This is a genomic window from Corallococcus sp. AS-1-12, from assembly GCF_020036995.1.
In the GTDB taxonomy this organism is placed as follows: domain Bacteria; phylum Myxococcota; class Myxococcia; order Myxococcales; family Myxococcaceae; genus Corallococcus.
Window position 1 is genome coordinate 57,672 of record NZ_JAIQDD010000029.1, and the last position, 54,269, is coordinate 111,940.

The 54,269-nt window shown below is 71.6% G+C and carries 42 protein-coding genes, 1 pseudogene and 3 riboswitches (1 of these 46 only partly in view); of the genes and pseudogenes, 18 read left to right on the forward strand and 25 right to left on the reverse strand.

What is annotated here, in order from left to right; translation table 11 throughout:
- The 8 genes from ptsP to K8556_RS32160 form a co-directional block, all read right to left on the reverse strand.
- Positions 1-1,437: the 5' portion of a phosphoenolpyruvate--protein phosphotransferase gene (gene ptsP / locus K8556_RS32125; protein ID WP_223743926.1), read on the reverse strand. The gene continues 375 nt to the left of window position 1, outside the view; only the first 1,437 of its 1,812 coding nucleotides appear in the window; the start codon lies at positions 1,435-1,437; the stop codon falls past the left edge of the window.
- 43 nt (positions 1,438-1,480) lie between these two features.
- Positions 1,481-1,759, reverse strand: a complete 279-nt coding sequence (locus tag K8556_RS32130; protein ID WP_120561227.1) for an HPr family phosphocarrier protein — start codon at positions 1,757-1,759, stop codon at positions 1,481-1,483.
- A gap of 33 nt (positions 1,760-1,792) precedes the next feature.
- Entirely contained in the window at positions 1,793-2,545 is a 753-nt protein-coding gene (locus K8556_RS32135) for a PTS system mannose/fructose/sorbose family transporter subunit IID (protein ID WP_370639999.1), read from the reverse strand.
- A 65-nt stretch (positions 2,546-2,610) separates the two neighbouring features.
- A complete protein-coding gene (locus K8556_RS32140; RefSeq protein ID WP_223743928.1) occupies positions 2,611-3,330 on the reverse strand; it encodes a PTS sugar transporter subunit IIC in 720 nt (239 codons plus the stop codon).
- Between the two features lie 4 nt (positions 3,331-3,334).
- The gene (locus K8556_RS32145) at positions 3,335-3,820 is read right to left on the reverse strand and encodes a PTS sugar transporter subunit IIB (RefSeq protein ID WP_223743929.1); all 486 of its coding nucleotides are present in this window, start codon (positions 3,818-3,820) and stop codon (positions 3,335-3,337) included.
- 33 nt (positions 3,821-3,853) lie between these two features.
- The gene (locus K8556_RS32150) at positions 3,854-4,276 is read right to left on the reverse strand and encodes a PTS sugar transporter subunit IIA (protein WP_014399911.1); all 423 of its coding nucleotides are present in this window, start codon (positions 4,274-4,276) and stop codon (positions 3,854-3,856) included.
- A gap of 418 nt (positions 4,277-4,694) precedes the next feature.
- Complete coding sequence (locus K8556_RS32155) at positions 4,695-5,615, reverse strand: NAD+ kinase (RefSeq protein WP_223743930.1); 921 nt, start codon at positions 5,613-5,615, stop codon at positions 4,695-4,697.
- A gap of 22 nt (positions 5,616-5,637) precedes the next feature.
- Positions 5,638-6,669, reverse strand: coding sequence for an SPFH domain-containing protein (locus tag K8556_RS32160; RefSeq protein WP_370639998.1), 1,032 nt, complete (start codon positions 6,667-6,669; stop codon positions 5,638-5,640).
- Positions 6,670-6,824: 155 nt separating this feature from the next.
- Here K8556_RS32160 and K8556_RS32165 point away from each other — a divergent pair, with 155 nt between their 5' ends.
- The 3 genes from K8556_RS32165 to K8556_RS32175 are packed head-to-tail and all read left to right on the forward strand — an operon-like array spanning position 6,825 to position 9,446.
- The gene (locus tag K8556_RS32165) at positions 6,825-8,204 is read left to right on the forward strand and encodes a general secretion pathway protein GspE (RefSeq protein WP_223743932.1); all 1,380 of its coding nucleotides are present in this window, start codon (positions 6,825-6,827) and stop codon (positions 8,202-8,204) included.
- 10 nt (positions 8,205-8,214) lie between these two features.
- On the forward strand, positions 8,215-9,048 hold the full coding sequence (locus tag K8556_RS32170) for a class I SAM-dependent methyltransferase (protein WP_223743933.1): 834 nt from the start codon (positions 8,215-8,217) through the stop codon (positions 9,046-9,048).
- The gene (locus tag K8556_RS32175) at positions 9,045-9,446 is read left to right on the forward strand and encodes a hypothetical protein (RefSeq protein WP_223743934.1); all 402 of its coding nucleotides are present in this window, start codon (positions 9,045-9,047) and stop codon (positions 9,444-9,446) included. The genes K8556_RS32170 and K8556_RS32175 overlap by 4 nt, the downstream gene beginning before the upstream one ends.
- Positions 9,447-9,459: 13 nt before the next feature.
- Here the strand turns inward: K8556_RS32175 and K8556_RS32180 are convergent, their stop codons facing one another.
- On the reverse strand, positions 9,460-10,608 hold the full coding sequence (locus tag K8556_RS32180; protein ID WP_223743935.1) for an ATPase, T2SS/T4P/T4SS family: 1,149 nt from the start codon (positions 10,606-10,608) through the stop codon (positions 9,460-9,462).
- A gap of 170 nt (positions 10,609-10,778) precedes the next feature.
- On the opposite strand from K8556_RS32180, the gene K8556_RS32185 reads away from it, so the two are divergent.
- Entirely contained in the window at positions 10,779-11,621 is an 843-nt protein-coding gene (locus K8556_RS32185) for an imm11 family protein (protein ID WP_223743936.1), read from the forward strand.
- A 21-nt stretch (positions 11,622-11,642) separates the two neighbouring features.
- Here the strand turns inward: K8556_RS32185 and rapZ are convergent, their stop codons facing one another.
- Positions 11,643-12,506 carry an RNase adapter RapZ gene (gene rapZ / locus K8556_RS32190; protein WP_223743937.1) on the reverse strand — a complete coding sequence of 288 codons (864 nt, stop codon included), beginning with the start codon at positions 12,504-12,506 and terminating at the stop codon, positions 11,643-11,645.
- Entirely contained in the window at positions 12,503-13,468 is a 966-nt protein-coding gene (gene hprK, locus K8556_RS32195) for an HPr(Ser) kinase/phosphatase (RefSeq protein WP_223743938.1), read from the reverse strand. The genes rapZ and hprK overlap by 4 nt, the downstream gene beginning before the upstream one ends.
- A gap of 9 nt (positions 13,469-13,477) precedes the next feature.
- Between hprK and K8556_RS32200 the strand changes: the two genes are divergently transcribed.
- From K8556_RS32200 to K8556_RS32210, 3 genes are all read left to right on the forward strand, one after another.
- Positions 13,478-15,022, forward strand: coding sequence for a hypothetical protein (locus K8556_RS32200; RefSeq protein WP_223743939.1), 1,545 nt, complete (start codon positions 13,478-13,480; stop codon positions 15,020-15,022).
- A gap of 62 nt (positions 15,023-15,084) precedes the next feature.
- Positions 15,085-15,435, forward strand: a complete 351-nt coding sequence (locus K8556_RS32205; protein WP_223743940.1) for a histidine triad nucleotide-binding protein — start codon at positions 15,085-15,087, stop codon at positions 15,433-15,435.
- A gap of 132 nt (positions 15,436-15,567) precedes the next feature.
- Positions 15,568-16,341 (forward strand): YoaK family protein, encoded by a 774-nt coding sequence (locus K8556_RS32210; RefSeq protein ID WP_223743941.1) that lies wholly within the window; start codon positions 15,568-15,570, stop codon positions 16,339-16,341.
- On the opposite strand, the gene K8556_RS32215 is transcribed toward K8556_RS32210, so the two are convergent.
- The gene (locus K8556_RS32215) at positions 16,338-18,587 is read right to left on the reverse strand and encodes a spermidine synthase (RefSeq protein ID WP_223743942.1); all 2,250 of its coding nucleotides are present in this window, start codon (positions 18,585-18,587) and stop codon (positions 16,338-16,340) included. The genes K8556_RS32210 and K8556_RS32215 overlap by 4 nt on opposite strands.
- A gap of 215 nt (positions 18,588-18,802) precedes the next feature.
- On the opposite strand from K8556_RS32215, the gene K8556_RS32220 reads away from it, so the two are divergent.
- Complete coding sequence (locus K8556_RS32220) at positions 18,803-19,276, forward strand: hypothetical protein (protein ID WP_223743943.1); 474 nt, start codon at positions 18,803-18,805, stop codon at positions 19,274-19,276.
- A 34-nt stretch (positions 19,277-19,310) separates the two neighbouring features.
- On the opposite strand, the gene K8556_RS32225 is transcribed toward K8556_RS32220, so the two are convergent.
- The 9 genes from K8556_RS32225 to K8556_RS32265 form a co-directional block, all read right to left on the reverse strand.
- Entirely contained in the window at positions 19,311-23,201 is a 3,891-nt protein-coding gene (locus tag K8556_RS32225) for a protein kinase (protein ID WP_223743944.1), read from the reverse strand.
- 85 nt (positions 23,202-23,286) lie between these two features.
- On the reverse strand, positions 23,287-24,981 hold the full coding sequence (locus K8556_RS32230) for an FHA domain-containing protein (protein WP_223743962.1): 1,695 nt from the start codon (positions 24,979-24,981) through the stop codon (positions 23,287-23,289).
- 260 nt (positions 24,982-25,241) lie between these two features.
- Positions 25,242-26,009, reverse strand: coding sequence for a cell surface protein (locus K8556_RS32235; RefSeq protein WP_223743945.1), 768 nt, complete (start codon positions 26,007-26,009; stop codon positions 25,242-25,244).
- Positions 26,009-27,310 (reverse strand): hypothetical protein, encoded by a 1,302-nt coding sequence (locus K8556_RS32240; protein ID WP_223743946.1) that lies wholly within the window; start codon positions 27,308-27,310, stop codon positions 26,009-26,011. Before K8556_RS32240 ends, K8556_RS32235 begins: the two co-directional genes overlap by 1 nt.
- Before the next feature lie 170 nt (positions 27,311-27,480).
- Positions 27,481-27,641, reverse strand: a riboswitch (cobalamin riboswitch).
- 19 nt (positions 27,642-27,660) lie between these two features.
- On the reverse strand, positions 27,661-27,978 hold the full coding sequence (locus tag K8556_RS32245; protein WP_223743947.1) for a DUF4177 domain-containing protein: 318 nt from the start codon (positions 27,976-27,978) through the stop codon (positions 27,661-27,663).
- 143 nt (positions 27,979-28,121) lie between these two features.
- Complete coding sequence (locus K8556_RS32250; protein ID WP_223743948.1) at positions 28,122-28,799, reverse strand: cell surface protein; 678 nt, start codon at positions 28,797-28,799, stop codon at positions 28,122-28,124.
- Between the two features lie 8 nt (positions 28,800-28,807).
- A complete protein-coding gene (locus K8556_RS32255; protein ID WP_223743949.1) occupies positions 28,808-30,313 on the reverse strand; it encodes a hypothetical protein in 1,506 nt (501 codons plus the stop codon).
- Between the two features lie 155 nt (positions 30,314-30,468).
- Positions 30,469-30,692: riboswitch (cobalamin riboswitch) on the reverse strand.
- Positions 30,693-30,735: 43 nt separating this feature from the next.
- The gene (locus K8556_RS32260; protein ID WP_223743950.1) at positions 30,736-32,343 is read right to left on the reverse strand and encodes an MXAN_6577-like cysteine-rich protein; all 1,608 of its coding nucleotides are present in this window, start codon (positions 32,341-32,343) and stop codon (positions 30,736-30,738) included.
- On the reverse strand, positions 32,324-34,318 hold the full coding sequence (locus K8556_RS32265; protein WP_223743951.1) for a TonB-dependent siderophore receptor: 1,995 nt from the start codon (positions 34,316-34,318) through the stop codon (positions 32,324-32,326). Before K8556_RS32265 ends, K8556_RS32260 begins: the two co-directional genes overlap by 20 nt.
- Before the next feature lie 48 nt (positions 34,319-34,366).
- Positions 34,367-34,602: riboswitch (cobalamin riboswitch) on the reverse strand.
- 91 nt (positions 34,603-34,693) lie between these two features.
- Here K8556_RS32265 and K8556_RS32270 point away from each other — a divergent pair.
- Entirely contained in the window at positions 34,694-35,764 is a 1,071-nt protein-coding gene (locus K8556_RS32270; RefSeq protein ID WP_223743952.1) for a hypothetical protein, read from the forward strand.
- Here the strand turns inward: K8556_RS32270 and K8556_RS32275 are convergent.
- On the reverse strand, positions 35,727-36,944 hold the full coding sequence (locus K8556_RS32275) for a YhcG family protein (protein ID WP_255652662.1): 1,218 nt from the start codon (positions 36,942-36,944) through the stop codon (positions 35,727-35,729). The genes K8556_RS32270 and K8556_RS32275 overlap by 38 nt on opposite strands.
- Before the next feature lie 331 nt (positions 36,945-37,275).
- Between K8556_RS32275 and K8556_RS32280 the strand changes: the two genes are divergently transcribed.
- From K8556_RS32280 to K8556_RS32310, 7 genes are all read left to right on the forward strand, one after another.
- Positions 37,276-37,521 (forward strand): hypothetical protein, encoded by a 246-nt coding sequence (locus K8556_RS32280; RefSeq protein WP_223743964.1) that lies wholly within the window; start codon positions 37,276-37,278, stop codon positions 37,519-37,521.
- The gene (locus tag K8556_RS32285; RefSeq protein WP_223743953.1) at positions 37,518-37,871 is read left to right on the forward strand and encodes a helix-hairpin-helix domain-containing protein; all 354 of its coding nucleotides are present in this window, start codon (positions 37,518-37,520) and stop codon (positions 37,869-37,871) included. Before K8556_RS32280 ends, K8556_RS32285 begins: the two co-directional genes overlap by 4 nt.
- A gap of 234 nt (positions 37,872-38,105) precedes the next feature.
- Positions 38,106-38,663, forward strand: coding sequence for a MarR family winged helix-turn-helix transcriptional regulator (locus tag K8556_RS32290; RefSeq protein WP_223743954.1), 558 nt, complete (start codon positions 38,106-38,108; stop codon positions 38,661-38,663).
- A gap of 234 nt (positions 38,664-38,897) precedes the next feature.
- Entirely contained in the window at positions 38,898-42,041 is a 3,144-nt protein-coding gene (locus K8556_RS32295; protein ID WP_223743955.1) for a DUF4175 family protein, read from the forward strand.
- 8 nt (positions 42,042-42,049) lie between these two features.
- The gene (locus K8556_RS32300) at positions 42,050-43,804 is read left to right on the forward strand and encodes a tetratricopeptide repeat protein (protein ID WP_223743965.1); all 1,755 of its coding nucleotides are present in this window, start codon (positions 42,050-42,052) and stop codon (positions 43,802-43,804) included.
- 278 nt (positions 43,805-44,082) lie between these two features.
- Entirely contained in the window at positions 44,083-44,781 is a 699-nt protein-coding gene (locus K8556_RS32305) for a DUF4142 domain-containing protein (RefSeq protein ID WP_223743956.1), read from the forward strand.
- A 79-nt stretch (positions 44,782-44,860) separates the two neighbouring features.
- Positions 44,861-45,139 (forward strand): hypothetical protein, encoded by a 279-nt coding sequence (locus K8556_RS32310; RefSeq protein WP_223743957.1) that lies wholly within the window; start codon positions 44,861-44,863, stop codon positions 45,137-45,139.
- Positions 45,140-45,176: 37 nt separating this feature from the next.
- Here the strand turns inward: K8556_RS32310 and K8556_RS32315 are convergent, their stop codons facing one another.
- Entirely contained in the window at positions 45,177-47,207 is a 2,031-nt protein-coding gene (locus K8556_RS32315) for a S9 family peptidase (RefSeq protein WP_223743958.1), read from the reverse strand.
- 182 nt (positions 47,208-47,389) lie between these two features.
- Here K8556_RS32315 and K8556_RS32320 point away from each other — a divergent pair.
- Positions 47,390-47,953: pseudogene (locus K8556_RS32320) on the forward strand (DsbA family protein); the annotation flags it as partial.
- A 3-nt stretch (positions 47,954-47,956) separates the two neighbouring features.
- Here K8556_RS32320 and fliB read toward each other — a convergent pair.
- Positions 47,957-49,210 carry a flagellin lysine-N-methylase gene (gene fliB, locus K8556_RS32325; protein ID WP_223743959.1) on the reverse strand — a complete coding sequence of 418 codons (1,254 nt, stop codon included), beginning with the start codon at positions 49,208-49,210 and terminating at the stop codon, positions 47,957-47,959.
- Between the two features lie 9 nt (positions 49,211-49,219).
- On the reverse strand, positions 49,220-52,999 hold the full coding sequence (locus K8556_RS32330; protein ID WP_223743960.1) for a TIGR02266 family protein: 3,780 nt from the start codon (positions 52,997-52,999) through the stop codon (positions 49,220-49,222).
- Between the two features lie 179 nt (positions 53,000-53,178).
- Here K8556_RS32330 and K8556_RS32335 point away from each other — a divergent pair, with 179 nt between their 5' ends.
- Positions 53,179-54,210: a hypothetical protein gene (locus K8556_RS32335; protein ID WP_223743961.1), complete on the forward strand. Its 1,032-nt coding sequence runs from the start codon at positions 53,179-53,181 to the stop codon at positions 54,208-54,210.
- The last annotated feature ends 59 nt before the right edge of the window (positions 54,211-54,269 follow it).

Below are 54,269 nucleotides of genomic sequence, written 5' to 3' on the forward strand. Positions count from 1 at the left end.
CTCGCGGTTCTGACGGTCGATGGCCAGCGAGTACTGGATGAGGTCGTTGGTGCCGACCGAGAAGAAGTCCGCCTCCTGCGCCAGCCGGTCCGCGATGGTCGCCGCGCTCGGCGTCTCCACCATGATGCCCACCGGGAAGCGCTTGCCCACCGGCACTCCCGCCCGCCCCAGCGCCGTGCGGCACGCCTCCAGCTCCGTGCGCGCCTCCCGCAGCTCGCTGACGCCGCAGATGAGCGGGAACATCAGCCGCAGGTTGCCGTGCACGCTCGCGCGCAGCAGGGCGCGCAACTGGACGCGGAACAGCTCCCGGTTGGACAGGCAGTAGCGGATGGCCCGCAGGCCCATGGCCGGGTTGGGCTCCTTCTCGTGCTTCGTCTTGCCCGGCACCTTGTCGCCGCCCAGGTCCAGCGTGCGGATGGTGACGGGGCGCCCGCCCATGGCCTCCAGCACCTGCTTGTAGGCGCGGTAGTGCTCCTCCTCCGTGGGCGCCGTCTTGCGGTCCAGGAACATGAACTCCGTGCGGTACAGGCCGATGCCCTCCGCGCCGTGCGCCAGCAGCGAGGGGATCTCCTCCAGGAACTCCATGTTGCCGTTGAGCCGGATGCGGAAGCCGTCCGTGCTCACCGAGGGCTGGTCCTTCGTGGCCAGCGCCAACTGCTCGCTCTCCAGGTAGCGGCGCTGCTCCTCGCGGAACAGCGCGAGCTGGTCCTCCGTGGGGTTCACCAGCACCACGCCGCGCGTGCCGTCCATGGCGACCAGGTCGCCCGGGGAGATCTGCTCGCTCGCGCGCCCCGCGCCCACCACCGCGGGCGTCTCCCGCGCGCGGGCGACGATGGCGGTGTGGCTCGTTTGTCCGCCCAGGTCGGTGACGAAGCCCGCCACGCGTCCGCTGCGAGCCATCATCGCGGCGTCCGCGGGCGGCAGGTCATGCGCGACGACAATGGCCTCCGCGGGCACCTCCACGTCTTCGTCCACCACCTGGCCCATCAGGTTGCGGATGATGCGGTCGGCCACGTAGTCCACGTCCGAGCGGCGCTCGCGGAAGTACTCGTCCGGGATGTTGTCGAAGAGGTGCTTGATCTTCCGGGCCGTGCGGCGAACGGCCCACTCCGCGTTGATGCGGTCCTCCACGATGAGGCGGTTGACCTCGTCCACGAGCATGGGGTCGTGGAGCATCAGCCGGTGCGCTTCCAGGATGAGGGCGTGGTCGCTGCCCTCCGTGCGCGTAATCTGGTCCTTCAACTCCGCGAGCTGGCGGTCGGACAGGTCGATGGCGGTCTTCATCCGCATCCGCTCGGGCTCCACCTCCGCGTCCGCCAGGCGCAGCTTGGGCGTGCGGATGCGCTTCCTGTCCAGGATGAAGGCATGGCCCACCGCCACGCCCGGGGAGGCGCCGATGCCCGTCAACCTGAGTGTAGGGGTGGCCTGGCTGCTCACGGTTCTCCTGACCTCACGGGGAGTCTAACGCCCCTTTGGACGCTCACTGCGCTTCGCCAAACCGGTCCTCGATGAGCTTTTTCAATTCGGACAAGCAGGCCTCGGCGTCCTCGCCCTTGCAGGTGAGGGTCACCTGGGTGCCCTGGGCCGCCGCGAGCATCAGCACGCCCATGATGGACTTGGCGTTGGCGCGCTGCCCGGAGGCCTTGATGAAGACCTCGCTCTTGAAGCGATTGGCCACCTTGACCATCTGCGCCGCGGCCCGGGCGTGCAGCCCCAGCGCGTTGATGATCTCGAAGGTTCCCTCGGCTTCACTGGCCATCGTGCGACTCCCGCTTCACTCGACTGTTCGTACTCACAGAAAGGCTCCCGCCGCGCAGGCCAATCCCGCCGCGACGTAGAGGACCACGTAGGTGGGGACGCGCCGGTTGACGAGCACGTACGCCAACACGCCCACCGCCAGGCACCCCACCGCCAGGAACGGCGCCCACGTCCCGCCCGCCGTCGCCCCGAAGCTCACCGCCAGCCACGCGGCCAGGCCGCCCGCGCTCGCCGCCGCCACGCCCCGGAGCCGCGCGCCCTTGGCGGGCAGGTTCACCCGCGCCACGGCCTCCACCAACCGGTCTCCCAGACTCAGGCCCAGCCAGTACAGCCGGATGCGCAAGAGCAGGTGCACCAGGTTGTACAGCACCAGGAAGAGCGCCACCGCCCAGACGCCCAACAGCGGCACCATGGCCGCGCACAGCCCGCCCACCGCGGGCTTGAGGGACAGCCAGAAGAACCCGTCCCCCAGCGCCGCGAGCGGCCCCATCAGCGCCGCCTTGAAGCCCACCACCCGGTCCGGCGTCTCCTCCCCCCGGGCAATCTTCTGTTCGTGGTTCACCACGCCGCCCACGATGGCCGCCGCCACGTAGGGGTGCGTGTTGAAGAAGACCAGGTGCCTGCGCACCGCCGCCTCGCGCTGCGGGCCCGGCGGGTACAGCTTCGCCAGCGCCGGGTACACCGCGTACGCGAGCCCCAGGTTCTGCATGCCCTTGGGGTTCCACGACGCCTGGAGGAAGAGCGAGCGCAGGAACACGCGCAGGAGCGTGCCCCGCGACAGCCGCACGGGCGGCGTGAAGGCCGGCGCGGCGGCGGGAACCGGAGGCGCGGGCGTGGGCGTGGGCGTCGAGCTCAAGGCCGCTGCTCCTGCAACTGCACCAGCACCACCGCCGCGGTGACGGCCGCCGCGGCCAGGCCCGCGTACAGGGGCGCGCGCTTCGCGTGGCTGGACTGCGCGGCGATGGCCGCCGCCACGGACGCCATGGCCGGGTACGCCCACGCCAGGCCGCGCACCATCCCGTGCGGCAGCGCCACCATCAGCGGCTCCAGGAAGTAGCCGGCCATGGCGCACGCGCCGGTGATGGCGCCGTAGGCCGCGAAGTGCGGCCACATGCCCCACAGGTTCTGCCGCATGGCGCGGTGGAGGTTGCCGGCCTCCGCGGACGCCAGCGCCACGCGCGCGAGCCGGGCGGAGTAGCCCTCCAGCAGCCGGTCCAGCCTGCGCCCCACCCGCCCCAGCCCGATGAAGAGCAGCACGGCGAGCGACCAGATGGCCGGCGTGGAGCCCGCGCCGGTGGCGGCGGTGAGGGTGGCCGCGGCGGCGGCGGTGCCGGTGGCCGCGAGCGTGTCGTTCTCCGGCAGGGAGGCGCCCAGGTTGGCGGTGCCCAGGTAGAACAGCTCCAGCAGCATGCCGACGGACAGGCCCCCGCCCACGTCGCCCAACAGGGCGCCCATGAACGTGGCGGCCACCAGGGGCCGGGACAGCATGGCCTGGAGGAACGCCTTGCGCTCCACGGCCACCAGGCCCCCCCAGAGACACGCGAGCGCCACCTGGGTCCAGCCGACGTTCACCGGCTCACCCGGCCTTCGACCAGCGCTCGGTCAGGTCCGGCAGGTCCACGGACTTCTCCGCGGGCACGGCGCGCGCCTCCACGCGCACGCCCTGCGCGGACAACTGCTGGAGGGCCTGCAGCTCCCCTTCCGCCAGGAAGACGGACGGCGACACCTGCCGCCTCCCGGTGCCGAAGTGCACGTTGCCCAGGTTGAGCTGGTCCATCACCAGCCCGTGCTGGAAGGCGAAGGGCACGGAGGCGACGTCCCTCAGGAGCACCAGCGTGCGCACGCCGTCCCTGGACAGGGCGGCGAAGTCCACCTGGGCCAGGGGGAGGATCTGCACCTCGATGGCGCTCTGCACGGCGAGCGCCATGGCGGCACGGATGAGGGGACTGGAGGCCGCCTCATCGTCCGCCACCACCACTCGGGACACCTTGAGGTGGGGGAGCCAGGCTTCGACCACCTGACCGTGGATGAGGCGGTTGTCGACGCGGACCAGGGTGATCACGACAGTCTCGAATCGCCGACCCGTACGGGTCCGTCAAGTTCGCGGCTGCTGCTGGGCCTCGCGAAGCAGGGCGGATGCACAGGTGATGTTGCGCTGGCCGTACGACGCCAGCTGGTTGGCCATGTCCGACAGGGCCATCTGCTCCGAACGGAGCGAGTTGGCCTTCAGCAGCATGGGCAGATTGACGCCGGCCAGGACTTCCAGATTCATCCGCTGACACATCATCAGCGATTCCTTACAGGGGGTCCCTCCGAAGAGGTCGGCCATGATGATGACGCCGTCCCCTTCATCCACGGCCTTCACCGCCTGCTTCATCTTGGCGCGGAGGTCCTCGACGGGAGCCCCCGGCTCGATGTTGCAGGTGGCCACGGCGGGCAGCTTGCCCACGATCTGTTCAGCGGTAGAGACAAGCTCATCCGCGAGACGCCCGTGCGATGCGATGACGAGGCCGACCATTGATCACCCCTGAGCCACTTCCCGGGAGATTTGCGTCCTACGCCCATCAACGACCGGACGCAACTCCGGCGAAGTTTTCCGCCTGCACCTGGGAACCGCTGCCCCAACCACTTCGCTTCGAAGGTAAGGCGACTGCGCCCACCATGCCTGGAATTTCAGGTCCGGGGAAGGGACACGGTGTCGTCTGCCGGACGGGGAGCCGGGCGCGGTCTCCCCACGCTAGAGGAGATGCGCGGTGTGGCCCCGCGGTGCGTGCCCCGCGGGACGAGGCCGGTGTCCCCGCTCGGTGGGTAGGGAGCCGGCCGTGCCATCGCGCGGGAGCGGCGGTATCACCTGGGAATCCCAGGAGGGCCCGCGAGGTCCACCGGTACTCGGGGCGCGCCGGGTTCTGGGGACCCGTTACATCGGGTGCGGTGTCTCAGTGGACGACCAGGCGAGCCCTCTGCTCGGCGGGCCGGATGCGCGCGGTGGCGCCGGCGCCGAAGGTGAGGAAGTCCTCCTCCATGCCGTCGCTGAAGATGACGCCGCCCTGGGGCATGCGGGACTCGAGCACCAGCTCCTGCTCGGCGGTGACGAATCCGCCGACGAGGTCCGCGCCGGAGTGACGGCTGACGAAGGGCTCGCGCACGACGAAGGCGAGCCGCGCGTCCTCCCAGCCGAGCGTCCAGGGCTTCCCCGGCGTGCCGCCCGTGCAGCGGGTGAGGCCCCGCGCGAGCGCGAACACGGAGGACAGCCACCCGCTGGAGCCCGCGCCCGTGGACACGAGCACGCCGCTGGAGGACTGCGACTCCTCCTTCCCGCCGTGGCGGAGCTGGTAGCGGGCGGACACGTGCGTGCGCGCGCCGATGAACAGGTCATTGAAGGCGAGCAGCCGCTGGCCGTCCTGGAGCCGCGCCTCCGCGAGCTGCACCTCGCGCAGCCTCGCGCGGCCCTCCAGGGTGCGCTGCACGGCGGCCCGGGCGTCGCGCGGGAGGAAGGGCAGCAGCACCCCGTCGAAACGGTCCGGATCCGGGTTCACGCCCACGAGCGGCTGGCTGCCCACGTACTTGGCCACGTTTGCGACGAGCCCGTCCTGCCCCACCGCCACCACCACCTCCTTGCCGGTGAAGAGGAAGGTGGGCACGAGCGAGCGGTCCACCTGCTGCACCGGCAGCCCCACATCCAGCCGCGAGCGCAGGCCGTCCACCGCGCGGCGGTAGACGTCGTCCTCCGCCTCGAAGCCGTGGAAGTCCTGGCCGTTGTGCTCCACGTAGAACTTCGCCTGCTTCTTCGTGTTGAAGCGGACCACCAGGTCCGCCAGCCGCGTCTTGCGCGTGACGAGGACGACCTTCTCGAACATGGCGTGACTCCTTCCAGGGCCTTCAGCGGTCGAAGTGCTGCACGTCCGCGCGGCCGGGCTTGTTCGGCTTGGAACCCGAGCGGGGTCCCGGGTTCGGGCCCACGTCCGAGGGCAGGAGCGAGCGCAGCAGGTCCGGCGACACGTTGAGCTCGCCGATGCGCTCCGCGTTCTCGCCCATCTCGCGGAAGGCCAGGGCGATGTGGAGCGCGGGGTCGCCGCCGTTGGCGGACGTGGCCAGCAGCGTCTTCCAATCCACGTTCTTCACCGGCTCCAGCGTCTTCTCCAGGGTGTACGCGCGCGCGTCCGCGGACTGGCGCTCGTTCTGGGCCCAGCGCTCCATGAGGGCGGCGCGCTGCTCCTCCACCGCGATGTCCGCGGCCATCTTCGCCTCGCGAATCTGGCGCTGGCGCTCCTCCACCACCAGCTCCGTGGCCAGCTCGCTCTCCTTGATGCGGCGCTCCTGCTCCACGGCCGCGTTGCGGCGGGCGTAGATGGCCTCGTCCGCTTCACGCTGGAGGGCCTCGCGCGCGGCGGCCTCCAGGGCTCGCGCCATCTCCGGCGTGGGCTGGATGGAGAGCACGGAGAAGGCCATCACGTGCACGCCCAGCGACTTCACGGACTCCGCCTCCGCCAGCGCCGCGAGCACCCGGGCCTCCAGCAGGTCGGACTGCACCAGCACCTCGCGCAGGCTCAGGGACTGCACCACCGCGCGGGCGCGCACCTGCGCGGCCTGCACCAGCCGGTCCGCCAGCTTCTCCGGGTCCTCCGAGCGGTGACGGCCTCCCGGGGTGAGCGAGTAGTCCAGCAGCCCCGCCAGCCGGCGCGGGTCCTCGACCCGGTACGTCAGTTGCCCCTGAATCGTCACCGGCTGGAAGTCGCGGGTGACCTCGTTGAAGGCGAACGGGACGTCCGCGCTGGACAGGGGCACCGCCACCAGCGTCGTCGCCGGCTTCCAATAGAGGAACGACAGGCCCGCGCCCTCCCGGACCACCTCGCCGTCCCGGTACTGCATCACGTACGTGGTCGGCGTTGACTTCATGTATCCGATGAACATCCGCGAATCCCCCTCACCTGCCGTGGTGGTTTGTGTAACTTCGACACCATCTTAGTGTCCTCCATACACGTTCGCAACAAGGTGTGCGGGAAAGCGGTGTAGGTGGCGTGGATGCCGGTGGACGGGGTGGGCTTGGGCGTCCTTGAATCGGGGGCATGACGCGCAAGCTCGGGGAGCAGTTGATCCTGGATGGAGTGCTGACGCCGGAGGTGTTGTCCCGGGCGCTCGCGCGGCAGAAGGAGACGGGGCTGAAGCTGGGCGAGTGCCTGGTGCGGCTGGGCGTGGACGAGACGCCGGTGTTGCGGCTGCTGGCGCAGGAGCTGAAGACGCGCTTCGTGTCCACGGAGAAGCTGGCGCAGGCGAAGGTGGAACCGGGCCTGCTGGAGCGGGTGCCGGTGCGGCTGGCGGAGGGCTTCGACTTCATGCCGCTGCGGCTGGCGCAGGACGCGCTGTACGTGGCCATCTCCGAGCCGCAGCGGCAGCGGGCGTTGGAGGAGGTAGCCAAGACGGTGGGCGTGGCGCAGGTGCTGCCGTTCGTGGCGGTGCGCAGGTCCATCCGCGCGGCCATCCGCAAGCACTACTACGCGGACGCGCACGCCTTCGAGCACCCGCCGGAGGACCTGGCGTGTCCGCACTGTGGCGCGTCGTGCAAGCCGGGGGACTTCCAGTGCGCGCGCTGTGAATTGCTGCTCGTGAGGAGCGTGGAGGACCTGCCGCCGCGGGACAACGTGTCGCTGGTGCGCGCGCTGCTCACGAAGCCGGAGCAGACGGGAGCGCGCGGCGTGCCGCGTCCGCCGCAGCAGGAGGCGACGCGGGTGGTGACGTTCCAGGCGCAGGCGAAGGCGAAGGGGCCGCCGGTGCGGCCGGTCATCGTGGCGGGGCTGGACCTGGTGAACCGGCCGCTGAGCCCGTTCGAGGCGTACGTGCTGTCGTTCGTGGACGGGCGCACGGCGCTGTCGGACATGGCGATGATCACCCAGGTGACGGAGCTGGAGCTGCGCGCGGTGTTCGAGTCGCTGTCGGAGCGCGGCGTGACGAAGCTGGTGGGCACGCTGGCGTCGGCGGAGGTGGCGTTCTCCGGAGATGGGACGCCGGTGTTCGGGCGGGGTGAGCCGAAGACCGCGCCGCCGGCTCCGGCCGCGAAGGTGGCGGCTGCCCCTGCGGCTCCAGCGGCCCGTGCCCAGGCTCCGCGGCAGGCGCCGATGCCTTCTCCCGTGGCTCCAGCGGCCAGGAAGGAGGACGCGCAGGAGGAGGTGCTCCAGCGCGTGGTGCGGCTGGAGCAGGCGGGGAAGATGGCGGAGGCGCTGGACCTGCTGGAGCGGAGCATCGGGCTCCTGCAAAAGCCCGCGCCGCTCTACAACCGCATGGGGATGATCCTCCTGAACCACCAGCGTGACTACGAACGCGCCAGTGCGTTCTTCCAGAAGGCCTCCGACCTGGAGCCGGAGAACAGCGTCTACACGATGAACCTGTACTCCGTGCTGGCGCTCACCGCTGAAGCCACGAACGCGGGACAGAAGAAGCCCCGGCGCTGAAGAGGTGCCCATGCCCTCCCCTTCCGAGTCGTACCTGCTGGACTTCCATGCACGCCTCGCCGGAGTGACCTCGCGGTGGTTCGCTTCCGCTCCGGTCGAGGTCGAGGGTGGGACGGCGCCTTCGAGCTATGCGCTGCTGGAGGCGGTCGTGCCTCACGATGCGCGCCCCCTGACGGTGCTCGACCTGGCTTGTGGGGATGGATACCTCCTGGAGCTGCTTGCCCGGAGGAAGCAGCCAGGGCTGTCTCTGCTGGGGCTCGACATGAGCGAGCACGAGCTTGCTGCGGCACGGGCGCGGTTGAACGGGACAGCGACGTTGTTCCAGGGACGGGCGCAGTCGCTTCCGTTCGGGGATGCCAGTGTCGACGTCGTGCTGAGCCACCTGGCGCTCATGCTGATGGACGACGTGGAGACCGTGCTCGCGGAGCTTCGGCGTGTGCTGAAGCCGGGCGGACGGGTGTCCATCGTCGTCGGGGGAGACCTGGTGCCGGGCAATGCGCTGGAGGTGTTCGCCGGGCTCATGAAGAACGCCGCGGCCGTTCCTCCCACGCGGCTGGGCGATGCGAAGGTCCGTTCCAGCGATGGGCTGCGAGCACTCTTCGCCGAGGGCTTCGTGGACGTCACGGTGCGGTCCCTCTCCGTGCAGGGGGATGGGCCCCCTCAGGAGGTCTGGGAGTCGCTGCTCACGACGTATGACGCGGACCGCTTGTCTCCGGCGGCACAGGCGTCACTCAAGGCCTCGTTCCTCCAAGCCGTGGAACCGCTGCGACGCTCGGATGGCAGCGTTCCGTTGCGGTGGGGCATGCGGCAACTGATGGCGACACGGGAGGTCCTCGCGACATGACGCTTCCCAAGAAGGGCACTCGCCGGGTTCTCTTCGGTGAAACCCATTACGATTGGCGCATCCGGAAAACGCCCACGTATGCCCAAGGCGTCAACGACTCCCCCATGCTCCTGGCGGTCCAGGCCAGTGAGGAAGTCCCGCGGAGCGTGCTCGTCGTCGACCTTGGCATCAGCCGGCCGGACAACTGGATGGCCCCGCATCAGACCGGCGTTACTCCGGGCATCGTTCGCGACGTCATCCGGCGGGCACTCGCGGCGGGGTGGAGTCCCCTGGGTGCGGGGCCTCCATTCCACTTCCGGTACGCCGTAGAGAAGGAGACCATCGGGACCCTCTTCCCGGTGATGCGCAAGCTGAACAAGCCCGTCAGCCGCGACTCCAGGCGTCCGGCATCACGCTGAATCGAAATCCTCATCACCCCTGCGGCGACCACGGGACGACGTGCAGCGTGTCGCCATCCTCCGTGGGCTTCGTCTCGTGGAGCGTCATCACGAGGGCACCCGTCGCCGCGTCACGCGTGTGATGCACGATGAGCGCATACGTGGGGACTCCGGGCATCGCTTCACCCAACCAGGCGTAGCCCTCCTCGGGGGTCTTCGCCTCCAGGACGCAGACCGTGGCGTGTCCCGTTTGCGACGCAGTGCAGAGCATCCGCATGTCCTCCAGCGTGCGCACCTCGTCCGCGAAGAGGAGGTCCGGGTCCTGCCGCAGGAATGAACGCAGCGCCTGCACCAGCTTCAGCTCCCCGCCCACCTTCACGACGCCGGTCGCACCTCCCGGTCCGCCCTTCGGCTCCTCCACCGCCGCCAGCGTGTGCACGTTGTCAGGCAGCGCATCCATCACGGCTCGCAAGGTCGTGCTGCGGCCCGTGTTGGAGGCTCCCGTGAGCAGCACCATCCGGCCGTTGAACAGCGTCCTGTCCAGGCGGCTGAAGAGCCCCTGGAGGAACGCCGCCGCTTCGGCGGAGAGCGGGAGGCTGGAGATGCTCGGGTACGCCTGACGCGCCTCCCGGTCCCGGGCCAGCGCCGTGGTCCAGGTGCCCAGCGCGTCTTCGCGGAACGACACGCGGAACTCGAGGTCCGGATCCGCCGCGCCCGCCGGGAAGGTCGCGCGGCCCCGGTCCGGCATCACCGGATCCGCGCCCCGCTTCGCGTGCTCCGCCAGCGCCTTCCCCAGCGGCCGATACAGCTCGTACGCCAGGGGCTGACGCACCGGCACCCGCTCCGCCCCCAGCAGCCCCACGCGGTCCGGCGAGTCCTTCTCGATGAAGTACAGCGTGATGCCCGCGTTGAGGACCCGGCCGCCCGTCTCCGCCCGGGCTTCTTCGCCGCTGTCGTCCTCGTCCTCGGCGCGGTCCGTGTCGTCCGCCGCCCAGACGGAGAACATCGCCGCGCCCGTCCGCCCCGCGACGTCGAAGAGGGCCGCCGCCAGGGCTTCCGGCGTCCTCGGCGATACGGCCGTCCCAGAGGGCGCCCGCCCCGACTCCTCCAGCTTCTGGAGCAGGCTGGCGAACACGGCTTCCGGCGTGGCGGGCGCTTCGGACTTCGGGCTCGGAGTCGTCATGGGCGCGGACCATGGCATGGCGTCTCAAGCCCCGGCCACGGGGGAAACGGAACCCCGGGCAACCCTCTCCTCCTTGGAAACCGGTACGGCTGCCGGCCTGCCTTGAGGACGGGCGAGAAAGCCCCACGGTAGGGGCTCCCCTCCAGCGGGCGCTTGGGTAACATCGCTTGATGTTCAGGCGTCTCACCAACGCGCTGCGACGGCTGTGGCTCCGCCCCTCCGAAAGCAGCCCCCCGGACCGGCAGAGCCTGCCCGGCGGTACCGAACCCACCGTCGCCTCGCCCCGGCGCTCCCGCGCGTCGGTCGCGGAGGAGGCCTCGCCTCCGGTCCGCACCAGCCGCCCGCGCCGCCCGGCCGTCCGCATCGTCGCGCACGGGGCCGCCCCGCACGTCAGCAACCGCAAGACGTCCCGCCGCGCGGGCGTCACCCCCCCGCGCTTCTACGACCTGCACGACGACTTCCGCGCCCCCGGCCGCTGGGAGCCCGGCGACCCGCTGGACCTGGAGGACAAGGTGGTGGGCGACGTGTGGATGTTCACCGCCGGGCGCCCCGTGGACCCGCCCGGCCCCCTCCACATCCCCAACGAGCAGCGGGCCGCGCCGCTGGACTTCAGCCTCGCCGGCGCCGGCCTCACCCCCGTGGTGCACCCGCGCGTCGCCGCCGTGTTCGCGCGCCTGGCGCCCGAGGACGTGCAGCTCATCCCCGTGCACATCGAGGGACAGCCGGAGCCGTACTTCCTCGTCGTCGCCACGCGCCTCATCCGCTGCGTGGACGAAGCCGCCTGCCTGGAGATCCACCGCTATGGCCCCGGCGACGGCATCCCCGCGCGCGTGGGCCAGTACCGCTCCGTGCGCGGCCTGCGCATCGACCCCGACCCGGTGGGCCGCGCCCGCGTGTTCCGCCCCTGGGGCTGGCCCGTCACCCTCGTCGTCTCCGAGGTCGTGAAGGAGGCCCTGGAGAAGGAGGGCGTCACCGGCGCGCGCTTCACGCCCGTGACGGACACCCGGCACTGAAGGCTCCGGAGCCGGGCCGGACTACTCCTTCTCGATGTCCCGGTCCCACAACTGCACGCGGCCGTAGTCCGCGGACAGCCGGCGCACCATCTCCGCCGCCAGCGCCACCGAGCGGTGCTTGCCGCCCGTGCACCCCAGCGCCACCGTGAGGTACGCCTTGCCCTCCTTCTGGTAGCGCGGGAACAGGAACCGGCAGAGGTCCACGACCTTCTCCAGGAACGCCTGCGTCTCCTCGCGCTCCAGCACGTACCCGGACACCTTCGGGTTCTTGCCCGTGAGCCCCTTGAGCTCCGGCACGAAGTACGGGTTCGGCAGGAAGCGCACGTCGAAGACCAGGTCCGCCTGCGGCGGCACGCCGTACCGGTAGCCGAAGGACATGATGGACAGGCTGGGCCCCGTCGTGGGCTCCGGGCTGAAGCGCCCCTGCACCATGCGCTTCAGGTCGTGCACGTTGAGCGCCGACGAGTCGATGACCTGGTCCGCCAGCTCCCGCAGGTCCTTGAGCGCCTCACGCTCCCGGTGGATGCCCTCCGCCACCGTGCCCTCCGGGGCCAGCGGGTGACGGCGGCGCGTCTCGCTGAAGCGGCGCATGAGGCTGTCGTCGCTGGCGTCCAGGAAGAGCACGTCCACCTGGTGGCCCGCGCGGCGCACGTCCGCGAGCACGCGGGGCGCGTCCTTGAGGAAGACGCCCTCACGCGCGTCCATCACCAGCGCCATGCGCTCGATGTTGCCGCCCCCCGCCAGCTCCGTGAGCTTGGGCAGGAGGAGCACCGGCAGGTTGTCGATGCAGAAGAAGCCGGCGTCCTCCAGCGCGCGAATGGCGGTGGACTTACCGGAACCTGACATGCCGGTGATGACGATGATCTGCTTCGCGGGGGCGGTCACTCGACCTCTTCTCCCAAGGTGCGGCGCATCGCCCCCTGGGCGATGGCTCGATTGAGTCGCTCGGCGAACTCTCGCGCCGAATGGTGGCCCTGAAGCTTCAACAGTTGGTTGCGCGCGGCCACCTCCACGATGGTGGCCATGTTGCGTCCAGGACGCACCGGGACGACCGACAGGGGGATGTCCACGCCGACAATCTGCAGGTGCTTGTCCTCCACGCCCAGGCGGTCGTACTCCTGGTGCGGATCCCATTCCTGCAGCTCGATCACAAGCTCAATCTTCTTCTGCTCCCGGACGGCGGACACTCCGAAGAGGTCCTTGATGTTGATGATGCCCAGTCCGCGAATCTCCATGTGGTGCTTGATGACCGGGTTGCCCGCGCCATAGACGGCCCCCTTGCGCCGGGTGACGTCCACGATGTCGTCCGCCACCAGCCGGTGGCCGCGCATCACCAGGTCCAGCGCGATTTCACTCTTGCCGATGCCGCTCTTGCCCAGCAGCAGGATGCCCACGCCGAAGACGTCCATCAGCACGCCGTGCAGGCTGCTGGACTCCGTGAGCGCGTCCTCCAGGAAGCTCTGCACCCGCTGGATGAACTCGCTGGAGAGCAGCGGCGTCTTCATCAGCGCAAGGCCCGCCGCCTCGCAGGCGTCCACCAGCGCGCGCGGCACGTCCAGCGCCTTGGTGACCACCACGCACGCCAGGTCCTCTTCGCTGAAGAGCTTGGCCAGCGAGGCGTGCTGCGCGTCCTCCGGCAGGGTGGCCAGGTAGGAGATTTCGGTGTTGCCGAAGACCTGGACGCGGTGCGGGTGGAGGTGCTCCGTGAAGCCCGCCAGCGCCAGGCCGGGCTTCTGGATGCGCGAGGAGTCCACCGTGCGCGCCAGCCCCTGGGTGCCCGCCATCAGGGTCAGCCGCAGGTCGTGGCCCTGGTCCTCGAGGAGCTGGGAGATGCGAATGGATTTCATCGTCAGGACGTGGATATCACCCACCGGCCTCCGGAGGTGAACCGCACCGTGTCCGCCGTCCCCCCCGCCTCCCCTACAACCGCCCCCGGGGGCGGTTCCGGAGCTCCAGGCGAAGCCCCCTTCGAGCGCCGGCTGGGCCTCCTCCTGCTGGGGGGCGTGCTCGTGCTGGGCGCGGCCCTGCGCCTGTACCGGGCGCTCCACGACGACGGCATCTACTGGCCGGACGAGGTCTACCAGAGCCTGGAGCCGGCCCACCGCCTGGTCTACGGCTATGGGCTCGTCGCCTGGGAGTTCGTCCAGGGGGCCCGGAACTGGGCCCTGCCCGGGCTGGTGGCGGCGGTGCTGGGGCTGGGGCGGATGGTGGGGCTGACGGACCCGGCGGGCTACCTGTCCCTGGTGAAGGGCTTCTTCGCGCTGGTGGGCGCGGCGACGGCGTGGGCCACGTGGCGGCTCGCCCGCGCGTGCGGGGCCTCCACGCTGGCGGCCTCCGGCGGGGCGGCCCTGTTCGCCCTGGCGTCCGTGCCGCTGTACTTCGCGCCCCGGGCCATGAGCGAGAACGCCTCCGTGCTGCCGGTGGCCCTGGGCCTGGCCCTGGCGCTGCCGCGGGCCGCGTCCCGGCGCGCGCTCGTCACCGGCGCGTCCCTGCTGGGGCTGGCCGTGCTCCTGCGGCTGCAGAACGGCGTCTTCTGCGCGGGCCTGGTGGCGGTGCTCCTCTGCCGGCGCCAGTGGCGGCAGGCGGGCGTGGCGCTGGCGGTGCTGTCCGGGTGGGCGCTGGCCTTCGGGCTGCTGGACAGGCTCACCTGGGGGCGGTGGTTCCACTCGGCCATCGTCTACCTGGACTTCAACGTGGTGCAGGGCAAGGCGGCCCAGTGGGGCACGGAGCCCTTCGAGTACTACCCGCGCGTCCTGCGCACGGCCATGCCGGTGCTGACCGTCTTCACGGCCGCGCTGGCCGTGCTGGCCGTGCCCCGGGCGTGGGGGCTGTCCCTCCTGGCCGCGGCCTTCTTCCTCCTGCACGCGAACCAGCCGCACAAGGAGCTGCGCTTCCTGGTGCCGGTGCTGCCGCTGTTCGCGGCGCTCGCGGGCGTGGGGCTGGACTCCGCCCTGCGGCTGCTGCGCGGCGCCCCGGCGAGGGCCACCGCCACGGTCGCGGTGGTGGCGGGGGCGCTCCTGTCCGGCGCGGGCGCGGGCGCGCTCACCTTCGGGGACGTGGGCCAGTACGAACGCGTGCGCCCCAGGGACAGCGCCTGGGACGACCAGGGCCCCGTCAACCGGCTGCTGGAGGCGGCGGGCCGGCGCGACGACGTGTGCGGCCTCAAGGTGGAGGCGGTGCACCTGGCGTGGACGGGGGGCTACAGCTACTTCCACCGGAAGGTGCCGCTGTATCCCCACACCGGCCCCGGACGGGACTCCGGCCGCTTCAGCCACGTCATCACCCGGGCGGGCTTCGAGGGCGCGGGCACGCTGCTGGTCCAGGACGGCCCGCTGGCGCTGGTGAAGCTGCCCGTGGCGGACTGCACGCCGGACCCCGGCTACTCGTGGCGACTGCCCTGAGCGGGACAGTTGGGACACGGAAGACCCTTCCTGCGCCACCTGCGGGTTGGTAAGCCACGGCCATGCCCGAATCCGACTGCCTCTTCTGCAAGATTCGCGATGGCCTCATCCCGGCGAAGGTCGTCTACCAGGACGAGAACTGCCTGGCCTTCGAGGACATCAACCCCCAGGCCCCCACCCACGTGCTGTTCATCCCGCGCAAGCACATCCCCACGGTGAACGACATCACGGTGGAGGACCGGGAGCTGGTGGGCAGCATCTACATGGGCGCGGCGAAGGTGGCGCGCGAGCGGGGCTTCGCGGACACGGGCTACCGCGTGGTGATGAACACCCAGCGCGACGCGGGCCAGACGGTGTTCCACATCCACCTGCACCTGCTCGCGGGCCGCACCCTGCACTGGCCGCCGGGCTAGCCGGCTTCCGGGCTGGCTTCCGGGCTGGCCACGGGCCGTCCGCCCCGGCGGAGTGACACGCGCTCCGGGGCGCCGGGTGCTAGCGTTCCCGGGCGCGCGGCCCGCCCTTCTTCCAGGGTGGGCCCGCCCGTCATGTTCAGTTCCCAGTCGTCACCCCAGTCCCGCCGTGCCTACTCCCGCCTCGCCGTCCTGCTGGCCTCCGTGGCCGGCGTGGTCAACGCCATGGGGTTCGTGGCGCTCGGCTCGCATGCGTCCCACATGTCCGGGAACATGGCCATGCTGGGCGAGTTCATGGCCCAGGGCCGCTGGGACACGGCGCTGCTGCCCGCGCAGTTGATGGCGCTGTTCGTCGCGGGGGCCTTCTGCGCGACGGGGCTCCTGGATGCCTCGCGCCACCGCACGCGGGGCCGGCACGTGGCCGCGCTGCTGCTGGAGGTGCTGGTGCTGGGCGGCGTGGGCGTGGGCATGGCGTCCATGCCGGGCACGCGCGCGCCGGTGCTGCTCTGGGGCATCGCGTTCGCCATGGGGCTGCAGAACGCGCTCGTCACGCGGGTGTCCGGCGCGGTGGTGCGCACCACGCACGTGACGGGGCTGCTCACGGACATCGGCATCCAGTTGGTGCAGATGCTGGCCTGGGTGCGCGACGGCATCCGCGGCGAAGGCGCGATGGGGCTGTGGAGCCGCGTGAGGGACCTGCCCTCCGCCGTGCAGTTCGAGCGCACGCGGCTGCACCTGGGCCTGGCGCTGGCGTTCCTCGGGGGCTCCACGCTGGGCCCGTACCTGTTCCTGCGCCACGGGGCCGTGACGCTGGCGCTGCCGTGCGCGGTGCTGGGCGTGCTGGCCGCGCTGGACGTGCGGCTGACCGTGAAGCCCTCGCCGCCGCCCCCCGACGGGCCGGGCCGCTAGGGCGACGCGGGCTGGACCACGGGCGGCACGGACGGGCTCCGCGGGGCCACGGGCGCGTCCGCGACGTTCGGGTCGGCGACGGCGCGCCCCTGGTTCATGGGACGCAGTGCCTGGAGCACGCTGCTGCGCTCGTCCGTCCAGACGTACTCCGGCTCGCCGCGCAGCACCAGCCGGCGCACGCGCGCCCGGCCCTGGTGGAAGGTGGAGCCCCAGAAGAACTCCGGGTCCCGGCTCAGCAGCATCCACGAGCTGGCCACCGCGTCGCCGTCGCTGTCGCGCGCGACGAGCGCCGCGGCCAGGCCGGAGGCCCGCGCGTGCGCCAGGCTGATGGGCACCAGGTCCAGGTGCTGGTTGCTGATGTGCAGCGCCAGCACGCCGTGCGGCGCCAGGTGCTGGAGGTAGAGCGCCACCGCCTCCTTCGTGAGCAGGTGCACCGGGATGGCGTCCGAGCTGAAGACGTCCAGCGCCAGCACGTCGAACTGGCGCGAGCCGTGCTCCAGCTCCTTCTCCAGGGAGATGCGCGCGTCGCCCTCCACGACCTCCACGTGCGCGGGCGTGTCCGTCAGCGTGCTGAAGAAGCCACCCTGGCCCCGGGCGAGGTCGATGATGTCGGGGTTGATTTCATAGAAGCGCACGTCGTCCCCGGCGGCCATCAGCGTGGCGCTGTTGCCCACGCCCAGCCCCAGCATGCCCACGCGCAGGCCGGTGGGCAGCCCCAGCGCCTGCCGCCACCGGCGCTGCTCCGCGAGCGCGAGCCCCAGGCCGGCGTCCTTCGTGTAGTACGCCGTGGGGAGGTTGCGGCGCTCCGGGCGGATGTACTGCCAGCCGTGGGTGATGGCGCCGTGGCGCAGGACGTACTGGTGCTGCTGGGGGTCGTTGGGCGACAGCTCCAGCACGCGCACCACGCCAAAGAAGTTGCGCGCGGCGAAGCGCACCCGCCCCAGGTCGGAGAGGACGAGCACCGGCAGGTGCACCGCCACCCCCACCAGCAGCGCCCCGCGAAAGAGGCGCTGCCCGCGCGCCACCGCGGTCTCCTCCTTCGGCTTGCGCATCAGCCCCGCGAAGGCCACCGCGCAGCACGCGGCCAGCGCCAGCGGGTGCTCCCAGTAGGTGGTGAAGAGGGCGGGCGCGACCAGGTTGACGAACACGCCGCCCAGCACGCCGCCCACGGACACCCAGAGGTAGAAGGCGCTCAGGTAGCGCGGGGCAGGACGGCGCCGGTACAGCTCGCCGTGGCACACCATGGCGCCCGTGAAGAGGGCGGACGCGTGGAAGAGCACCTGCCACCCCAGGCCCAGCGCGGGGCCCTCCTTGTGCGCGTACGTCACCAGCACCACGGAGGCGATGAGCCCCACCGAGTACGGCGTGCGCGCGTAGAAGGACTCGCGCGAGAAGGCCAGGATGAAGGTGATCAGGTACACCGCCAGCGGCATCACCCACAGGAAGGGGCCCGCCGCCACGTCCTGGGAGAGCTTGTTCGTCGTGGCCAGCAGCAGCACCGACGCGCACGTGCTCAGCGCCAGCCACGTCAGCGTGCGCCCCACGCCCGGGCGCAGGGACGCCGATGCCGTGGAGTCCTCTTCGGAGACCGCCTCCGCGCTCGCGCTCGTGGAGGACTCGGGGGCGTACGTCGCGGGGGCTCGGCGCAGCAGGTCCCGGGCGCAGGCGAGGATGCAGAGGACGAAGAGGACGAAGCCCGCGGCCCAGCCCCACGCCTGCGCGCTCCGGCCCACCCAGGGCTCCACGAGGAACGGGTAGCCCAGGAGCGCCAGCAGCGAGCCCGCGTTGGAGAGCGCGTAGAGCACGTAGGGCGAGCGCTCCGGCCTCGCGCGCGCGAACCACGACTGGACGAGCGGGCCGGTGGTGCTGAGCACGAAGAAGGGCAGGCCCAGCGTCGCGGCCAGCATCCGCATCAACCGGAGCACGGGCAGGTGGTCGTCCGCGGGGCGCCAGCCGTCCCCCGGCGCCAGCGGCGAGCCCGTCCACGAGGCCCGCGCCGCGAGCGCCGCCAGCGCCACCACCAGCAGGCCCAGGTGCAGGGCGACCTGCGCGCGCGGGCGCAGCCGGGAGGCCACCGCGTGCGCGTACGCGTAGCCCGCGAGCAGCACGGCCTGGAAGAACAGCATGCACGCGGTCCACACCGCGGGCGTGCCGCCGTACCACGGCAGCGCGTAGCGGCCCGCCAGCGGCTGGACGCCGAAGAGCAGGAAGGCGCTGGTGAAGATGGCGAGCGCGTAGCGCACCATGCGGCCTCGGGGGCGGGGGGAAGACGCACGGCGTAGGGGTCCCGCGCTCCGGGTGTTTCCCGCCAGGGCGACAGTCTTGTCAACACGGGCACGTCCCGGAGCCCGGCGAGCGACCGGGCGAGCATCCGTCGGCGTGGGTGGGTGGCCCCGGGGGACAGCGTTCCTAACTTCCCGGACGGACAGGCGCGGGGTTGGTCGCGCCCGAGGGGGAACACATGACGGGCTTCAAGCGCGCGGTGGGGTTGGGACTGCTGGTGGGTGGCGCCCTGGGAGGCTGGGGCTGCGGCAAGGAGTCGCCCCCGGAGGAGACGCGAGCGTTCCAGGACCCCGTCCAGCTCCAGCACCGTTCCCGCGCCGAACCGGCTGGAGAAAGGGCGGGCAGCCCGCTGCGCGACACCTCCAGTGAGGAGGGCGGCGGCAAGCCCTACAACAGCAACAGCCGGAGCTCGCTGGGCGGCGGCACCGCGGCCCCCAACCGGATGGAGGGGAACACCGGCCTGGGGCAGCAGACGGGCGGCAGCCGGGAGCTGGGCACGGGGCTCGCGGAGAGCTACCGGGGCACGGCCTCGGAGGGCACGGGCGGCTCCGGGCTCGACGCGGGCACCGGTGGCTCCGGGCTCGATGCGGGCACGGGCGGCTCCGGGCCCGGCGCGGACAGGGAGATGATGGACGCGGGCACCCGGCGTTGAGGCACGCCCCTGGCGAAGGCGTCCTCGCGGGCGCCTAGTAGTCCTGGCGGCGCTTTACGACCTTCAGTTGTTCGTGCAGGTCCTTCACCTGCTTGAGGGTCGGCGTCTCACTGCCGCCCACGATGAAGTCGTCCGCCAGCTTGTCGAACAGGGTGCACTGCATCGACATGGCTTCGCAGCCGTGGTTGTTCTTGAGCGTCCGGAAGAGCGCCTTCGTCTGCGTCCATTCCTTCTCCAGCTCCGGGGGGAGGCTGCTCTCCTTGACGGGAGCGCGGACCGGGGCGGGGGGGCGCTTTCCGGGGCGGGGCGGCGCCGCCTTCTTCGCGGCGGGAGCGGCCGTGCCTCCCGCTGGCGCGGTCGGGGAGAGCAGGCCGTCCGGATCCAGCTCCGCGGTGTCCGGCCCGGTGGGGGCCTGCGCGGACTCGGCGGACGGCGACGTGGACTCGGCCGAAGCGGGGGTGGGCGCCGTGGCCACGTCCTGGGCGGGAGGCGTGTCCTGGGGCGGACGCCCGCGCGCGGGCCGCGTGGGAGGCTGCTGCACCGGGGTGGGCGGAGGCGGCGTCAACGTGCGCGACTGCTCCAGGCCCACGGCCACGCGCAGTTCGGGGACGAAGTAGAGCCCCGCGCCCACGATGGACAGCGCGACGACCATCAGCAGGGTGAACATCAGCGCGGAGCGCAGCCCACCGCCCTTGCGGACCGGCGCGGGCTCACGCCGTGAGGCGCGCGGCGGCTCCGAAGGCTCCGGCCGCACCGGCATGGCCTTGCGCCGGGTCGCGTCGTCGCGCGTGGCGCGCGCGGTGGACGACTCGTCCGGATCCGCGGCGGGCGCGGGGGTGCGGGTGACGGCGCGCATGCTCGACGCGGTGCTGGAGCGCGGGGGCGGCGTACCTGGCGACGAACCGCGCACGGCGCGCCGGGAGCCCGTGCGGCCCCGGGACGGAGCGGTGGGGCCGGTGTCCGCCTCGCGCTTGCTGGTGGATGAGGAGGTCTCGCGCAGCAGCGCCTCGTCCAGCACGACGCGGGCCTGGGGCTCCTCGCGGCGCGAGCCACGGGGCATGGGGATGCGCGGGTGCGTGTCCGCGTCGCCCTCGCGCGCGACCAGGGCGTCGTCCGGCTCCGCGGAGATGTACGGCACGCTGGAGTCCGCCTCCAGGGCGCGGACATCCACCGAGACCAGGTCCTCCGAAGGCCGCGTGTCCTGCATCGTGGGCCGGGGAGCCGGGCCGGCGTCGAGCGGCTCGGAGTCGAGCGAGTCCGCTTCGGCGTCGAAGGAGAGTGAAGGGCCGGAGGACTGGATGGAGGGCACCTGGATGGTGGGCGCCGCGTGCGACGGCAGCGGCACCTGCGCCGGCACCGGCCGGCTCCCATTCGACGGCGTCGTCACGCCAGGGCGAGAGGACGGCAGCGACGGCATCGCGGCCGTGGGGCGCTGGCCTTCCGGGATGCGCGCCTCCACGGCACGCGCGGGCTCGGAGGCACGGGGCGCATCGAAGCCGCGAGACGCATCGGCCCCCCGGGGCGAATCGAAGCCGCGCGACGACTCCGACGCATCGAAGCCACGCGACGACTCGGACGCCCGTGGCGCATCGAAGCTGCGGGACGGCTCGGAAGCACGAGACGCATCAAGGCCGCGAGACGACTCGGCCCCCCGGGGCGCATCGAGACTGCGGGACGGATCGGACGCGCGGGGCGCATCGAAGCCACGGGACGACTCGGTCCCCCGGGGCGCATCGAAGCCACGCGACGACTCGGACGCCCGTGGCGCATCGAAACCATGCGACGACTCCGACGCGCGGGGCGCATCGAAGCCGCGCGACGACTCGGACGCCCGTGGCGAATCGAAACCATGCGACGACTCGGACGCGCGCACCGGCTCGTAGCTCGGCAGGGGCTCCGACTCGCGAGCCGCATCGAACGGGGACGACGGCGCGGGGCGGCTGCCGTTCGACGGCGTCGTCACTCCCGGGCGCGCCGACGCCAGGGACGGCATCGCGGCGGTGGGGCGCTGACCTTCCGGGATGCGCGCCTCCGCGGCGCGCAGCTCGGCTCCCGCGGAGCGGCCCCCCTCGGGGAGGGGCTCCGGCCACGGATAGTCGCTCTCGGGGAGCTCCTCGTCGTCGAACGGGTCGTCCGGCGGTGGCGGCGGCTCCATGAACGGCAGCGACTCACCCGCCGATTCGAACCGCCCCGGTCCGGAGTCGAAGGAAGGCATCGGCGGAGGCGCCACCGGCCGCGACGCATCCGCCGGCACGAAGGGCACGGGCCCATCCGCGGGCCGCACGGCCATCGGCGGAGGCGGCACACCCCGCGGGCCCACCGAGTCGGAGAAGGGCAGCGAAGCGCCCCGCCCTCCCGCGTCCGCGTACGGCCGCGACACCGGCACGTCCGGCACCGGCGGCGCGTCACGCGACGGCAACCCCGGATCCGCGTACGGCAACGACGTGGCGCGCGGCGCGGTGGGCTCCGCCTGCGGTTCGGAGGCCGCCAGCGCGTCCGCCCGGGGCGCGGTGGGCTCGCCCGTCAGCGGGGCCTGCGCCTCCAACGCGCGCTCCGCCGCGGTGCGGATGGCAGGCAGCCCCTCCAGGATGGTGGGCCGCTCCATCGCGTCCTGGCGGACCTCCACCGTGGGCGACGGCTCCGACGACGCGGGGCTGGGCCGCATCTTCGCGCGGGCCGCCTCCTCCAGCGCCTCCACCGGGAACGCGGGGCGCGTGGACTCGTCCACCACCACGCCGGGGCGCGTCTCACCGTCGTCGCGCGCGCCGCCGCCGTCCTCGCGGCTCCGGGGCGTGGGGTGGAAGGACAGGGGCTCCACCGGACCATCCAGGCGGATGGTCTTGGGCGGCAGCGCGGGCGCCTGCATCGTCGGGCGCGGCGCGGGGCTCAGCGACTCGTACGTGCCGCTGCCGCGCACGTCGCGCGACACCTCGCGCAGGGACGACAGCAGGCGGCGCTCGGACTGGTAGTCCGCGGAGAACAGGTCGCGCATGAACTTGCTGACGCTCTCCGGTCCCGCGCTGGTGTCGATCTCCATCAGGCACGCCTGAAGACGCACCCGGAAGTCCTCCGCCGTCTGGAAGCGCTGGCCCGGCTCCACCGCCAGCGCCTTCGCCACCAACTGCGACACCGTCGGCGGCGTCAGCGGCTCCACCTCGCTGAGCGGCGCCACCTTCGGGTTCGCCACCGCGGACATCAACTCGCCCGGGGGCAGCGCGTCGAAGGGGTTCTTGCCGGAGATGAGCTCGTAGAGACACAGGCCCACCGCGTACAGGTCGCTGCGGCGGTCCACCGGCTGGTGCCGGGCCTGCTCGGGCGACATGTAGAGGAACTTGCCCAGGATGATGCTGGGGTTCGTCTTCGCCGCAGACAGCCGGCTCTTCGCCAGCCCGAAGTCGATGACCTTCACCTCCCCCTCGTAGGAGATGAGGATGTTCTGCGGCGAGATGTCCCGGTGGACGAGCTTCAGCTCCTTCTCTTCCTCGTCCCGCTTGCGGTGCGCGTACGCCAGCGCGTCCAGCACCCGGCCCATCACATACAGCACGAAGGTCAGCGGCAGCGGCGTCTGCCGGTCCCGCACGCGCGCGGCCACCTTGCGCAGGTCCTTGCCGTCCACGTACTCGAGGGCCATGTAGGCCTCGCCCTCGTGCACGCCCATGTCCAGCACCTGCGCGATGGAGCCGTGCCCCAGCCGCACCAGCGTGCGCGCCTCCCCCACGAAGCGGTCGACGAAGTCCTGGTCCTCCGCGAACTGCGGGAGGATCTTCTTGATGACGCACAGCTTCTCGAAGCCCTGCGCGCCCTCCAGGCGGGCGAGGTAGATCTCCCCCATGCCGCCGGTGGCCAGGTGCGACAGGAGCGTGTACCGGCCGAAGGGTTGCGGCCGGAAGGGCCGCAATCGGGCGGGCTGGTTCGAAGAGTTCATGCGGTGCGGGGGTCCACCACGGAAACCGCATTGAACCCCGGGCAGGGGGCCCGCTTCAACCCGTCAACCGGCCGGGCCGGCCGCCTCACCGGATACCGGGGTTGGTCAGCATGCCCATGTCCTCTTCAATCACCTCGAAAACCGCCACCTTGTCGCGAGGCGGCCGCACCACCCGCTCGCCCAGGGGCATCACGTCGAAGCGGGCCCCGGTGGCCGCCAGCAGCTTGCCCGTCATCAGCACCTGGCCGGGCGCCGCGGTGGAGGCCAGCCAGCCCGCCACGCCCATGCCCTCCCCCACGGCGCTGTACTCCGTGCGGGACTCGGTGCCGATCATCCCCACCAGCGCCTTGGTGGAGTGCAGCGCGATGCGCAGGTCGCACCGCTCGTCCTGGGGACGGCGGGCCATGCCCCGCTCCCAGTCCGCGCGCAGGGCCAGCGCCGCGCGCACCGCGCGGACCGCGTCGTCACCCTTGGCGTAGGGCACGCCGAAGAGCGCGCGCATGGACTCGCCCAGGAAGCCTTCGACGGTGGCCTCGAAGCTGAAGACGATGCCGCTCATGCGCGCGTGGAAGTCGTTGAGAAGCTGCGTGGCCCGCGCCGCGCCCAGCCGGCCAATGACGGCGCCGAAGTCCGCCAGCTCCGCGTGCAGCACGGTGAGGTTCTTCTCCTCCAGGCCCGGCAGCTTGCCGCCCGTGCGCTGGGCCTCGGCGGCGCGGCGCTCGGCCACCTCCGGCGAGTGGTAGCGCTCCAGGTTGCGCCGCATCCGGTCCGTGCTGGAGCCGTCGCGCACGGCGAAGCGCTGCACGCCGCTGGCCACCAGGTGCGCCACCGCGGTGCACGCATCCAGCATCAGCTCCAGGCTGGTGTCGCCCCCGCCGGACACGTTGACGTAGAGCACGCCCGCGAACGGGGGCTCCGTCCCGATGGGGATGCACAGCACGCGGTCCACGCCGTACATGATGACGCTCTCGCGTCCGGCGAAGCGGCGGTCGTCCTTCACGTCGCCCACCGCGATCGCGCGGCCCTGGCGGAGGGCCTCGTCCACGATGGCGTCCGACACGGGCACTTCGCCCTTCGCGAGCCGCCCCCGGTGGCGCACCGCCGCGGGCACCAGCGGCCCGGTGGCGTGCTTGAGCAGCACCACCGCCGTGGTGGCGTCGGTGCGCTCCAGGAGCCGGTCCATCGCGGACTCCAGGAACGCGGTCAGCGTGCGCGCGGTGGCCAGCGCCTCCGCGGCGTGCACCAGCAGCACCAGCGTCTCATAGGACACGCGCGGGCTGGCGATCGCGGAGCCCGCGGGCACGGGCGAGGGACCGGAGAACGCGTCGTCGAACGGCAGCGGCCCCACGTTGTCCAGCAGGCGCAGCACGTCCGCGTCCTTGACGTTCTTGGCCATGAGCACGGACGGGCCCACGTCCGTGCCGTGCCCGAAGCGCACGACGCCGCCCGCGCCCAGGTCCATCATCTCCGTGGCGGCGTTCTCCACCGTGTGCGGCTGGCGCACCGCCAGGGTGTTCTCCCCCAGCGCCACGGTGTCGCCCGCGTTCAGGTGCTTGCTGCCCTGGAGCGGCGAACCGTTCACCCGGCTGCCGTTGCGGCTGCCCAGGTCCTCGATGCGCAGCACGTCACCTTCGACGTAGAGCCGCGCGTGCCGGCGCGACACCAGGTCGCCGCCCAGCACGATGTCGTTCTCGTCCGCCCGGCCGAGGCTGGTGACGCCCTCCGGCAGGTCGTACGACGTGTCGAAGTAGCCGGGCCCGTTGATGATGATCTGCCACATCGGGCGCAAGACATTACACGACCTCCCAATCTTCCGAGAGTCCGAGACGCTTTCCCGTGGAGGACGGGCGTCCAGCCGAGTCCCCGGCAGCCCTCTCGCGTCGCGTCATACCCGGGGGTCCCGCCGGATGCCGGGGTCGGAGTTCACCTGGGGCGGTGGATGGACGGGGCGTCACCCACGCGCAGCGTGCGGAACGCGGGGGCCCCGGAGCACGTCCCACCCGCCTCCCCGGCTTCAGGAGGCAGGTGGGGCGCGCGTGTTCACGGCACGCCGCCGTCAGGGAGCTGGCCGTTCACCACCGCCAGCGCGTCCAGGTCGAAGCCGCCGGACGTGCCGCCGTAGCTGTTGAGCCCCGTGTCGGTGATCCGCACGAAGCGCGCGCGGTGGAGTCCCACGTCCGCCAGGTCGAAGCCGTCTCCGCCCGCCACGGCCGGGTCGGTGGCGGACACGCCGTTGTCCGGAGCCGAGTGCACCGGGTGCGTGCCGGCGCAGCCCGGGAAGCCGCCGTCCTTGTCGGTGGCGGCGCACGGGAAGTCGAACCAGGTGACGCCGTCGTCGCTGACGGACACCTGGGCCGGCTCCGCGAAGATGTCGCCGCCCACCTTCTGGAAGGCGTTCTCGAAGACGAGCAGGTCCACGCCCGGGCCATCCACCGCGAACAGGTCGGTGAACTCCAGGGTGATGGAGCCGCCCCGCCCCAGCGACAGCACGTCGAGCGAGCCGGTGTACTGGCCCGCGCCCACGGGAGGCCCGAGCACGACGTCCGGGAGGCGGTCCTGCCCGAAGCCCGCCGAGTCGCCGAGCGTGTACGCCGTCACCCGGTCCGCGAACGGATCCACCGGCCGCGAGCCCGCGTCGGCGCCGGCATCCGTCCCCGCGTCGAAGTCCGTCCCGGCATCGGAGACGCCGGCATCCGCGAGGGTGCCGGCATCCACGATTTCGCCCGAAGGCGGCGGGGCGTCCTCGGAGTCGCCCGAGCACGCGCCCAGGGCCAGCAGCGCGCCGAGCGCGAGCAAGGGACGCTTCATCACGGGCCCTGCCGGATGCGCACGAGGCGGCGGCCGTTGACGTCCTTCACGCCCACGAGCAGGTCCGCGCCCAGGGACGACAGCAGGTCCACGGACGTGCACGCGTCCGCGGCGTTGAGCACCGCCACGCGCGTGCCCACGCTGATGGGCTGACCGCCGCCCAGGCCGGGCGTGAGCGAGAAGCGCGACACGTCGGTGACGCCGAAGCCCGTGGCGCCGTAGGCGCCGCGCGCCAGGGCCACGCCGTTGCCGAAGCTGGCGGCGGCGTTGAAGTCGGAGCCCACGTCCACCTTCGGCTCGTTCGTGAGCACCACCGGCGTGCGCGACGCCAGCGCCTCGCCCAGCTTGGTGCTGGACACGGCGTAGGCCACGTTCACGTACGTGTCCGGCTCCGAGTAGCCGAACACCGCGATGCCGTTGTCCGCGACGGCGGTGAAGCCGCTGCCGCCCACCTGCGCCGGGAAGTCCGCCACCTTCACGGCGACGTAGGGCTTGGCGGAGGTCACCAGCGCGTAGACGCCCAGGCCGTCCGTCACCGTGTCCAGGCCGCCGCCATTGACGAAGAACGCGTCCGTCGTGCCCGCGGCGGTGTAGTTGCCCGGCGCGTTGAGGTAGAGCGCCGCGTCGCGCCCGGACGGATCCACCACCGCGACGGAGCCCGGGAAGCCCGCGCCGGACTTCGTGTAGCCCGCGAGCAGGCGCGTGCCGTCATAGGCCAGGAAGTAGGACGGGTAGGTGTCGGCCGCGCTGGCGCGGTCCGCGGGCGCGAGCACCGTGTCGAGCGCGGCGGTGCCCAGCGTCACGTCCGGCCAGGTCCCCAGCGCGAAGAAGTCGCGGCCCGTGGCCGTCGTGCGCAAGCCGAAGAGGGAGTGCGTGGGGCCGGGCGTGGACACCACCGCGACCACCTCCGGGGACAGCTCCGCGGACTCCGCGACGCTGAAGCCCGACTGGAGCTGGAGCGTGCCCAGCACCTGCTCGCGAGGCAGCGGGGCGCAAGCGACCGTCCCGCCATCCGTGCCCGCGTCCGTGCCGGTGCCACCGTCGGGCTCCGTGCCCGCGTCGGAGCCCGTCCCCGCGTCGGTGCCCGCGTCGACCTCTTCGATGTCGACGGTGACCTGGGTGCACGTCTCCGCGACACAGGCCCAGGCCTTGCCCTCCGCGGGCGTGCCCTTGTCGCGGCAGTCGAAGGTGTCCACGCACTCACTGCCGCAGCCCGTGCCGCCCAGCACCACCGCCAGCAGGGCGCCCATCCACGCCGCGCGCTGGCCCTTCGTGCCCATCCGCTTCATGTCGGTCCGCATCGCGTCCTCGCTCCTGGCCTTCCCGCCCGGAGGCGGAAAAAGGCGTTGCCCTGGCGGGAGGCTGCGCGGACGCAAGGCACCGGACCGCCAGGCGCGTGCCGCGCCCTGGAGGCCTGCCTTCGCCGTCAGCTCCCCGCGGAGGTTCCGGTCTGTCGCCGGGCCCTCCGTGGGGAGGACGCCGGGTCGTCGCCAGGTCTTCGGACTCGCTGAAACGGTGTTCGTGCGAACGCTGTTCCTGCTTACCGCTGCGGGGCAGTCCCGGACTCACACCGGGTTCCCTGGAAGCCCTCACGCCCCATGGCGTGAAGGCATCGATGACGGGGCGGGACTATGGCGACCCCGGGGCAAAGTCAATGCGGCGTGGGTTCGGCGCGTCGGTCGCGCATCAACACGTAGCGCCGCGTGCTGCCGTCCACGACGACGGTGGACACCACGCGCCAGCCCTCGCCCCCCAGCCGCTGGAGCTCCACGAGGTCCTCGTCCGGGCTCTCGCGCTTGACGAAGGTGTACTCGTACGCCGGTGGCGGCGGAGGCGCGGGCGGCGGCACTTCCTTCCGCGGCGCCGCGCGGGACGTCTGCGCCCAGACCGCCGAGGGGAGAAGGAACGGAGCGGCCGCGCCGAGCAGGACGCCCAGCAGCACGAGGAGTGAGGCGGAACGACGGTTCATGGATGCGCACCCGGGGGAGGGACAGCGGGCATCTAATGCCGCCACCCCCACCCCGGAAGCCTCCAGCGGTCCGGACTCGCCGTATGGACGCGCGAGGCCACCGGGACCGTCCGCTGGAGAACGGCCCCGGTGCTCGTGCGCGACTACGGAAGCTGCACGCCGTTCACCACGGCGACGGCATCCAGGTCGAAGCCGCCGCTGGTGCCCGCGTAGCCGTTGGCGCCCGAGTCGCGGATGCGCACGAAGCGCGCGCGGGTGAGGCCCACGGCCGCCAGGTCGAAGCCGTCCCCTCCCGCCACGGCCGGGTCCGTGGCCGGGATGCCATTGTCGGGATGCGAGTACACGGGCGTGACGCCCGCGCAGCCCGGGAAGTTGTTCGCCACGTCGGAGGACGCGCACGGGAACTCGTGCCACGTGACGCCGTCGTCGCTGACGGCCACCACGCCCGTCTCCGCGAACGGCTTGCCGGAGGGCTTGATGAACGCGTTCTCGAAGACGAGCAGGTCCACGCCCGGCCCGTCCGTGACGGCGATGTCCGTGAACTCCAGCACGATGACGCCGTTGCTCCCGAGCGACAGCACGTCCAGCGAGCCCGACGACGCGCCATCCCCTTTCGGCGCGCCCAGCACGATGCCCGGCAGCAGGCCCTGACCGAACCCGGCGCCCGCGCCCGGAGCGAAGGACACGACGCGGTCCGCGAACGGGTCACCCACCAGCGGCTGGTCCTGGAGGGAGTCCCGCAAGTCCTCGCCGCCGCACGCCACGGAGAGGAGCGCGGTGAAGCCCAGCGCGAACGACCTGGGAAGAAGGGTCTTGTTCATGGGCGCGCTCACCGGAGCTGAGGGGCCTGCTGGATGCGGACCAGGCGCGCACCGTTCTTGTCATCGACGCCGACGAGCAGGTCCGGACCGATGGCGGTCAGGCCAGTCACGCGCGTGCACTGGTCCGCGTAGACGAGCACCGGCTGGCGGGCGCCGACGGTCACGGTCGCGCCGGCGTCCGTCACGGTGAAGGCGAAGCGCGAGACGTCCGTGCCGGCGAAGTTGTAGTCGGGCGGGACGTAGTCGCCGCGGAGCACGGACACGCCCTCGCCGTGGCCCGAGGCGGCGACGAAGTTGGAGCCCACGTCGAGCGCGGGCGCATCCGCCACGGCGAACGGCGTGCCGGACCTGAGCGCCTCGGTGATGGCCGCCGGGGCCACCGCGCGGCCCTCGTTGAGGAAGGTGTCGTCGGAGAAGTAGCCGATCATCGCGACGCCGTGGGTGGACACGGCGGTGAAGCCGCTGCCGCCCGTCTCCGGCGGGAGCGTGCCCACCTTCAGCGCGGTGAACGGCGAGCTGTCCGTCTTCAACGCGTAGACGCCCAGACCGGCCGACACCGTGTCGAGCCCACCGCCGTTGATGAGGAACGCGCCCGGGACGACGCCCGCGGAGAAGTTGCTCGGCGCGGAGACGTAGATGGAGCTGGCGGGCACGGCGACGTCATACACGCCCACGGAGCCCGGGAAGCCTCCGCCGGACTTCGTGTAGCCGGTGAGGACGTGCTGGCCATCCGTCTCCACGAAGGGGCTGAGGAAGAGCGAGGTGGAGGGGCTCCGGTCGGAGGGAGCGGCCACGTCGAACAGCGGCGCCGCGCCCAGCGACACCTGCGGCCACGTGCCCAGCGAGTACAGCGCATGAGGGCCGGAGGAGCCGTCCGACACCACCGTGTAGAGCGAATACGTGGGACCGGGCGTCACGCCCACCGGGCCCGCGGCGGAAGGAAGCGACGCGGCCTCACCGGCCACGAAGCCCGCCTGGAGCTGGAGCGTGCCCAGCTTCGGGTCGTAGGTCGCGGCCGCGCACGGATCCGAGCCTGCATCGGTGCCCGTGCCCGCGTCGGTGTCCGTTCCAGCATCCGTCGTCGTACCAGCGTCGGCGCCTGTGCCAGCATCGGTGCTCGTACCTGCGTCGCTGCCCGTGCCCGCATCCGCGCTCGTGCCAGCATCGTCGGTCGCTCCAGCATCCGCCGTCGTACCGGCGTCGCTGCCCGTTCCGGCATCGTCGGTCGTTCCAGCATCCGCCGTCGTACCGGCGTCGCTGCCCGTGCCCGCGTCGGTGCTCGCACCGGCATCGGCCTCCGTGCCGGCATCCGGCACGGTGACGGACGTCAGCTCGCACTTGCTCTCAACGCAGGCGAAGCGCTGTCCCGCGGGAGCGGCGCCCTGGTCGCGGCAGTCGAAATCATCGACGCACGCATCGCCGCAGCCCGCGCTGGTCAGCGCCATCGCGAGGGTCGTCAGCGCCCACGCGAAGCCCTGGAGTCCCCGCCCCGTCAACATCCGCTCTGTCTTCATCCGCGACTGCTCCCTTGCATCGCCCCCACGGGCGAGGTGAATCCAAGGGGCATGGACGGAGAGCGGACCGCGCACGGGGGACACGTCAGGACACGACACGCCGCGCGAGCGGAAGACCTCCGTCACCTCCCCTCGGAGGCTCCGGTCTGGCCATGCCCGGAGGCATGGGTCGTGGCAGGTCTTCGGACTCACAGGCGCGGGAGGCCCTCATCGGGTCACCCACCTACTGGCCGTCGCTTCCCAGCCCACTCACGGGCCAGTGCTTGCGAGGACGGCGTTCGTTCCTGCTCACCGCTGCGGGGCAGTCCCGGATTCACACCGGGTTCCCTTTAAACGCCGCACCCTGCGGATGCGGCGTACCAACGACGGGCGCTGGAGTATGGCGGACAGCAAGGCTTGTCAATACAAGCAGGGCCAATGCCTCACGGCACCGCGACGATGTCGATGGCATTGGAGATGCCGCGCCGGGGATCCACCGGACACGCATCCAGCGCCGGGCCCGCCGCCTGCGGCGTGGAGTTGCCGCGCCGCTCGACGAGCTGGCCGTCACGCACCTCCACCACGAACACGCGGCCCGCGTTCACGTCCGTGACGTACACGGCATTGCCCACCACCGCGAGCCGCCCTCCCACCGCGAGGTCGCAGCCGCTCTCCGGCCCTCCGGTGCAGCCCGGCGACAGCGCATACGACGCCACGGGCCGGTCATCCTTCACCAGCACCAGCCCCGTGGCCCGCACGGCCTTGGCGCGGTAGCCGCCCGCGGTGTCGAATACCGCCTCGCCCAGGCAGCTCACCACCAACTGGTCGCCCACCGCCTGCACGTCGCCCGCGTTGAGGCAGTCCTTCGCGCCCAGGTCGATGGCGTGCACCCCACCGTCCGCCGGGTCGATGCGCGCGAGCATCCCGGGCCCGTTGGGCAGGTAGTCATTCGCGGGGTTCAGGTTGGTGAGCGCCACGTACACGCCCGCGTCCACGGACACCGCCGCGTAGGGAAGCGCCATCGTCGTCCCGCCGTCGAAGGACTTCAGGTCCAGACCGGTGAGCGGAACGGTGTCCACGAGCCGGGGCTTCTCCGGGTCCCTCACGCTGACGCGAGCCACGGCGTTGCCCTGCTTGAAGTCGGAGCCGGCCGTGCCGAACAGCGGGATGTAGAACGTGTCGCCGCGCTTCGCGATGACCTGCGGGCTGGTGTTCGCGCCCAGGTTCACCTGCCCCACCGTGCGCAGTCCCAGCCCCCCGCCCTGCGCGGCCCCCTCCCGCTTGAGCACCTGGAGCGTGTTGTTCGCCGAGTCGAGGACATACACATACGGAGGGTCCACGAGGATGTCATTGGGCGAAGCCGCCACCGCGCCCAGCGAGTCCTCCTCCGCCACCGTCCCCAGCGCCCCCGCGGGAGCCTGTGACAGCACCGAGCGCGCCGCGTCCGCCGCCAGCACCACGCCATCCCACGCCGCCAGCGCCTGCACGCCCGAGCCGAACTGCCGCCGGGGCCCCATCCGGTCCGTGCCCGCCTGGATGCCCACGAGCTGTCCGTTGGTGAAGCAGGCCGCCACCACGTCATACATGCACCAGCCCGAGTGGCACGACTGCACGTCCGGGCACACCGCGCCGCAAGCGCCGCAGTTCAGCGGGTCGCTCGCGAGCACCACGCAACTGTCCCCGCACCGCTCCGCGCCGTCGGAGCATCCCTCGCGGCAGGTGCCGGCCTGGCAGACCTGGCCGGACGGACACGCGGCGCCGCAAGCGCCACAGTTCAGCGGGTCGCTCGCGAGCGCGACGCACGCCTCACCACACGTCTGCGTGCCCGGCTGGCATCCGCACACGCCCGCCTGACACGTCTCCCCCGCGCCGCACGCGGTGCCACACGCGCCGCAGTGCGACGGGTCGCCCTGGAGGTCCACGCATTCGGCGCCGCAGACGCTCAGGCCGGAGGTGCACAGGACCTTCTCCTCCGGGCAGCCGGTGAGGAGCGCCGCCGCCACGGCCGACAGCAGCAGCGCGAGCCGCGCATCAAGGAGGGGACGCGACATGGGAGTCCTCGGAGGGGGCAGGGTCGAGCGCCACGGAGAGCGTCACGTACGCGGCGCGGCCGGGCAGCGGCATGCCGGTGTAGTCGGCGGTCCGCGCATCGAGCAGGTTCTTCACGTCGAACGACACGGTGAGGTCCGGGCGGCGCAGGAAGGTGCTGGAGGCCCCCACGCTCACCCAGGTGCGTGAAGGCAGGGACAGGCGCGCCTCGCCCACGCGGTTGATCAACTGCGCGGACTGGACGAGGACCTCCGTGCGGCCGTTGAGCCAGTCCGGCCCCACGCGCAGCCGGCCCACCCACTTGTGGCGAGGGCGGTACGGCAGCTCCTTGCCGAAGTAGCGGGGGTCGCCGTAGCGGTTCTGCGTGCGGGTCCACGCGTAGCTGCTGGTCGCGGTGAGCCACGCGCGAGGCCGGGCCTCCAGCTCCACCTCCGCGCCCCACACGCGCGCGGCGGCGAAGTTGTAGGGCTTCGCGAGATTCGGCGGGTACAGCTCGTAGGCGATGAGGTTCTCGTAGACCGCCGCGAAGCCGCCCGCGCTGGCGCTCCAGTGCGCGTCGTGCCACAGGGCCGCGGCGTCCACGGACAGGGCGCGCTCGGGCTTGAGCTCCGGGTTGGGCAGCAGCAGGCCCTGCCGGATGTAGAGCTCCAGGAACGACGGCGCGCGGTGGGACTGGCCCGCGTTGGCGCGCACGCCGAAGCCATGGCCCAGGTCCACGCTCGCGCCCAGCTTGGGCGACAGCAGCGAGTAGTGCCCCACGCGCTCCACGCGCACCGAAGGCACCAGCTTCAGGCGCTCGGAGAACAGGGACAGCGAGTCCATGGCCATGACGCTCGCGCGCCACCACGACGCGGCCTGGCCGCCCACGGCCTGCGTGACGGACTCCGATGAGCTGGCCAGCGTGACGGCGAGCGCGTTGCGGCCCAGCACCGCGCGCCCCTCCACCTCCACGCCGCCCACGGTGTAGTGCTGCGCGCCAGAGTCCACGCCCGTGGTGCCGCCGGTGACGTCCAGCCAGTCGCGACGGAAGAAGCCGCGAGCACTGCCCTCGCCCGTGTCACCGAAGGGCCTTGCCCAGCGAGCGCCCAGCGACAGGCGCGTCTGGTCCTGGCGGCGGGACTCGGCGGGGTTCTGCACGGTGCCCGCGAGCGCGCGGTCCTCCAGCGACAGCTCCGCCAGCACGTCCACGCGCCCGCCGCCGTCCAGCCCCTGGCGGTACTTCAGGAGCGCACCGCCACCGCGCGCGTCATTGCGCGTGCGCACCTCCTGCGTGAGCGGGTTGTCGTCCAGCGCGGGCAGCTCGTCCACGCGGTAGCTGAAGTCGCCCTGGGAGCGCCCGCCATGCAGCAGCACCAGCGCCTGACCTTCGAGCAGCGCGCCCGACGCGGCGACGTGGGCCATCACGGTGTCGAAGCTGCCGTAGGTGACCTCGCCGCTGGAGAGGAGCCGTGACGAGGGCGCGCGGGTGACGAGGTTGACCGCGCCGCCCAGGCCGCCCGCGCCGTAGCGGGCACCGGCCGCGCCGCGGAGGATCTCCATCCGCTCCAGCAGCGCGACGGGGATGAGCGACAGGTCCGCGACGCCGCCCGCGCCGTTGAGCGGGATGCCGTCCAGGAACACGAGCACGCCATTGGACGACGCGCCGCGAACCACCAGGCTCTTGCTCTGTCCGTACCCGCCGGAGTCCTGCACGACGAGGCTCGCGGATCCGCCGAGCAGCTCCGCGGTGTCGCGCGCTTCGCCCGCGCGCTCGCGGACGTCGATGACGGTGATGGCGCCGGTGGGGTCGCGGCGCCGGGCGGAGTCGGCGGGGGCTTCGGGGACCTCCCTGCCGATGACCTCCACGGTGGGGAGGACGAACTCAGGGAGGGGGGTCTCGCCATCCTCGGGCGCAGGCGTCTCCTGCCCGGCGAGGGCCTGTGCCTGGAAGCCGAGCGCCAGACCGACGACGGTCCGGGCGAGAAGCGAGCGCCACATGCTCCGCCTTCCGCTCCCTCCGTCGAAGAGAGAAGGCCTCACGGCAGCACCGCTGCCGCACCCCTGGGCAGGTCTCCTGGCTGACAGGCTCCAGACCTGGGCGCACGCTGCGCCCTTCTGGAAGGAACCCTCCACCTTCCCTTCGCGGGAGCGAAAGTGGTGACAGCCGAGGCTTCCGGCCCTGGACCTCAGGGCAACCCGTTCACAGTGGCGGGACCGCGCCGGACTCGCACCGGCTTCCCTCTTGAAGGCCCGGCATGGGCACCCAAGGGCCCGGCCGTTCTAGGAGGTCACCCCAGGCGCGTCAAGGCACGGCCCGTGGGCGCTGCCCGTGAGTGATGTCCCACTCCCACGGGCGCGGGTGTCCAAGGGGACATGAACGCAAACGCCTGGAGCTGGAGCACGGTGGGGATGTTCCTCGTGGGAGTGGGCATGCTCGCGCCCACGCCAGCGCGCACCTGCATCGCGCCCGACTGCGAGCAGGGAGTGCGCTTCCCTCTCCCCGGGGACGGCGGCGTGGTGCCCGCGAACGTCCCCGGGCTGGTGGCGATACCGCCGCTGCGGGAGAGCGTGGATCCATCCACCGTCCGGCTGCTGCTGCCGGATGGAACGCCGGTGCCCGCGACCGTCACGGCGGGCGCGCACGAGACCCAGGTCCTGGTCCCGGACGCACCGCTGGAGCCGGGCACCCCGTACCGCATCGAGGCCAAGGGGACCTGTGAACGCCAGGGGCCCCAGACCCGGTCCGTGACCTTCACCGCCGGTCCAGCCCTGCCCCTGCCCACGAATATCGGCACCCTGACGGCCGACACGCCGGGCTGGGGATATTTCCACGTGTACGGGGACTCGACGTGTGGCGCCTGGGAGGAGATGGGGACCTCCACCACGCTGCGCTTCACGCCGTCGCCGGAGCTGGTGCCATTCCTGCCGTGGGTGCATTGGACGCTGGAGGTGGACGGCGAGCCGTGGTCGTCCGCGAAGCACGGCGTGCTGAACTCCACGGGTGAGGACACCGTCGAGTCGTATCGCGCTGAAAACATCCGGCAATTGCTCTTCCTCTACACGTTCTGCGGCTACCCGAGCTGCCGTATGCCGCCAGAAGGCGGCCTCAAGCAGGGCCGTCACCGGGCCACGCTCAAGGCGACGCTGGAGCACGCGAACCTCACACTCCCCCCGGTGAGCGTGGACTTCGAGCTGAGCTGCTCGGCGAGGGGCGCGCTCGCGGAAGGCCACCCACGGGCCCAATGCGCGGACGGAGGACCCTGGGCTGGCGATGACGCAGGGACCGTGGACGAGGATCCGTCTCCCGTGCCAGGCGACTCCAAGAAGGGCTGCACCCAGGCGGGAGGAGGTTTGACGGTGCTGGGCCTGCTCGCCACGCTCCGGCTCTGGAACGGCCGGAGCTGCGCTAGGGGCTTCGACGCGGTCGGACGCCGCGCACGATGACTTCCCGTCCTCTGGGCTTCCGCTTCGACCCACGAATCGTCGCGACCCGCCTGCTCGAAGCAACGCCCACGTCGCCTCCTGTCCTGATTTCGAGCCTCGCACGTGCGGACTCGATCGCACGGTGGAGACGTTCCTGGAGGACCTCACGCGGAGGCAGCTCCGTCAGGTACTCAGCGACATGGATTCCTCGTGCGTCGAGATCGAGGTACTCGACCGTCTCGCGCTTCTTGCCCGCGCACAGGATGATGCCGAGCGGAGCCTGCTCGGCAGGCTGGCGCTCATGTCGATCGAGCCACCGCAAGTAGAGCTCCATCTGACCGGAGTCCGAGGGCTTGAAGTCGCCGATCTTGAGCTCGATGGCGACGAGCCTCTGCATGCGCCGATGGAAGAAGAGCAGGTCGAGGTAGTAGTCATCGCCGTCGAGCGTGAGGCGCTTCTGTCGCTCGACGAAGGCGAAGCCCACGCCAAGCTCCAGGAGAAAGCGCTCGATCTCACGGAGGATGGCTGACTCGAGATCCCTCTCGCTATAGGTGTCGGAGAGTTCGAGGAAATCGAGCATGTACGGGTCTTGGAACACGAGCGCGGGCGTGAGTTCCCCCTTCTCACGTAAAGACGCGAGTTCATCACGAATGAGCTCCTCCGGCTTCTTGGAGAGAGCCGTGCGCTCGAAGAGCATGCTGTCGATCTTCTGGCGAAGCTCGCGCGTACTCCACCGTTCGACGCGGCACATCTCGGCGTAGAACTCGCGCTTCAGCGGGTCGTTGAGTGGAATCAACAGGGTGAAGTGGGTCCACCCCAATTGTCGCAGCAGTGCTGCGACAATCTGCGGGTCGGGAAAAACGGTGGCGAACTGGACCATCCGGCGCAAGTTCTTCTCGCCGAAGCCACGTCCGTAGCGGGTCTCCAATTGTCTCCCCACCGCGGAGACAATCTGGCCGCCGTATTCCGCGCGCTGCCCACCTGTCACTTCGGTGAGAACGCGACGCCCCATTTGCCAGTACAGCTTCGTCAACATGGCGTTCGCGGTGACCGCGACTTGCTGACGAGCATCCTCGATCATCGAGCTGAGGTCTTGAACGAGCATCGAAACCTCCTGGTCGCTGGGCGCGCCCCCAAATAGCTCTCGCGAGAGTACAGGCGTGCCCGCGGTGCTGCCTCCCTTCTTGCGCGACATCATCATGGCGGTTCCTGGAAAGGTGTCGCAGCGGGGGGTGGAAGGTTCATGGTTCCAACGCCATGCAGCAGTGGTGCCGCTGCGCCTGATGCGAGTCCAGAAGCCGGGGTGTCCTCAGCAGGTCCCGACTCTTACCCCTCAAGACGCCCACTGGAGCATCCGCGCCCATCCCCGCGCGTGGACGCCGCGCGCGCCGCCGCACGGTGCGCTGACTCCGCTTCAGAGGCGCACGCCGCTGGCACGCGGGCTGCTCAAGCCCGGACGCGACCTCAGGCGGTCGAGCCAGCGAGGTGCCCGGGCCGTGGTGGCGCGGGATTCTGAAGGGGGAAGCGTGTCGATGCTGATGGCGGGGAAGCGGTTGGCGGTGTTCTCCATCCGCGAGGGCAAGGGCGGGAGCATCTGGGTGCGCGCGGGCAGCGCGTTCGTCAACAAGGACGGTTCGCTCAACGTCCTGCTGGACGTGCTGCCCCTGGACGGGAAGCTGCACGTGCGCGAGGCCGCGGAGAAGCGCGACTCGGCGGCCGGCAGTCGCTTCGGCGGCGGCGAGCCCTCGCTGGAGGCGGGCGTCGGGGGCCACTCGTGAGGTGGGCCTGGGCCTGGGTGTTGGGCTGCGTGCTGATGGGGCCGGGGCGTGCGGAGGCCGCCAGCCCGCGCATGCAATACGTGGGGGTGGTCAACCTGAACGAGGCCACGGCGGCGGAGCTGGACCTGCTGCCGGGCGTGGGTGAGAAGGCGGCGCAGCGCATCCTCGAGCACCGCAAGAAGCGGCCCTTCGGTCGCGTCGAGGAGCTGGTCCGGGTCAAGGGCTTCGGCAAGAAGAAGTTCCTCAAGCTGAGGGCCCACCTGGCCCTCACCGGCCCCACGACGCTCAAGAAGGAGCAGGTCCCCGCCGGGTCGCCGCCGGGAAGGGAGGCCAGCGTCACGAACCCATGACAAATACAACCATCGGTTGAGTCAGGCTCAGGAGGGCCGCCATCCCCAGGTCCCGGCATGCCCCGGGATGGCGGCCTTCCGTTGCCTCCCCAGGCCTCCAGCCGGGCGGCCCCGTCCACCTGGGAGCACCCCTTCCGGATTTTGCTGGAACGCCCAGGCCGACGCGCTAGGACACGCCCACCTTTGGAACACAACGGAAAGACAGGGAGGCCGGAGGTGAGGGAGGATGCGCCCATGAAGGACACACAAGCCCCGGAGTCGATACCAGGCCCGGAGGGCAGCAGGTCCCGGGGTTCGCAGCAGCATCAGCAGCAGTTGGGTGAGGTGCTGGAGTTCATGCGCCTGCTGTGGGCCGTGGACCATGGCCTCCAGTCCACGTCCAAGCGGATGGAGTCCACGCTGGGGCTCACCGGCCCGCAGCGGCTGGTCATCCGGCTGGTCGGCCGCTTCCCGGGCATCACCGCTGGCACGCTCGCCAACATCCTCCACGTGCACCCCAGCACGCTCACCGGCGTGCTCAAGCGCCTGGAGAAGCGCGGCCTGCTGGAGCGCAAGTCGGATCCGCTCGATGGCCGCAAGGCCCTCTTCGCGCTCACCGACGCCGGCCGCGCGCTGGACATCCCGTCCGAGGGCACCGTCGAGTCCGCCGTGCAGCGCGTGCTCGCCCGCCTGCCCCGCGACCGCATCGTCTTCACCCAGGAGGTGCTCAAGGCGCTCGCCGAGGAGCTGGGCGGACTCTCCGCGCCCCTGGAAGACGCGCAGCCCCGCCCCACGCCTCCCGCCGAAGGCTGAGCGCCCCCCCTGCCCTCCCACCGTCCCCACCGGGCGGGGAGGGCCCGGGTCCCCCTTCCGCGTTGTCCCCAGAACCCTGCTGTCCACCCCTCCTTCGTGCGGCGGACACAGGCGCCCGCCTTTCTGTCCTCCGCCCCGGCGATGCTCGCGCGAAGACGGCGGGAGTGCGCCACAATTGGGAAATAGCCCGCCCCGCCCGGGGTTGGCTCGCGACCGACGAGCGGACAAGCCAGCGTGAACCTCGAGACACCGCAGAGCCCAGCCCCCGAGCTGCCGCCCCCGCCGCCTCCTCCAGCCCCGCCTCCCCGGGACCGGGCCGAAGCGCGCTCCGGAGGCGTGGCGGAGCTGCTCGCCCAGGTGCGCGCCCGCCAGCGCCGCCAGCTCTGGGCCCAGGGCCTGCTGCTGGGCGCCGTCGCGGCCCTCGTGCTCCTGTTCGCCACGGGCCTCCTGGGCCGGGCGGCGCCCGGGCTCGCGCGGTCGCTCCTGTGGCTCGCCCTGCCCGTGGGCGCGGCGGTGGCGTACGTGTTCGGCGTCGTGCTCGCGCACCGGCAGGTGGGCGACGACACCCGCACCGCCCGGCTCGTGGGCCAGCGCCGGCCGGAGCTGTCGCTGGACGTGCTCGCCGCGGTGGAGCTGTCGCGCGAGCGCCGTGAAGAAGCCGGCTGGTCCCCCCAGCTCGCGGACGCGTTCCTGCGGCAGATGGACGAGCGCGCCCGCACGGTGGACGCCGGGCTGGTGGTGGACCGCCAGCCGCTGCGCCGCGTGGCCATGGCGTGCGGCGGCGCGGTGCTGGCGCTCGCGGTGCTGATGTTCTTCGTGGGCGGCCGGTGGGCCGCGGGCTGGAAGCACCTGCGCGAGCAGGCCGCGCGCCCGGAGACCGCCGCGCAGGCGGAGCCCATCACCGGCGACATCGAGCTGACGTACCGCTACCCCGCGTACACCGGCCTCGCGCCGCGCACCGTGCCCGGCACCAACGGCGAGGTCAGCGCGCCCGCCGGCACCGAGGTCGCGCTGAAGACGCGCTCGGACCGCCCCGTCGAGCGCGCGGAGGTCGTGGTCAACGGCCAGACGCTGCCCCTCACCGTCACCGGCGGCCGGGAGCTCACCGGCAGCTTCGTGGCGAAGCAGGGCGGCCACTACCACTTCGTCTTCTACGGCGCGCGCGCGAAGCCGCTCGCGGTGGGCCCGGACATCCCCCTCAACGTGGAGGCGGACAAGGCGCCCCAGGTGACGCTGCTCATCCCGTCCACGGAGATTGAGGTCGACCCCGGCCAGAAGGTGACGCTCAAGTACGAGGCCACGGACGACTACGGCCTGTCCGGCCTGGCGCTGGTGTACCGCATGCCCGGCGCCAAGCAGGAGACGCGCGTGAACCTGCCGCGCGAGGACAGCCGCCGCAGCCGGGGCACCTTCAACTGGGACCTGGGCCCGCTCAAGCCCGCCCCCGGCGACCGCATCACCTACTACGTGGAGGCGAAGGACAACGACGCGGTGGAGGGCCCCAAGAAGGGCGTCAGCCGCACGCAGACCCTGCGCGTCTACAGCGCCGCCGAGCACCGCCGCGCCGCCCTGGAGAAGGCCGAGGTCCTGTGGGGCCGCCTCGTGGACCACCTGGCCGACCGCCTGGAGGGCCCGGACCGCGCGAAGCAGAAGGACGCGGCCGCGGTGGAGACCGCGAAGTCCGTGGACACGAGCGGCCAGCAGCTCGCGGACGACTTCCGCGCCCAGGGCGCCGAGCTGTCCCGGGAGAAGGACGTGCCCAAGGAGATCGTCTCCGCGCTGCTGAACATCGGCGGGGAGCTCAAGCGCAGCGTCAGCACCACCTCCGACTTCCGCCGCCTGTACCTGCGCACCCAGCGCGCGCGCGGCGAGGACTGGGGCACCGGCACCCGGCTCACCGCCGTGGTGGAGGACGAAATCGAGGGCCTGGAGCGCGACATCCTCTACCTGGAGTCGCTCCTGGACCGGCAGAAGCTGGAGGCGCTCCAGGAGCTGACGAAGCAGTTGGCCAACGAGCGCCGCGACCTGTCGCGCCTCATCGAACAGTACAAGGCCAACCCGGACGAGGGCGCGCGCGAGCAGGTGATGCAGCAGATCCAACAGCTCAAGTCGCGCATCCAGGAGCTGATGCAGCGCATGGCGGAGCTGCGCAAGGGCATCCGCGACGAGCACCTCAACGCCGAGGCGCTGTCGGAGATGATGCAGCAGGAGGACATGCAGGGCGCCATGGATGAGGTCGAGCGCCTGATGCAGGAGGGCAAGGCGGACGAGGCCCTGGCGAAGCTCCAGGAGCTGGGCATGCAGATGGACGAGATGCTCGAGTCCATGGACAAGTCCCAGGAGGACTTCGGCGCGGAGCAGTACCCGGAGCTGGCGGAGAAGTTCGGCAAGTTCATGGACGACCTGCAGGGCACCATGGACGAGCAGCAGAAGGTCGCCGAGCAGACGCGCGCCCTGCGCGACCAGGCCCGGGGCCAGAACCGCGACCGGCTCAAGGAGAAGGGCCAGGCCCTCAAGGACGAGCTCGAGCGCAAGCTGAAGCAGGTGCAGGAGGACTACCAGAAGCTCGACCCGGCCCGGCTCAACAGCCGCGCGGCCCGCCCGCTGGAGGAGGCCCAGTCCGAGCTGCGCAACGTGGAGAACGCGCTCAAGGTGGACGACTTCGACCTGGCCGCGGAGGCCGCCGCGCGCGCCGAGGACGCCGCGCGCCAGCTCTCCAGCATGGGCGAGCAGCAGCGCCAGTTGGATGAGATGTTCGGCAACCCGCCGGAGGTGCGCCAGCAGTCCGCGAAGATGGCGGAGCAGCTCAAGAAGGACGCGCGCGACGTGGCGGACGTGAGCCAGCAGTTGCAGAACCTCTTCCCGCCGCCGGGCTCGCAGTTGTCGCAGCAGGAGAAGCAGCAGCTCCAGCAGTTGGGCCAGCGCCAGCAGCAGTTGGAGCAGCGCGCGCAGGGCCTGCGCCAGCAGATGGAGGACATGGAGCAGACGGCGCCGCTGTTCGGGGAAGAGGCCGGCCAGCAGATGGATGAGATTGGCCAGCGCATGGGCGAGGCGTCCCAGCGCATGCAGGGCAAGGACCCGGGCCGCGGCTACGGGGAGCAGCAGGCCGCCATGGAGGGCCTCAAGCGCTTCCAGCAGCAGATGCAGCAGAGCCAGCAGGGCCGCAAGGGCGGCCGCGGGCTGCCCATGCCCATGGGCTCCGGCCGCCGCCAGGAGGGCAACGGCCGCAACCCGCAGGACAAGGTGGAGCTGCCGGACGAGGACGCGTTCCAGGCGCCCCGCGAGTTCCGCAAGGACCTGCTGGACGCGATGAAGCAGGGCGCGCCGGAGAAGTACCGCGAACAGGTGAAGCGCTACTACGAGGAGCTGGTGAAGTGAGCCGCCACATGCACGCGTCCCTCAACGGCCTGGGCGTCCTGTGCGCCCTCCTCGTCGCCGTCTCCACCGCCTTCGCGCAGCCACCCGACGCGGCCCTCAAGGAAGAGGTGAAACAGCGGCTGGGCAAGGTGGAGCAGTCGCTGGACGACTGGGACGTGGGCGGCGCCCGCCGCGAGCTGGCCGAGGTCGAGAAGCGCGTGCCCTCCGAGCTGGAGCCCCTGAAGTACTTCCAGGGGCGCGTGGCCTTCGAGGAGGGCCAGTACGACGACGCGGTGACGCTGCTCGAAGGCGCCAACATCGAGGACAAGCCGGGCAGCTACCTGCGGCTGGCCAAGGACACGCGCGCCATCGTCAAGGACCACCAGAAGGCGGAGTCCGAGCACTTCATCTTCTTCTACCCGAAGGGCAAGGAAGAGGTGCTGGTGCCCTACGCGCTGGAGACGCTGGAGGCCATCCACCGGGCGCTCGCGGAGGACCTGGGCTGGACGCCGCCGGGCAAGGTGCGCGTGGAGGTGGTGAACAACGCGCGCGAGCTGTCCCGCGTCAGCACGCTGACGGAGAAGCAGATCCGCACCACGGGCACCATCGCCATCTGCAAGTTCAACAAGCTGATGGTCACGAGCCCCAAGGCCGTGGCGCAGGGCTACGACTGGCAGGACACGCTGGCGCACGAGTACGTGCACCTGGTGGTCAGCCAGTTGTCCCACAACACCGTGCCCATCTGGCTGCACGAGGGCCTGGCCAAGTTCCTGGAGTCGCGCTGGCGCGGCAAGGGCGGCCTGGCCATGACGCCGTCCACGCAGGCGCTGCTGGGCAAGCGCGTGAAGGAGGACAAGCTCATCCCCTTCGAGAAGATGCACCCCTCCATCGCCATGCTGCCCACGGCGGAGGACGCGGCCACCGCGTTCGCGGAGGTGTTCTACGCCATCGACTACATCCACGGCACCCAGGGCACCGCGGGCCTGCGCACGCTCTTGCAGGAGCTGAAGGCGGGCCAGCCGGACAAGAAGGCGGTGGAGGCGGCGACGGGCATGCCCTTCCCCCTCTTCGAGAAGACCTGGCTGTCCTACGTGAAGAAGCAGCCTTTCCCGCAGGAGCTGGTGCCGCGCGACGACCGCGTGGTGCTCAAGGAGGACGCCAAGGGCGCGCAGAAGGACAGCGAGAAGAAGGGGCGTGAAATCTCCTTCGGCGGCTTCTCCGAGGTGACGGAAGTCCCCGCGCGCAAGTTCGCGCACCTGGGCGAGGTGCTGCGCGAGCGCAACCGCGTGAAGGCCGCCGCGGAGGAGTACGCGCGGGCGCACAAGCTGGTGGGCGACAAGTACGAGTCGGTGTCCAACAAGTTCGCGCTCGCGCTGCTGGAGCTGCGCCGGTTGGACGAGGCGGAGGCCGTGCTGCGCGGCTCGCTGCGCATGCACCCGGGCTCGCCCTCCACCAACGTGCACCTGGGCCGCATCCTGCTGTTCCGCAAGGACTACCCGAAGGCGAAGACGGCGTACCTGGAGGCGCTGGCCTCCGACCCGTTCGACCCCGAAATCCACGTGGCCCTCACGCGCATCCACGGCGCGCTGGGCGAGACGGCGCTCGCGTCCCGCACGCGCGTGGCCGCCGCCAACCTCACGGGCCTCAAGCCGGACGACGTGGACCGCGCCGCCCAGGCCTTCCTGCGCGCCGAGGACGAGCTGTCGGAGACGAAGAACGTCCCCGCCGGCACGCCCGACGCCCCGAAGGCCGCCCCGAAGCCGGCGCCCGCGCCCGCGAAGTAGCCCTCCTCCCCGGCGGCCAGCCAGCCGACGAGGAGGACGGGATGGCGCTCCCAGACAGTCGTGTGGTGCTGAACGTCCGCTCCCGGTCCCGGGGTCAGTGGCGCTGTCCACTGGCGCACCGGCCCGTGGGCGCAACGTGAATTGGCGCACGTCCCCCTTCCCACCCACCAGGTCCAGCGTCGCGCCCTGCTCCAACGTGCGCCGCGCGGACCCGGGTGTGTCCGGTCCACCGACGTGTCCCGCCTCACTTCCGAGGCCCTGAAAAGGAGCAGCACCCCATGAAGCGCACCCTGAACGGAGTCACCCTCGCCGCGGTCCTCTTCACCGGCGGCGTCTCGCTGGCCCAGAGCGCCGCGTCCCCCACCCCCGCGCCCGGCGCGAAGACGGCCGCCGCGCCCAAGGGCACGGTGGAGTTCAAGGGCTTCGTGGTGCCGGCGGATCCGAAGGCCTTCCTGGAGCGCCTGCACTACATCAACCAGTCGGAGATCAAGCAGGCCGAGCTCGCGCAGAAGAACTCGCAGAACCCGGACGTGCAGAGCTACGCCAAGATGATGGTCGACTCGCACACGACCGCCGACCAGAAGGTCATGGACTATGCGAAGTCACAGAACCTGAAGCTGGCGGAGATGCCCAAGCCCGCCAACGACATGGAGAAAAAGGCCATGGCCGCGGACAAGGCGGACATGGAGAAGCTCCAGGCGCTGAAGGGCGCGCCGTTCGACTCGATGTACATGTCCGCCCAGGTCGGCGCCCATGACGCCGCCATCGGCAAGGTGATGGCCGCCCAGCACGGCATGGGCGCCACGGGCGAGCTGGCCACGCTGCTCACGAACCTCAGCCAGGAGCTGCCCAAGCACCGTGACATGGCCTACCAGACGCTGGGCAAGCTGGACGAAGCCATGGGCGTGGGCGGCGCCGGCATGCAGGGCGGCACCATGGACCACGGCTCCATGGGCGGTGCGACGAAGACGAAGTAATGCAGCCGGTGTGAAGCGCGGAACGCCTCCCCGGAAGTGCATTCACGGGAGGCGCCCTCCGCGTGCATAGTGCCGGGCCATGTCACGACTGATTGCCCTGGCCTCCTGTGTCTCCGTGCTGCTCCTCACCGGCTGCTCCAACAACGCCGACGCCATCTGCGACCGCCGCAAGGAGTGTTTCGAGTCCGACCTGGACACCGGCAAGTGCGCCGAGAAGATCAGCGCCTGGGAGGATGAGAAGGAGAGCGAGCAGGACGACCGCCGCGCGCGCACCGCGGAGTGCTCGCAGTGCATCTCCGACCGCACGTGCGCGGAGGTCATCTCCAGTTGCATCGACGACTGCTTCGGCATCCCCTGAAGCCCAGCGCCTCAAGGGATGCCTTGCTGGACGCGCGCTACTTGCGCGTCCAGCGGTCCAGCCAGCCCAGCACCTCGTCGTGCCACTGGATGCTGTTCCGCGGCTTGAGCACCCAGTGGTTCTCGTCCGGGAAGTACAGGAAGCGGGACGGGATGCCGCGGCGCTGGAGCGCGGTGAAGGTGGCGATGCCCTGCGTGTCCACCACGCGGTAGTCCCTACCGCCGTGGATGACGAGCATGGGCGTCTTCCACTTCGCCACCTGGTTCACCGGGTTGAACTTCTCGTACGACTCCGGCTTCTCCCAGGGCAGCCCCTTGTGCTCCCACTCGGGGAACCACAGCTCCTCGGTGTCGTAGTAGGCGGCGCGCTCGTCGAAGATGCCGTCGTGGTTCACCAGGCACTGGAAGCCGTCCGCCCAGTTGCCGGCGATCCAGTTGATCATGTAGCCGCCGTAGCTGCCGCCCAGCGCGCACCGCTTCGTCTTGTGGATGAAGGGGTACTTCTGGAGCGCGGCGCTCAGGCCCTTCTGCAAATCTTCCAGCGGCTTGCCGCCCCAGTCCCCGGCGATGGAGTCCGTGAAGGCCTGGCCGTAGCCGGTGGAGCCGTGGAAGTCGATCATCACCGCCACGTAGCCGCGGCCCGCGTACACCTGCGGGTTCCACCGGTAATGGAAGTGGTTGCCGAAGCTGCCCTGCGGCCCGCCGTGGATGAGGAAGGCCAGCGGGTACTGGCGCTTCGGGTCGAAGTCCACCGGCTTCACGACGTAGCCGTGCACCGTCTCGTTGTTCCAGCCCGGGAAGCTGAACTGCTCGAAGGCGCCGAACTTCAGGCCCGCGAGCGCGTCCTTGTTCACCTGGGTGAGCTGCCGCGCGCCGGTGCCGTCCGCCTTCACCGCGTACAGGTCCGCAGGCGAGTCCAGGTCATCCAGGGCGTAGACGACCTGGCCGTCCGCCGCGGGCTGGGCGCCGTCCGCGCTGCCGCCCTGGGTGAGGGCGCGCGCCTTGCCGGTGGCCACGTCCAGGGCGAACACGGTGTTCTGCCCCACGTCGTTGGCGGTGGTGTAGAGCGTGGCGCCGTCCTTGCTCCACGCGAGCGAGCCGGCCGAGCGGTCCCAGTCCTGGGTCAGCACGCGCTCCTGGCCGCCCGGCCACGTGCGCAGGATGACGCGGTAGCGGTCGGCCTCGTAGCCGGGGCGGGACATGGCCACGTACGCGAGCGTCTTGCCGTCCGGGCTGAACACGGGGCTGGTGTCCGTGGCGCGGTTCTTCTCCGTGAGCTTGCGCGGCTTCGTCTTGCCGTCGACGGGCGCGAGGAACAGGTCCAGGTCGGTGGACCACGACTCGGTGGGGCCCACGTCGCGCGCGGCGAAGACGATGCCCTTGCCGTCCGGGGTGAAGGTGAACTCCTCCGCGCCGCCAAAGGGCTTGCTCGGCGCGTCCGCGTCCATGCCCTTCATCACGTCTACTGCCGTGCCGCCGGCCACGGGGACGACGAACAGGTGCGAGCGCGTGCCGTCCTTCCAGGTGTCCCAGTGGCGGGCGAAGAGCTGCTCATACGCGCGGCCGGTGGTCTTCTTCTTGGAGGCCTCCGCGGCGCGCTGGGTGTTGCACGCCAGGTCCGCGCAGTCGGGGCGCGCGTCCAGCGCCACCGCGAGCTGCTGGCCGTCACGCGACAGCGCGAAGCTGTTCACGTCCAGCGGCAGCTTCGTGACGGGGAGCGGCTCGCCGCCGTCCACGGGCAGGCGCCACACCTGCGAGGAGCCGCCGCGCGACGACAGGAAGAAGAGGCTCTTGCCGTCCGGCGCCCAGACGGGGTCGCTGTCGCTGCTCGGGTCCGTGGTGAGCTGGCGCGGCGCCGAGCCGTCCAGGTTGACGAGCCACAGGTCGGTGCGGCCGCGGTTCGCCTCCAGGTCGGTGGAGCGCAGGACGTAGGCGACCTGGCGGCCGTCGGGAGAGACGCGCGGGCTGCTGAGCCGGCGCAGCGTGACCAGGTCCTGTTGATTGAACGGATGGGGCGCGGGCGCGGGGCTTGCGCCGAGCGCCAGGGCCGCGAGGAGCGACAGGGGCACGGAAGGTTCCTCCGGAGGAATGGAACCCGGACCGTGCCCTCGGGAGGGCGGACTGTCCACCGATGGATGCGGGCCCCGGTGGAAGAGGTGGAAGCCCCTGACGCGCGGTGCTAGAGATTCAGCCCATGAGCGCACCCATCGTCGTCCACATCTGGTCCGACTTCGTTTGACCCTGGTGTTACGTCGGCCTCGGTGAGGTCGAGAAGCTGAAGAAGGAATACGACGTCCAGGTGGAGTGGCACCCCTACTTCCTGCGCCCGGAGACGCCTCCGGAAGGGCTGCCGTTGCCCGAGTACGTGCGCCAGGGGATGAAGGACCCCAACAACCCGCTGAAGCTCCGCGCCGCGAAGGCCGGGCTGACGATGGTGCAGCGGGACATCATCCCGTCCACGCGCCGCGCGCACGAGGCGGCGGAGTACGCGCGCGCGCAAGGCAGGCTGGAGCCCTTCCAGGCGGCCATCCTGCGGCGCTACTGGAGTGAGGGTCAGGACCTCTGGCAGTGGGACACGCTGCGGGCCGCGGGCGTGGAGGCCGGGTTGGATCCGGACGAGCTCCAGCGCGCGGTGGAGGAAGGCCGCTACCGGCAGGTGGTGGAGGAGTCCGTGCGCGAGGCCCAGGAGATGGGCATCCGCGCGGTGCCCACCTTCATCCTGGGGGAGAAGGTGGCCATCCAGGGCGCGCACGAGTACCCGTCGTTCCAGCGGGCCATGCAGCAGTTGGGCGCGAAGCCGAAGCAGCAGGGCTGAGCGCTACAGGCCCTTCACCAGGATGAGCAGCCGCGCGAAGGTCTCCGGGCCTTCGCCGGCCAGGCCCCTGGCGAAGTCCAGGAACGAGGGCGCCTGCTCCACGTGCTTGGCGACGACCTGGAACGCCTCCACGGCGGCGGCGTCCAACGCGGCCACGGGCGCGCCTGGGGCCTCCAGCAGCGCCACCACGGCCGGGTGCCCGAGCAGCACCCAGCGCACCACGGAGGCGCGCAGCACGAGCAGGAACACGGCGTTCAGGAGGCTCTCGGCCTCGGTGAACGGGTGGCGCAGGACGTGGTTGAGCGCGTGGTGCAGGAAGTACTGGTGCACGCGCGCGCCGTGCAGGGACTCCAGTGAAGAGCGCCGCGCGGCGTGGAGCTCCCAAGCCCGGTCGGGATGCGTGTCCGCGCCACCGTAGGACGCGCGCACGGCGCTCATGAGCGACAGGAAGCGCGGGCTGCTCACGGCGGCCTCGCGGGAACGGAGCACGGCGCCGCAGATGCCGGCCCACGGGCCTCCGGGCAATTCCAGCGCCTCAAGCTGCGAGTGCAGGGACACGAGGGTGTCCGTGGATTCGTACTCACGCAGGATGCGCGCGAGCCGTGCTGTCTCCGTTGACGCGAACGCTGTCGTCCCCGGGAAGTAGAAGTCGCCCAGGTCCAGCGCCATGCGGCCCAGCGCGTACAGCCTCGCGGCGAACGGGACCTCGCGGCGGTTCAGGAGCCGCAGCATCGCTTCGCGCACGGTGTCCGCGTGGGCCGTCCACGCGTCGTCTCCCGCCGCCACCTGCCGCGCGACCTGGGGACGCAGGGCCTGCTCCTCGGGCACGGGCTCGCGCACCAGCGCGTCCTCGGACAGCAGGCACAGGCGCGCGGTCTCCGGACACGCGAGCGACCCGGCCATCTCCACCCACGCGCCCCAGCGCGTGAGCACTCGCGGGAAGACGGAGCAGCCGTCCGGCAGCACCGCTTCACCGTAGCGGCGCTGGAGCGAGCACAGCTTCGCTTCATCCAGGAAGGCGCAGTGCCCGTCCGCGCGCTTGCCCAGGATGCCCGCCTGCTGGCCCGTGGCGCCGTCCGGGTTCGGCGTGATCAACTCCGCGACCCGCGCGGCGTCCGGTGTGCCGGCGACCTTCTGGCGCAGCAGGCCCCAGCGTGACTCGCTGATGGGCACGGTGAGCCCCGCGCAGCAGGTGTCCTCGCACGCTTCCGCGATGCAACGGAAGCGCGCCATGTAGCGGGGGGCGGAGGCCGTCATCGCGCCAGTCTACTTGCGGCCCAGCGCCTTCTTCACGAACCCCCAGAAGCGGCCCGCGCGATCCTTCAGGTCCGCGCCCCGGCGATCCTCGGCGGCCTTCACCGCCTCCTTGCTCACCTGGAGCTGCTTCTGGAGCTCCTCCGGCGAGTAGCGCGTGGCGAGCGTCGCCTTCACCTCCTTGCGCGTCGAATACTCACGCGCCTCCACGTGCAGCACGCATTCGGAGTCGAGCTTGAGCGTCACCGCCACGCGCACGGAGCCCTTGGGGCCCTTCGGCAGGCCTTCCATGCGCACGGTGCCCAGGTACTCGTTGGCGGAGATGTGGTTGTCCTCGCCCTGGAAGATGGACAGCTCCATCCGCTCTTCATTGTCCTGCGACGTGCTGATGGCGAACGAGCGCTGCGTGGGCAGCGGGCTGTTGCGCTCGACGACGCGCTTGAAGCCGCCGCCGGGCATGGCCACGCCAATGGTCATGGGCAGCACGTCGATGAGCACCACGCTGCTCACCTTGTCCACCGAGCCCGAGTACAGCGCCGCGCCCAGCGCCACGGCCTCGTCCGCGTTGACGCTCGCCTGCGCGTTCTTGCTGAACAGGCCCTTGAGCTTGTCGCGCACCAGCGGCATGCGGCTCATGCCGCCCACCAGGATGATGTCGTCCACCTCCGAGGCCTTCAGCTTGGAGTCCAGGAGCACGTCGCGCACCACGTCGATGGTGCGGTTGAGCAGCGGGTCGCAGATCTTCTCCAGGTCCTGGCGCGACATCGTCACGCGCAGGTCCCGGGGACGGCCCGCGTCGTCCATCATCAACATGGGGATGTGGACCTCGAACGTGCTGCGCTCGGACAGGGCCATCTTCGCGCGCTCGGCGGCGTCGCCCACGCGCGACAGGGCGATGCCGTCCCCGTTGAACGCGATGCCTTCCTTCTCCTGGAAGCGCTCCAGGAGGAAGTCGACGATGAGGTTGTCGAAGTCGATACCGCCCAGGAAGATGTCGCCGCCGGTGCCCAGCACCTCGAAGACGTTCTTCTCGATGCGCAGGATGGTCGCGTCGAAGGTGCCGCCGCCCAGGTCGTAGACGAGCACCCTCTTGTTGAGCTCGCGGTTGAGGCCGTACGCGAGCGCCGCGGACGTGGGCTCGTTGAGGATGCGCTCCACCTTGAGGCCGGCCATCGCGCCCGCCTTGCGGACCGCTTCACGCTGGGGCTCGGAGTAGTAGGCCGGCACCGTCACCACGGCGCGCTCCACCTTCTGGTTGAGGTGGGTTTCGGCCATCTCCTTGCACTCGCGCAGGATGATGCCCTGCACCTCTTCCAGCGACAGCACGTCGTTGCCCAGGCGCACGGCGGCGCGACCGGCGGCGTCGGGGGTGATTTCGTAGTGGAAGCGCTCGCGCACCTGCTTCACCACGGCGCTGTCGTAGGGGCGGCCGACGAGGCGCTTCGCGCCGTAGATGGTGTGCGTGGGCCGCAGCACGAGCTGGTTCTTCGCGCGGTGACTGACGAGCAGCTTGTTCTGCGCGCTCAGCGAGATGACGGACGGGATGGTGTTGTAGCCCTCGCGCGAACGGAGCACGACGGGACGGCCGTTGGACAGGAGCGCCACGCAGGAGTTGGTGGTGCCCAGGTCGATGCCAATCACGGGCCCCGTGCCGGCCAGCGTCTGCGGTGGCGTGAGGTAGATGGGGCGCACCTGACCGTTGGCGTCCAGGGCCGGGGGCGCGGGGGCCACCGGCGCGGCGGCGGGCGCGAGCGTCGCGGGGGCGACCGGAGCGGCGGGCGCGGGCGGGGCATGGCGCACGGAGGGAGGAAGCACGCTCGGCGGCGGCTGTTGCGGTGGAGGGGCCACGGGCCGCGCGGCGGGACGGCCCGCGGAGGACGCGGGCTCGCGCGCGAGCTCCAGCGGCCCGTCGTCGTCGATGGACAGGTCCAGGTCGAACTCGGCGCTGCCGCCGGACGGGCTCTGCGGCGCGGGAGGCTGCTGCGGGACGGCGCGGCCCCAGGACGACGCCGGCTCCTGCGAGAGGCCGGGCGCCGCGGGACGGTTGGCGAAGGAGCCGGGCTCCAACGGCAGCTCACCGGGAGCGTGTGCCCCGGGACGACCCGCCACGGATCCAGGTTCGCGACCCAGCCCCGGAGCACGTCCCGCCGCGGATCCAGGCTCCAGTCCCAGGCCCGGAACGGAAGGACGTCCGGCGGCGGATCCGGGCTCACGCCCCAGGCCCGGCGCGGCGGTGCGCCCGCCAGAGGAGAGCGGTTCAAGGCCCAGGCCCGGCGCGGCGGGACGACCGCCAGAAGAGCGAGGCTCAAGCCCCAGACCCGGCGCGGCGGGACGACCGCCAGAGGAGCGCGGTTCAAGGCCCAGACCCGGCGCGGCACGGCCGGCGGCGGAGCCAGGCTCGCGACCAAGTCCCGGGGCACGACCGGCGGCGGATCCAGGCTCCAGTCCCAGGCCCGGCGCGGCGCGACCGGCGGCGGAGCCCGGCTCTCTCCCCAGTCCCGGCGCGCGACCCGCGGCGGATCCCGGCTCGCGCCCCAGCCCCGGCGCACGGCCGGCGGCGGAGCCCGGCTCACGCCCCAGCCCCGGCGCGGCGGCACGGCCGGGCGAGGACGCGGGCTCACGCCCCAGCGGACGCTGACGGCCCGGCGAGGACGTGGGCTCGCGCGCCAACTCCAGCGGCGCGTCGTCATCCAGGGAGGACAGGTCGAAGTCGAACTCGGCGCTACCGCCTGAGGGCTTCGCGGGCGCCACCGGCGGCGCCGCGGGCGGAGGCGGAGGGGCCGCGCGCTGCACGGGCGCCGGAGGCACCGGCGCGGCGCGAGGCGGCGGCTCGGGGGAGACGTCCGAGAAGTCCAGCTCGAACCCGCCCGCGTCGCCCGGAGCCGCGCCGTCCTCCACGGAGAGCCCCACTTCGATGGGCACCTCCTCCAGCGGCTCACCCATCGCGATGGGCTCTCCCACGACCGGAGCCTCGAACTCGAAGTCGAGCCCCGGCAGCGGCTCGTCGCCTCCCGACAGCACGCCCTGCACGGTGGGCGGAGGCGTCCCCGCGATGAGCTCATCCAGCGGGATGTCCACGTCGTTCGCGGAGTCCGCCTGCGCCAGCCCCAGGTCCTCGTCGGGCGAGCCCAACGAGAACGGCTCGTCCGCGCCGCCCAGGGACAGCGGCTCGTCCGCGCCGGGCGCGGGACTGGACGGAGCATCCAGGTCATCGAACAGCGAGTCGAGCGCGGCACCCCCCGCCGCCGGCTGCGCGGGCGGTGCGACGGCCGCGGGACGCGCGGGAGCAGCGGCGGGCCGGGGCGCGGCGGCGGCTGGAGGCGCGGCCACGGGCGGACGCACCGGCGCGATGCCCGGCGTCGTCAACGGCGCGATGCCTGGCGCGGCCAGCGGCGCGATGCCCGGCGCGACCATCGGAGCAATGGACGGCAGCGGCGCGGCCGGCGCGGCACTGCTCCCCGGCTTGCGCTGGAGCATCAGGTCCACGAGCGCGCGGCTCGCGGTGTCCAGCTCCTGGAACTGCAACCCCATGCCCGGAGGCCCCGCGGGGTCGTTCACATCGCGCACCCAGCGCACGGTCGCGGTGCCCTGGAGCACGCGCACGCCGTTGGCGATCTGCACCTCGAAGCGCACGGGCGTGCCCACCGGCTGCGGCGTGCGTGAGCGGATGAACATGCCCCCGGGGCTGATGTTGGTGGCGAACTCCTCGGTGAAGCTCCCCACGGTCTCATGCTTGAGCTTCACCAACAGACCGACCGACTTGCGGTCCGAGGTACGCCGACCTTGATCCATGGTTCAGCACTGTCGCGTCCGGGGGCCATTCCCTCAAGGGGGTTCTGGCCCCCTGCCCGTCCGGCCGGTGCCCGTTCGAGACCTCCAGGTGCGCATCTGACTTACGTGTATGTCCCCGCTATCCTGGGACTTCGTTTCCCCCAGGAAGCAGTCCGGGTCCACCGGACGGGAGTGCCCCGATGAACGCGGTCCCCCATTTCGCCCCGGCTCCCCTGCATGCGCGGTGGTTGGTGGGCCGACGGCATGACCTGCTCTCCACGGTAGGGGGACTGGGCGCGAGCCTGGCGCTGATGGCGTTGCACGTGCTGGGAGGCGTGAGCGGGCCGCCGCTGTGGTGGGCGTGGGTGTTGCTGCTGGACGGGCCGCACCTGTTCGCGACGGTGACGCGCACGTACCTGGACGCTCGGGAGCGCAAGGCGCGAGCCCGGCTGCTCTGGGGCAGCCTGGGGTGGTTCGCGGCGGGGCCGGCGGTGTTCGCGGCGTCGGTGCTGTCCGGGCAGCGGTGGCCGTTCGCGGTGTTCGTGACGCTGGCGGCGCTGTGGGCGTACTGGCACGTGGTGCGGCAGCACTACGGCATCATGGTGCTCTACCAGCGCAAGGCCGGAGAGCGGGACGCGTGGGACCGGCGGCTGGACAGCGTGACCCTGTACGTGGGGCTGCTCGCGCCGTTCGTGGCGTTCGCGCTGACGCATCCAGGGGCGCGGCGCCGGTTGGGGCTGATGGCGGAGCCGACCTGGGAGGTCGGGGTGGCGCACGCGTGCTTCGCGGTGGTGCTCGCGGGGGTGGGGGTGCTGGCGGCGAGGCAGGTGTGGCGGTGGCGCCGGGGGCTGGGGGTGAACGGGCCCAAGTTGTTGATGCTGGGCGCGGCGCTGGGGCTGACGTCGCTGGTGTTCTGGCCGTCGGTGTCGCGGCGGATGGACTTCCTGATGTTCACCGTGGCGGTGACGGCGTTCCACAACGTGCAGTACCACGGCATCGTCTGGTTCTTTCACCGCAACCGCTACCACTCGGACGGCGTGGACCGGGCCGCGTTCGGCCAGGCGCCGAAGGTGAGCCAGCGCTTCATCATCTACGCGCTCTGCGGGCTCGCGTTCACGCTGGTGTACCGGACCCTGGGCTGCGGCATGGGCGTGCACCCGGGCTGCGGTGCGTTCGACGCGAAGCTGGCGCTGGGAAGCAGCGGGCTCACACTGACAGCGGAGCCTGAATGAGGTGAGCAGACTGGGGTGTTGGAGAGGTGAGGAGGGAACACCATGTCCAACGGCCATTC

Bases quoted from the DNA above. Each gene is read 5' to 3' on its own strand.
- K8556_RS32130 (WP_120561227.1), bottom strand. From the start codon at position 1,759: ATGGCCAGTGAAGCCGAGGGAACCTTCGAGATCATCAACGCGCTGGGG.
- K8556_RS32150 (WP_014399911.1), bottom strand. From the start codon at position 4,276: ATGGTCGGCCTCGTCATCGCATCGCACGGGCGTCTCGCGGATGAGCTT.
- K8556_RS32155 (WP_223743930.1), bottom strand. From the start codon at position 5,615: ATGTTCGAGAAGGTCGTCCTCGTCACGCGCAAGACGCGGCTGGCGGAC.
- K8556_RS32160 (WP_370639998.1), bottom strand. From the start codon at position 6,669: ATGTTCATCGGATACATGAAGTCAACGCCGACCACGTACGTGATGCAG.
- K8556_RS32165 (WP_223743932.1), top strand. From the start codon at position 6,825: ATGACGCGCAAGCTCGGGGAGCAGTTGATCCTGGATGGAGTGCTGACG.
- K8556_RS32170 (WP_223743933.1), top strand. From the start codon at position 8,215: ATGCCCTCCCCTTCCGAGTCGTACCTGCTGGACTTCCATGCACGCCTC.
- K8556_RS32175 (WP_223743934.1), top strand. From the start codon at position 9,045: ATGACGCTTCCCAAGAAGGGCACTCGCCGGGTTCTCTTCGGTGAAACC.
- K8556_RS32180 (WP_223743935.1), bottom strand. From the start codon at position 10,608: ATGACGACTCCGAGCCCGAAGTCCGAAGCGCCCGCCACGCCGGAAGCC.
- K8556_RS32185 (WP_223743936.1), top strand. From the start codon at position 10,779: ATGTTCAGGCGTCTCACCAACGCGCTGCGACGGCTGTGGCTCCGCCCC.
- hprK (WP_223743938.1), bottom strand. From the start codon at position 13,468: ATGAAATCCATTCGCATCTCCCAGCTCCTCGAGGACCAGGGCCACGAC.
- K8556_RS32205 (WP_223743940.1), top strand. From the start codon at position 15,085: ATGCCCGAATCCGACTGCCTCTTCTGCAAGATTCGCGATGGCCTCATC.
- K8556_RS32210 (WP_223743941.1), top strand. From the start codon at position 15,568: ATGTTCAGTTCCCAGTCGTCACCCCAGTCCCGCCGTGCCTACTCCCGC.
- K8556_RS32215 (WP_223743942.1), bottom strand. From the start codon at position 18,587: ATGGTGCGCTACGCGCTCGCCATCTTCACCAGCGCCTTCCTGCTCTTC.
- K8556_RS32220 (WP_223743943.1), top strand. From the start codon at position 18,803: ATGACGGGCTTCAAGCGCGCGGTGGGGTTGGGACTGCTGGTGGGTGGC.
- K8556_RS32225 (WP_223743944.1), bottom strand. From the start codon at position 23,201: ATGAACTCTTCGAACCAGCCCGCCCGATTGCGGCCCTTCCGGCCGCAA.
- K8556_RS32230 (WP_223743962.1), bottom strand. From the start codon at position 24,981: ATGTGGCAGATCATCATCAACGGGCCCGGCTACTTCGACACGTCGTAC.
- K8556_RS32235 (WP_223743945.1), bottom strand. From the start codon at position 26,009: ATGAAGCGTCCCTTGCTCGCGCTCGGCGCGCTGCTGGCCCTGGGCGCG.
- K8556_RS32240 (WP_223743946.1), bottom strand. From the start codon at position 27,310: ATGCGGACCGACATGAAGCGGATGGGCACGAAGGGCCAGCGCGCGGCG.
- K8556_RS32245 (WP_223743947.1), bottom strand. From the start codon at position 27,978: ATGAACCGTCGTTCCGCCTCACTCCTCGTGCTGCTGGGCGTCCTGCTC.
- K8556_RS32250 (WP_223743948.1), bottom strand. From the start codon at position 28,799: ATGAACAAGACCCTTCTTCCCAGGTCGTTCGCGCTGGGCTTCACCGCG.
- K8556_RS32255 (WP_223743949.1), bottom strand. From the start codon at position 30,313: ATGAAGACAGAGCGGATGTTGACGGGGCGGGGACTCCAGGGCTTCGCG.
- K8556_RS32260 (WP_223743950.1), bottom strand. From the start codon at position 32,343: ATGTCGCGTCCCCTCCTTGATGCGCGGCTCGCGCTGCTGCTGTCGGCC.
- K8556_RS32265 (WP_223743951.1), bottom strand. From the start codon at position 34,318: ATGTGGCGCTCGCTTCTCGCCCGGACCGTCGTCGGTCTGGCGCTCGGC.
- K8556_RS32270 (WP_223743952.1), top strand. From the start codon at position 34,694: ATGAACGCAAACGCCTGGAGCTGGAGCACGGTGGGGATGTTCCTCGTG.
- K8556_RS32275 (WP_255652662.1), bottom strand. From the start codon at position 36,944: ATGATGATGTCGCGCAAGAAGGGAGGCAGCACCGCGGGCACGCCTGTA.
- K8556_RS32280 (WP_223743964.1), top strand. From the start codon at position 37,276: ATGCTGATGGCGGGGAAGCGGTTGGCGGTGTTCTCCATCCGCGAGGGC.
- K8556_RS32290 (WP_223743954.1), top strand. From the start codon at position 38,106: ATGAAGGACACACAAGCCCCGGAGTCGATACCAGGCCCGGAGGGCAGC.
- K8556_RS32300 (WP_223743965.1), top strand. From the start codon at position 42,050: ATGCACGCGTCCCTCAACGGCCTGGGCGTCCTGTGCGCCCTCCTCGTC.
- K8556_RS32305 (WP_223743956.1), top strand. From the start codon at position 44,083: ATGAAGCGCACCCTGAACGGAGTCACCCTCGCCGCGGTCCTCTTCACC.
- K8556_RS32310 (WP_223743957.1), top strand. From the start codon at position 44,861: ATGTCACGACTGATTGCCCTGGCCTCCTGTGTCTCCGTGCTGCTCCTC.
- fliB (WP_223743959.1), bottom strand. From the start codon at position 49,210: ATGACGGCCTCCGCCCCCCGCTACATGGCGCGCTTCCGTTGCATCGCG.
- K8556_RS32330 (WP_223743960.1), bottom strand. From the start codon at position 52,999: ATGGATCAAGGTCGGCGTACCTCGGACCGCAAGTCGGTCGGTCTGTTG.
- K8556_RS32335 (WP_223743961.1), top strand. From the start codon at position 53,179: ATGAACGCGGTCCCCCATTTCGCCCCGGCTCCCCTGCATGCGCGGTGG.